The following is a 57,671-nucleotide window of genomic DNA, read 5'->3' on the forward strand; positions in this document are numbered from 1 at the left end:
CGCCGGTGGAGGGGTTACGACCCTGGCGGGCCGGGCTGTCCTTCACCTTGAATTTGCCGAAGCCGTTCAGCGACACTTCGTCGCCCTTGGCGGCGGCGTCGGTGATGGCGCCGATCACGCTATCGACCAGCTTGCGAGCCTCGGCCTTGCTGATGTCATGGGCCGCGGCAACCGCTTCGGCAAGATCGGTATTGTTCATGAGGATAGAAGCTCCTGTTGATGGAAGACTCGGAATAGCGGGACGTTTCGGGCGCGTCCACGGGGTCAATTGCATGACACCCCTTCAATATTCGGTTCATCGCTCCGATCCGGTCCATTCGTCGGTCGCCAGATCAGTCTTTTCTGCTCTTCCGGCTCGTCATGGAGGGCGTCTTTGCCCGTCAACCACCGGCACCATCAAGAATCTCGCAAGAATCTCGACGCCGGCCCTCAAATATGGTCATGCTGCCCAAATGTCGGGATCGGCGAAGCTGCCGCATGAACAGGGGATCAAGGGAGAGGCCATGACGAACAACGACGAGGACAGCCAGCCGAAACATCATCGGGCGACACAGGGGGAAAAGCTGGTAATCGCCGCATCCTCGCTGGGGACGGTATTCGAATGGTATGATTTTTATCTCTACGGTCTGCTCGCCACTTATATTTCCGCCCAATTCTTTTCGGGCGTGAACGAGACGACCGCCTTCATCTTCGCCCTCGCCGCCTTTGCCGCAGGCTTTGCCGTCCGCCCCTTCGGCGCGATCGTGTTCGGGCGGATCGGCGATCTGGTGGGCCGCAAGAACACATTCCTGGTCACGATGGGGATCATGGGCCTGTCGACCTTCGCGGTCGGCCTGTTGCCAAGCTATGCCTCGATCGGTGTGGCGGCGCCGGTGATCCTTGTAGTGATGCGGCTGTTGCAGGGCCTGGCGCTGGGCGGCGAATATGGCGGCGCGGCGACCTATGTCGCGGAACATGCGCCCGACGGGAAACGCGGCCTCTATACGAGCTGGATCCAGACCACGGCCACTTTCGGTCTGTTCGCCGCGCTGCTGGTAGTGATCGGCTTCCGCTTCACCCTGGGCGAGGAGGCATTTGCCGCCTGGGGCTGGCGCCTGCCCTTCCTCATTTCGATCGTCCTGCTGGGCGTATCGATGTGGATTCGCCTGCAACTCAATGAAAGCCCTGTCTTCCAGAAGATGAAAGAGGAAGGCACGACGTCGAAGGCGCCACTGACGGAAGCCTTTGCCCGATGGGGCAATTTACGCTGGGTCATCATCGCGCTTTTCGGCGCGGTCGCTGGCCAGGCGGTGGTCTGGTATGCGGGGCAATTCTACGCCCTCTTCTTCCTCGAAAAGACATTGAAGGTCGACGGCGCGACCGCCAATATCCTGATCGCGGTCGCGCTGGCACTCGCCACGCCCTTTTTCGTCGCCTTTGGCTGGCTGAGCGATCGAATCGGGCGCAAGCCGATCATCCTGGGCGGCTGCGCGCTGGCGGCGATCGCCTATTTCCCTCTGTTCGCGGCACTGACCCATGCCGCTAATCCAGCCCTGGCCGCAGCGCAGGCAGCCGCGCCGGTCACGATCAGCGTCGACCAGCAGCAATGCTCCTTCCAGTTCGATCCGGTCGGGAAAAATGCATTCGACCAGTCGAGTTGCGACATCGCCAAGGCCTATATGGCCAAGACAGGCATCAGCTATAGTAATGCAGAGGCATCCTCCGGCGTCCCGGCCGTGGTCGCGATCGGCAATGCCCATTTCACCGCGCCCGATCCCGCTGTCCTGGATGGCGAGGAAAAACGCACGGCCATCGCCAATTTTCACCAGCAGTTGAAGGCAGGCCTCGCCCAGGCCGGCTATCCGGAGAAGGCAGACAGGGCACAGATCAACAAGCTGGCGGTCATCGCAATCCTCTGGGCGCTCGCCATGCTGGTGACGATGGTCTACGGCCCGATCGCGGCGATGCTGGTCGAACTTTTCCCCAGCCGCATCCGCTATACGTCCATGTCGCTGCCCTATCATATCGGTAATGGCTGGTTCGGCGGCTTCCTGCCCACGACCGCCTTCGCCATGGTCGCCGCGACCGGCAATATCTATTACGGCCTCTGGTATCCGGTGGTGATAGCAGCGGCGACGGCGGTCATCGGCCTCTTCTTCCTGCCCGAAACCTTCCGCCGCAACATCGACGCATGAGCGGCTCGCCGGCGCAGGGACATTTGTGTTGCTGCTGGAGGCTCCCTAAGAAGAGCCTCCACAACATGGACGATGACGGCGCGAATGGACAATCCACAGCTTGATTTTGGCGGGAGCGAACCGACCATCGCCAAGGTCGCGGCGGCGGCAGGCGTGTCCATCCGCACCGTTTCGCGCGTCCTCAACAACAGTCCCAAGGTCAACAAGGACACGCGCGAACGCATCCAGGCCGCAATCGACAGGCTGCATTTCAAGCCCAGCCTGCGGGCGCGGGCGCTTGCCATGGGGCGCTCGCTGCTCATCGGCATGGTGCATCATGATCGCAACGCGCTGGTGCTGGACACCGTCCAACGCGGCGTCGGGCGGGAGGCGACGCGCCGCGGCTATGAAGTCATCAGCCATGCCGTCCCGATAACCGAAGAGGGCGGCATCGGCCATGTGCTGGATTTCGCGCAACGTTCCAGGGTCGACGGCCTGGTCGTCCTGCCCCCTGTGTCTGGCATTGCGGGACTGCCCGAAGCGCTGAATGCGGAACGCATCCATGCCGTGGCGCTCTCTTCCGTGCCGATCGTCGGCTATGGCGCCGTCCTCCTCTCGCCGGAACGGGAAGCCGCGGGCGATGTCGCCCGCTACCTGTTGTCGCTGGGCCATCGCCGGATCGCGATGATAACCGGACCGCAGGCGATGATCTCCGCCTGCGAACGCCGCCTGGGCTTTATCGAGGCGCTACAGGACGCTGGTGCATCGCTGCTGGGCGAAACGGAGGGCGACTACAGCCTGGCGGCGGGCATTGAGGGCGCCCGCACGCTATTGTCCCTGCCCACACCGCCCACCGCGATCTTCGCAGCCAATGACATCATGGCGGCCGGCGTGTTCAAGGTCGCCTCCGAACGGGGCATAGCCGTGCCTTCCATGCTGTCAGTGGTCGGTTTCGACGGGAGCCTGCTGGCCGAGATGCTCACGCCGTCGCTCACCACTGTGGCGCGTCCCTTTGGCGAGATGGCGCAGATCGCCACCCGCCATCTGATCGACCTGATCGAAGGCGCCCCCCCGGTCGAACTGGCCATACCGCCACTCACTCTTGTGGAATCCCAATCCAGCGCCCCGCCGCCTCCTGACGCCGATTGACCGGCGCACTGGACTCTCGGACCATTCACACTATATACCGATCGGTATGGAAATGGCGACACATAGCGGCAGAGGCCGTCCCAGGGCGTTTGACCCCGAAGAAGCGCTGGCGGCCGCGCTCGAAGTCTTCTGGCGGCGTGGCTATGAGGCTGCGTCCCTGGCCGAGCTGACGGAGGCGATGGGTATCACCAAACCCAGCCTCTATGCCTGTTTCGGCAACAAGGAAGCGCTGTTCCGCAAGGCGCTCGACCTCTATGAACGGGACAAGCTCTGCTACGTCCAGTCGGCGTTGGAGGCCCCCACGTCCAAGGCTGTGGCCGAACGGCTGCTGCGCGGATCGCTGGCGATCCAGACCAACAACACCGATCCCAAAGGTTGTCTGGGCGTCATCAGTTCGGTGGGTGGCACCGCCCATGCCGAATGCATCCGTGACGAAGTGATCGCACGCCGTGCCTCTTCCGACCGTGCGTTGATCGAACGATTCGAGCGCGCGCGCGACGAAGGCGATCTGCCCGATCATATCGAACCGCAGGCACTGGCCTGCTACCTGTCCGCTGTCATGCAGGGCATGGCGGTGCAGGCCAGCGCGGGTGTGTCGTGCGATCGGTTGGAAACGCTGATCGAAACCACGCTTTCCATGTGGCCGGGCCGTTAAGGTCGCGGACTCACCATTTTCAATGCAAACCGTTGAAAATTATTTCGCGACCATGGCCAACCGCCCCTTGAAAATGCTGCGATGCAAATAAAATACCTGCCGGTACAAAATAGGGGTTGACCAGCAAGGTCGCGTTAATATATACCGATCAGTATAGAACTAGCTGGGAACTTGCCCCAGGGAGGTCATCATGCGGCACACTCTCAAACATTGGCGCTGTTGCTGACAGCAGCGTAAAGGGCGGTTCCCCGGCAACGGGAACAACCTGATCCTCATTTTCCGATCTTTCCTCTGACGCGCCGCCCGGCGCGGACGGCCAAGATCGTTCGCGCAATTTCGGGCGCAAGGCGCGGGACGCAACAATGCGATTCCAGTCCTAGACATGCGCCCTCTTCAAACGGGGAAGGAACAAGCCATGGCTTTCCTTGATTTCGCACAACCGCTGGCCGGCCCGCAAATGGCGGTCGGCGCCAGCATCGTTTCATCCGTCCCAGCGACGGACTTTTCCGCGCAGGAATGGCAGATCGTTGCGCTCGCACGCACCGATGGGCTGCGTTCGCTGCGGGGACCGGGCCATTTTGCCCGGCTGCGCCGCTGGATCTTCGGCGAGGACATCAGCCTGGCCCTGGCCAGTGATCGGTTGGAGGCGCTGCGGCGCCTAGCCGTCGAAGCCTGGCACAAGGGCTATGCCGTCTCGCTTTCGGGCCTCGCCGCCTTCCGCGCGGCAGGCTTTTCCACCGCCCAACTAGAGCTGTTGCTCGCCACCATCAGCGCGGGCCGGACGGCTCGCGGACGCCGGAGTTTCGCATGAACCAATTGTCCAAGATCACCGCCGACTCCGAATATTCGGATGCCGGCACCCACTCGAAGCGGCGATGGTCCCGCCGCCATGGCGGTGTGGCCGCCATCGCCCTCATCGCAGTTCTCGGCATCGGCTGGAAATTGCTCGACCAGCCCCAGGCCCAGGCATCGGCCGCCCCGCTGGCGGCGGTCGGCGTTTCGGCGCCGCTCGCCCGCAGCGTGACGCAATGGGACGATTATGTCGGCCGCTTCGCCCCCAGCCAGACGGTGGAAATCCGTCCGCGCGTGTCGGGCGCAGTGACCGCCATCCATTTCCGCGACGGCGACTATGTCCGTCAGGGGCAATTGCTTTTCACCATCGACCAGCGCCCCTTCCTGGCAGCGTTGGCCGAAGCGCGGGCAAGCACCGCGTCGGCGCGCAGTGCGCTGCTGCTGGCACAGAATGATTATGGCCGTGTCCAGCGGCTGAACGGCGATGAAGCCGTGTCCGCCAGCGAGGTCGATTCGCTCCGGTCCCGCCTTCAGGCAGCGCAGGCGGCATTGGCCGGCGCGCAGGCGCGTGAGCGCAGCCGGGCGCTGGACGTCGAGTTCACCCAGGTTCGCGCGCCGATCTCCGGCCGCGTTTCCGACCGCCGCGTCGACATCGGCAATCTGGTATCGGGTGCGGAGGGCAGCGGCGCGAGCCTGCTGACCACAGTCAACAAGCTCGACCCCATTTATTTCAACTTCGATGCGTCCGAAGCGCTCTACCTCAAGTCGCAGCGTGACAAGGATGCGGGCGGCGCGGTGGAAGTCCGTCTACAGGACGAGGCTGACTATAGTCACAAGGGCAAGCTCGACTTCACCGACAATGGTCTCGACCCGCGTTCGGGCACGATCCGCATCCGCGCGGTGTTCGACAATCCCGGCAATTTCCTGACGCCGGGCCTGTTCGGCAATATGCGGCTGGCGAACGGCGGCAAGGCCAATGCCCTGCTGGTCCCGGACGAAGCGATCCAGTCCGACCAGGCGCGCAAGACCGTGCTGGTGGTCGGCAAGGATGACAATGTCGCGGTGAAGCCGGTCGAGCTTGGCCCGATCGTCGACGGCTTGCGGATCATCCGGTCGGGTCTCAGCCCGCAGGATCGGGTGATCGTGTCCAACATCCAGGCCGCCATGCCCGGCGCCAAGGTGGCGGTGAAGTCGGCTGTGATCCGGCCCACTCCTGCCCCGGTTACGCCGGTCGATAGTGCGGCTCCGGTGGCGGCGCAGGCGACCTTCGCCAGGTAACTCCCCTCCTCCGTTCGGGCGGAACCGAACGGGGCGAGGCATAATCTTGAAACATCCCCAGCCCGTGATCCGGCACTCGCCGGATCACGCGGTATCCCTTTCGCCTTTCGCAAAGGACGATCCGATGCGTTTCTCTCGTTTCTTCATCGACCGGCCGATCTTCGCCGCCGTCATCGCGGTGGTCATCACCGTGGTCGGCGCGCTCGCTTTCGTCGGCCTGCCGGTGTCCCAATATCCCGACATCGTACCGCCCACGGTCACGGTTTCCGCCCAATATCCCGGCGCATCGGCGGAAACGGTCGCATCGACCGTCGCCGCCCCGATCGAGCAGGAAATCAACGGCGTCGACGACATGCTCTACCAGAGCAGCCAGTCGACCGGCGACGGCAAGGTCGTCATCACCGTCACCTTCAAGATCGGCACCGACCTGGATGCCGCGCAGGTGCTGGTGCAGAACCGCGTCGCGGTCGCCACGCCGCGCCTGCCCGAAGAAGTGCAGCGCCTGGGCGTCGTCACCCGCAAGACCACGCCCGAATTTTTGATGGTCGTGAACCTGCAGTCGCCCGACGGCACGTTCGACCGCAACTATCTGTCCAACTATGCGCTGACGCAGGTACGCGATCGCCTTGCCCGTTTGGACGGCGTGGGCGACGTGCAGCTCTTCGGATCGCGCGACTATGCGATGCGGATCTGGATCGATCCGGACCGCGCCGCCGCACTCGACCTGACCGCTGGCGAAATCGTCCAGGCCCTCCGCGCGCAGAATGTTCAGGTGTCGGCCGGCTCGATCGGCCAGCCGCCTTATGACCGGGGTGAAGCCTTCCAGCTTGGCGTCGAGATGCAGGGCCGCCTGACCGAGCCGCAGCAATTCGCCAACATCGTCATTCGCACCGACGCCACCGGCCATCAGGTCCGCGTGGGTGACGTCGCGCGTGTCGAACTGGGCGCGCAGGATTATGGCATCAACACCTATCTGTCGAACAAGCCCACCGTCGTCATCGCGGTGATGCAGCGCCCCGGCTCCAACGCGCTCGACGCGGCGGAGAAGGTGAAGGCGGAGATGGACCAGCTTTCCAAGCGCTTCCCCAAGGGCCTGGAATATAGCGTCATCTACAACCCGACCGAATTCATCAGCCAGTCGATCGACGCAGTCTATCACACGCTGATCGAAGCCGTGCTGCTGGTCGTGCTCGTCATCCTGATCTTCCTCCAGAACTGGCGCGCGGCGATCATCCCGATCATCGCCATCCCCGTATCGCTGATCGGCACCGCGACGATCCTCGCGGGCCTTGGCTATAGCCTCAACAACCTGTCGCTCTTCGGGCTGGTCCTCGCCATCGGCATCGTCGTCGACGACGCCATCGTCGTGGTCGAGAATGTCGAGCGCAACATAGAAAACGGCATGTCCCCGCTGGAGGCGGCCCGCACGTCGATGGACGAAGTGTCGACCGCGCTGGTCGCGATCGTCCTGGTGCTCTGCGCGGTGTTCGTGCCGACGCTCTTCATCACCGGTATTTCCGGCGCCTTCTACCAGCAGTTCGCCGTCACCATCTCGACCGCGACGATCATCTCGCTGATCCTGTCTCTGACCCTGTCTCCCGCTGCCGCGGCGTTGCTGCTCAAGGCAAAGCACGGCGCGCGCGACCGCAGCGGCGATCCGGTCTGGCGGCAGAAGCTGGGCGGGGCCGCTGATGCGTTCAACAATGGCTTTGATCGGATGAGCGCGGGCTATGGCCGCCTCACCCGCTTCCTGGTGGCGCGCCCCAAGAAGATGCTGCTGACCTATGCCGGCCTGATCGCTGCCACCATCGCCCTGTTCTGGGTGACGCCCGGCGGCTTCATCCCGGCGCAGGACCAGGGCTATTTCCTGGCGGTGGTTCAGCTTCCGCCCGGCTCCTCGCTCGAACGCACCGATAAGGTGACGCGCGAAGTCGCGGAGAAAATCCTGCCGATCAAGGGCCTGCGCGGCGCGGTGATGTTCGCCGGTTTCCATGGCCCGTCGCAAACGCAGGCGCCCAACAGCGCGGCGATCTACTTCCCCTTCAAGAGCTTTGCCGAACGCAAGGAAGAAGGCGCCACCTATGCCGGCATCATGGCGGAAGCCAACAAGGCGGTCGCCGGCTATGACAAGGCGCGCATCCTGCTGGTGCCGCCGCCGCTCATCCAGGGCATCGGCTCAGCGGGCGGCTATCGCATCATGCTGGAGGACCGGGAGGATCGCGGTTATGCGGAACTCAACAAGGTCGCCCAGGACATGATCGCCAAGGCGAACCAGACCCCCGGCCTCGCCATGGTCTACACCCTGTTCGATGTCGGCACGCCGCGCGTCTACGCGGATGTCGACCGGCGCAAGGCCGACCTGCTGGGCGTGCCGCCAGAGCGTATCTTCGAAGCGATGCAGGTCTATCTGGGGTCGGCGTTCGTCAACGACTTCAACCTGCTGGGCCGCACCTATCGCGTGACGGCGCAGGCCGATGCCGAGCATCGCGGTACGGTGGCGGATATCGCCAACCTCAAGACGCGGTCGAACAGCGGGCAGATGGTGCCGATCGGTTCGGTCTCCACCTTCAAGGACAAGACCGGTCCCTATCGCGTGGTTCGCTACAACCTGCTCCCCGCGGTGGAAATCGACGGCGACACGGCGCCGGGCTACAGTTCGGGCCAGTCGCTCACCACCATGGAGAAGCTCGCGGCCGCCGCGCCTGCCGGTTATGGCAGCGAATGGACGGGCGTCGCCTATCAGCAGGTCAGCGCGGGCAACACCGCGGGGCTGGTCTTCGGCATGGCGGTCTTCTTCGTCTTCCTGGTGCTGGCGGCGCAATATGAAAGCCTGACGCTGCCGTTGTCGATCATCCTGATCGTGCCGATGTGCCTGTTCGCGGCCATGCTGGGCGTGAACCTGCGGGGAATGGATAATAATATCCTGACCCAGATCGGCCTGGTCGTGCTGATCGCCCTTGCCGCCAAGAATGCGATCCTCGTGGTCGAGTTCGCCAAGCAGGCGGAAGAGGAACAGGGCCTGTCGCCGGTCGATGCCGCCGTGCAGGCGGCGCAGACCCGCCTGCGTCCGATCCTGATGACCAGCTTCGCCTTCATCCTGGGTGCGGTGCCGCTGGTGATCGCGACCGGCGCCGGTGCGGAGCTGCGGCAGGCGCTGGGTACGGCGGTCTTCTTCGGCATGGCCGGCGTGACAGCCTTCGGCCTGCTCTTCACCCCCACCTTCTATGTCGTCTGCCGCGCGCTGGGCGATCGTTATGCCCGCCGTCGGCGGGACGATGACGCCGCCCCCGCGCTGCAGCCAGCCGAATAAGGACTTAACGTCATGACGAAACAGCTCCTTGCCCTGCTGCTCGGCGCCAGTGCCCTGACCGCCTGCGCCGCCGGGCCGGACTTTAAGGCGCCCGCCACGCCAGCCACGGCCGCCGCCCCGTTCATCGGGGCGGCCAGCCCGGCGGTGGCCCAGGCCCCCGCCGACGATCATTGGTGGCGGCTCTATAACGACCCCCTGCTCGACGGCCTGGTGAAGGACGCGATGACGGCCAACACCGACATCCGCGTCGCCGTCGCCCGGCTGGAACGCGCCCGCGCCCAGTTGCGCGGCGCCCGTTCCGACCGGCTCCCCAGCACGACGCTCAGCGGATCGCCCAGCTACGGCCGCGTTTCCCAGGCCCAGACCCTGCCGGGCATGGACCGGGAAAACTGGACCGTCGATATGGGGCTGGACGTCGCCTATGAAGTCGACCTGTTCGGCCGGGTGAAGCGCAGCATCGAAGCCGCACGCGGCGATGCCGGCGCGGCGGCGGGCGATGCCGATGCGGTCCGCGTCGCCGTGGTCGCCGACACGGTGCGCGCCTATGTCGACGCCACCGCCTCCGCCCAGCGCATCGCCGTGGCGCAACAGACGGTCGACCTGCTCGACCAGTCGCTCCGCATTTCGCAGGCGCGCTTCGACGTGGGCCGCTCCGATCGGCTTGACGTGATCCGCATCACCAGCCTGCGCGACCAGCAGAAGGCGCTCATCCCGTCGCTGGTGGCGGATCGCAACGCAGCGCTGTTCCGTCTTGCCACCCTCACCGGCCGCACGCCGCAGGATTTGCCCGCAACGGTGCGCGACGCCAAAGTGACGCCGGACCTAAGCCAGCCCATCCCGGTCGGCGACGGTCAGGCCCTGCTCGCCCGACGGCCGGACGTGCGCGCCGCAGAACAGAGGCTGGCGGCCGACACCGCGCGGATCGGCGTGGCGACGGCGGCGCTCTACCCGCGCATCACGCTGGGCGGATCGATCGGCACCACCGCGATCGGCGGCGGCAATATCTTCGGCGGCGGGCCGCTCAACTGGCTGCTGGGACCGCTCATCAGTTGGGCCTTCCCCAACCAGGAAGCGAACCGCGCGCGCATCGCAGCGGCGCGGGCCGATGGCGACGCGGCGCTCGCGACCTTTGACGGCACCGTGCTGCGCGCATTGGAGGAAACCGAAACCGCCCTCTCCACCTATGCCAATGCGTTGCAGCGGCGCGCCTCGCTCCAGACCGCCCGCGACGAAGCCGCCCGCGCCGCACGCATCAGCACCGCCCGGCAAAGGGAAGGACAAATCGACTTCCTGACCGTCCTGGACGCGCTGCGGACCCAGGCGGCGGCCGAAGCCGACCTGGCCAGCGCCGATCGCGCGGTTGCGTTCGCCCAGGTCGACCTATTCCGCGCACTGGGTGGTGGCTGGACCGACGTTTGACGGCAAATGCAGCGGCGGGAGCGTTCTCGCCGCTGCGCCGCTAATTCGCCTTCTGAACGCCCAAGGTCCAACGTTTCGAAGGAGAACGCAGAGGGCCGGGAAAATGAAAATCGATGCCGTCGGTGGAATGAAATTTCCGTGCAATTTCGACCGACGCCGCCAACTACTAAATTCCGTACAACTTCAAAGATTCAAATAAACCTTTGATTATTATACATTTTTTCCTGTCATATTCTCTCTGCGTTCCGTTGACACCAAGTTACTGCCCCGTCAAATGTAATATTCGCGCTACAAAAGAGCGCAGCAGGAAATGGGGCCAAAGTGTCTATCAAAGCTGTCATCCTTGCAGGCGGACTAGGAACACGCTTGGGGGAGGAGACCTCTATCCGGCCTAAGCCAATGGTCGAAGTCGGAGGTATGCCCATTTTGTGGCACATCATGAAAATCTATTCGAGTCATGGCGTAAACGATTTCGTCATCTGCCTTGGCTATAAAGGATACATGATTAAGGAGTATTTTGCGAATTACTTCTTGCACACCGCCGATGTGACGATCGATCTCTCCAAGAACAATATAGAAGTGCATGAGAATTGGAGCGAGCCGTGGCGGATTACCCTGGTGGAGACAGGGACGGACGCGATGACTGGTGGCCGCCTCAAGGCGGTACGCCGGTATCTTGATGCCGACCAGCCCTTTTGCTTCACTTATGGCGACGGCGTTGCCAACATCAATGTATCCGCGCAACTTATTTTCCATAAAGAACATGGACGGAAAGCGACCATCACTGCCGTCTCTCCCCCAGGGCGCTTTGGCGCGTTGGAGTTTGAGGGGAACTTGGTGCGCAACTTCAGGGAAAAACCTGCGGGTGATGGCGGCCTCATCAATGGCGGCTTCTTCGTGCTCGATCCCTCTGTCGTGGATCTGATCGATACGCATGGCACCATCTGGGAACGCGAGCCGCTAGAAAGGCTCGCCACCGCCGGTGAGCTGGCCGCGTACCGACATGACGGCTTCTGGCAACCGATGGATACGCTGCGCGACAAGCAGTATCTGGAGGAACTGTGGCACAAGGGAGCGCCCTGGAAGTCATGGTAAGCGAGACTTTCTGGCGGGAGCGCAGGGTCTTTCTCACGGGGCATACCGGTTTCAAAGGAAGCTGGCTTGCCATGTGGCTGACGCAGATGGGTGCGGAAGTCACCGGCTTTTCCTTGCCCGCCGACGATGTCAGCCTGTTCCGACAGGCGCGCCTCCAGGATCGCCTGATCCATGTCGAGGGCGACATTCGCGACATGGCGGCGGTGGAGGATGCCCTGGCGCGGGCGCGCCCGGAAATCCTGTTCCACCTTGCCGCGCAGCCACTGGTGCGCCGGTCCTACGACCACCCGATCGAAACCTTCGCGACCAATGTACAGGGAACGGCGCATGTGCTTGATGCCTGCCGCCGCGCCGTGGATCTGAAAGCGATCGTCTGCGTCACCAGCGACAAATGCTATGAAAATCGCGAATGGATCTGGCCCTATCGCGAAAGCGACCCGATGGGCGGCTATGATCCCTATAGCGCCAGCAAGGGCGCAGCCGAACTGGTGATCGCCGCTTATCGCCGCAGCTTCTTCGGCCAAAGGCCGTTGCTCGCATCGGTGCGCGCGGGCAATGTCATCGGCGGCGGCGACTGGGCAGCCGACCGGCTGATTCCGGACATCATCCGCGCCCTTATCAAGGACAAGGCCCCCTTCATCCGTTCGCCCGCATCGATCCGGCCGTGGCAGCATGTGCTGGAAGCATTGGGCGGCTATCTCATGATCGCGCAGCGTCTTGCCAGTGGCGACACATGGGCGGCAACCGGCTGGAATTTCGGCCCCGCCGACGACGATACCCAGCCCGTCAACTGGATCGCCGATCATATGTGCGCGGCATGGGGTGGCCCGGCCTGGTATAGCGAGGAGCAAATCCAACCGCACGAAGCGAAGATACTAAAGCTCGACTGCTCCAAAGCGCGTGTCGAACTGGGCTGGCGTCCGGCGCTCCGGCTACGGGACGCATTGGACTATATTGTTGCGTGGCATCATGCCGTCGCCGAAGGCAGTGACGCGGCGCAAATTTCTTTTGCACAACTTGATGCTTATCGAAAGCAGCTCGGCCGTGCCCTGTCCGGGGAGAATTACGTAAATGACTGTTGAACAGCCGGTAGCCAATCCGGCTGCCCTGGCCGGAGATTGCGACGAGGCGCAACTCCGCGCCCTCATCCTCGACCTTACGGGCGAGTATGCGCGACGATTTCATGCCACCAAAACCTTCGTGCCAGGCGAAAGCCCCGTCCCCGTATCGGGGAAAGTCTATGACGAAACCGACATGCGGAACCTCGTCGACTCCTCGCTCGATTTCTGGCTTACCACAGGTCGGTTCAACGACGCATTCGAGGCAAAACTGGCCAAGCGCCTGGGCGTTGCCCATGCCCTGACCACCAATTCGGGTTCATCGGCCAACCTGTTGGCGCTCTCCACGCTCACTTCGCATTATTTTCGCGGTGAAGCGCTGAAACCCGGCGACGAGGTTATCACAGTCGCCACCGGTTTCCCGACGACGGTGAATCCCTCGTTGCAATATGGGCTGGTCCCGGTGTTCGTCGACGTGGACATCCCGACCTACAATGTCAAACCGGACATGATCGAGGCCGCGGTCAGTGACAAGACCCGCGCGATCATGATCGCGCACACGCTGGGCAACCCGTTCGACCTGGCCGAAGTGATGCGTGTCGCCGAGAAATATAATCTCTGGGTGGTCGAGGATTGCTGCGACGCGCTGGGCGCCACCTATAACGGCCAGGGCGTCGGCACCTTCGGTCATATCGGCACGCTCAGCTTCTACCCCGCCCATCATATCACCATGGGCGAAGGCGGCGCGGTGTTCACCGACAAGCCGCGCCTCAAGCGCGTGATCGAATCCATGCGCGACTGGGGCCGCGACTGCTGGTGCGCACCGGGCAAGGACGATACCTGTGGCAAGCGTTTCGCCCGCAAGCTGGGTAGCCTGCCGATGGGCTATGACCATAAATATACCTATGGCCATGCCGGCTACAACCTCAAGATCACCGACATGCAGGCAGCCGTGGGCCTGTCGCAGCTTGGTCATCTCGATGGCTTCATCGCTGCCCGCGCGCGCAACTTCGCCGGCCTGACTGAGCGGCTGCGCGCCCATGAGGATGTGCTGATCCTGCCGGAAGCGACACCCAACAGCGAGCCGTCCTGGTTCGGCTTCCCGATAACCATACGTCCAGAAAGCGGCATCAATCGCGAGGAACTGGTCCAGTATCTGAACAGGAAGAAGATCGGCACCCGCCTGCTCTTTGGCGGCAACCTGCTGCGCCAACCTTACATGAAGGGCCGCAACTATCGTGTCGTGGGTGATTTGGCGAACGCCGACCTGGTTACAACCAACACCTTCTGGATCGGACTCTTCCCCGGTCTGACGGCGGATCATCTGGATTATATGGCCGAACAGATCAGCGCATTTATCAGAATGAACAGAACCTGACGACCACGCGCCAAGAATAGCGCCAATATAACAAGAAAACACTGAAAGCCGTATGGCTGGTTGATAGCGAAAAATATTGGAGAAGTATCGTGTCCAAAGACATTTTCCACGACCTCTTCGTTCTTGAGTTGGCTAATAATCATTGGGGAAAGCTCGATCGTGGATTGAAGATCATCAACGACTTCGCCGAAGTGGTAAAGTCCAATGGCGTTCATGCGTCGATCAAGCTGCAGTTCCGCGATGTCGATGACTTCATTCATCGTGACTTCCGCGACTACAGCCATATTCGCTACATCAAGAAGACCTTGGACACCCAGATGCCCTGGGAAAATCTGCACGCCATGGTAGAAGCCGTTCGTGCGGCTGGCATGAAGACCATGGTCACACCCTTTGACGAGGTGTCGGTCGACAAATGCATCGAATTTGGCGTCGACATTTTGAAGATTGCCAGCTCCGACATCCGCGACAAGACGCTGCTGCGCAAGATCGCGTCGGCCGGCAAGCCGGTGGTGGCGTCATCGGGCGGAGCCGATACCCATCATATCGACGCGCTGGTCGACTATTTCGTTTCGCGCAATGTTCCCTTCGCACTCAATCATTGCGTGTCGCTCTATCCGTCGGAAGACAGCGACCTGGAACTCAACCAGATCGACTATCTGCGCACTCGATATCCTGGCGTTACCATCGGCCTATCGACCCATGAACAGCGTGACTGGCATGACTCGATCCTGATCGCCTACGGCAAGGGTGCACGCACCTTCGAACGTCACATCGACATCGATTATGAAGGCGTCCCGGTCAGCCCATATTGCACCAAGCCGGAACAGGCGGATGTCTGGTTCAAGGCCTTCATCAAGGCCAAGGAAATGTGCGGCGGCCCCGCCGAGGTCAAGCGTACGGTGCCGGAGAAGGAGCGCACCTATCTCGATGCGCTGGTCCGCGGCGTATATGTCAAGCGCAACCTGTCGAAAGGCCATGTGCTGACCGATGCGGACGTGTATTTCGCCGTCCCGTTGCAAAAGGGGCAGATCTCGACCCGCGAGTTTGAGAGCGGCGAAGTGCTCAATGCGCCGCTGGGCGCCGACCAGCCCGTGATGCTGAACGAGATCGACGCAGCATATAGTAAAGATCCCGAAATACTGGCCCTGGTGCCGGATCGCGGCCTGGAGCAGGCAGTCATCGAAGACCGGATTGCGGTCAACCAGTAATTGTCCAGCCTGCCGCACCTCAATCCCGCTACGGAAAAATAATGACCAAAATCCGCCTGTCCGATTATATCGCCCACAAGCTGCACGACCATGGCGTGCGCCATGTCTTCATGCTTACGGGCGGCGGCGCCATGCACCTCAACGACGCTATGGGGCGCGTGAACGGACTGCGTTATGTCTGCTGCCATCATGAGCAGGCGCTGGCGATGGCAGCGGAAAGCTATACTCGTCTGTCCGGTCGGCTGGCGGCGGTCAATGTCACAACTGGACCCGGCGGGATCAATGCGCTGAACGGCGTCCACGGCGCCTTCACTGATTCCATCGCGATGATCGTGGTGTCTGGGCAGGCCAAGCGGGAAACGCTGGCGAGCAATGCGCCGGTGCGGCTCCGCCAACTGGGCGACCAGGAGGCGGACCTTGTGTCGATGGTGAAACCGATCACCAAGTTCGCTGCAATGGTCAGCGACCCGCTCGACATTCGCTATCTGCTGGAAAAGGCACTGTGGCTTGCGGAGACCGGACGGCCGGGACCGGTGTGGCTGGATATCCCAATTGATGTCCAGGCCGCGCTGATCGACCCGGAGGCGCTCCACGGGTTCGATCCGGTCCGCGAAGGCTATGGTCGCGATTTTGCCCTTCCTGCCGAATATGGCTGGTTGACCGGCGCGGCGCTGGACGAGGCGGCCCAACATGTCGTCGAGGCGGTGAAAGCCGCCGAACGGCCAGTGTTACTGCCTGGCACCGGCATTCGCATCAGCGGCGCCTATGACAGTTTCCTGCGCGTAGCAGAGAAGTTGGGCATCCCGGTCGCCCCGGCCTGGAACGCGCAAGACGTGGTGGCCGAAGATCATCCGCTCTATGTCGGTCGCCCTGGCACGGTGGGCGACCGGTCCGGCAATTTCACGGTCCAGAACAGCGATTGTGTGCTGGTACTCGGCTGCCGTCTGAACATCCGTCAGATCAGCTATAATTTCGCTTCCTTCGCACGGGCGGCAAAGAAGATCATGGTCGATGTCGACGCAGCCGAACTGGCCAAACCGACCCTGTCGATCGACATGCCTGTCCACGCCAATCTCAGGGATTTCCTGCCCGCATTCGAACATGCGCTTCAAGGTCATGTGCGACCGGCTGCACACGCCACCTATCTGGGCTGGGCAATGGAACGGCGCCGCAAATATCATCCGGTGCTGCCAGAATATTGGGACACCAAGGGCGTGGTGAACCCCTATTGCTTCACCGAGGCATTATTCGAGCAATTGGAGGAGAACGAAGTCGTCGTCATGGCCGATGCCACCGCCGCGGTCGTGACGGTGCAGGCCGCGCGCCTGAAGCGCGGCCAGCGGCTCTATTCCAACTCAGGCGCAGCCTCTATGGGCTATGATCTGCCTGCCACTATAGGCGCCTGGCACGCCATGCCCGAAGGGTCGAAGCGGATCATTTGCATGGCGGGCGATGGTTCGATCATGCAGAATCTGCAGGAACTGCAAACAATTGTAGGGCAAGGCATCCCAGCCAAGATTTTCCTCTACAATAATAGCGGCTATCATTCGATCCGCCAGTCGCAACAGGCCCATTTCAGCGGCTTCTCGGTCGGCTGTGGCCCGGATTCCGGCGTTACCTTCCCTGACTTCGGGAAGGTCGCCGCTGCGTTTGGCTATTCTTTTACGCGCACGTCTGACCATGACGACATTCGCGATGCCGTGCGTCGCACGCTGGCTGCGCCCGGCGCCGCCATCTGCGAGATCATGGTCGACAAGGAACAGAATTTCGCGCCGAAATTATCGTCCAGGCGCTTGGAAGACGGCACGATGGTAACTGCGCCGCTGGAGGATCTGTCCCCCTTCCTCTCTCGTGAGGAACTGGAGCAGAATATGCTCATCCCGATGCTTAATTAACATGCCGAAAAATTCCCTCCAATCCGTTTTCCCGCCCGGCCGAAAGGGGCAGCAGTCGCTATGTTCCGGCATGTGATATTCGATCTGGATGGAACGCTGGTCGATAGTGCGCGCCAGTGCATCGGTATTGTTAACGCGATGCTCGCCGACCGCGGCAGCGACCGGCGCGTCGATGCCGCTACTGCGCGCGTTCACATGAGCAGCGGCGGCCAGCATCTGGTTTCTGTCTTGCTAGGCACAGACGGTGGTGATCCGGCGGCAGAACTGGCTGATTTTCGTGCACGCTACCAGGCCATGCCGACGTCAAGGGAAGCATTGTTTCCAGGGGTCGCAGAAGGAGTCGCCGCGCTGCGGAGGGCCGGACTTACTCTTGCCATTTGCTCCAATAAACCCCAGCATCTGTGCGAAAATGTGCTTGCCGATACGGGCCTTGCACCTCATTTCGCTGCCATAGTGGGCGAACGCCCGACGTTGCGCGCGAAGCCCGCTCCGGACTTGCTTCTGGCGGCACTGAAGGAATTGGGCGGCGATGGGCGGGCTTGCCTTTATGTGGGCGACAGCGAAATCGACCATGAATTGGCTCGATCGGCGGACATACCCTTCTGCTTCATGACCTATGGCTACGCCACGCCGCACTGGTCTCCTGAAGCAGGCGCAAGCTTCGGTTGCTTCCCCACGCTCGTCGCATCGATCATGGCTCGTCTGGGACAAGTCCATGCTTGAACCGAACGTCGCTCAGATGATTGTCCGCGGGGACCAGCATATTGCCATTGCCGGCGCTGGTGGCTGGATCGGGTTGGCGACGCTCGACCTGCTGGAGCAGGCACTGGGCGATGCCCTGGCCGAACGCATTTCCTGCTATGGCAGTACAGAGCGCTCCTTGACCCTGCGCAGCGGGCGACAGGTGCAGCAGCGTCCTTTATCGCAGATCGCGACATTGAACGCCACGCGCATCTGGCTGCTCCATTTCGCCTTTTTGAACAAGGACCGGGCCGAAGCGATGAGCGAGGATGCCTATCGTACCGTCAATGACACGATCAGCGCCACGGTCCTGAACGCTGTCAGCACGCTGCCGGTAGAGGCCGCATTCGTAGCGTCTTCGGGCGCGGCAAGCAAAGTTACCGACCCGTTCGCCAGTCCCGCCATGCGTCTCTATGGCCAGATGAAGCTGGATGATGAAGCACGCTTTGCCGACTGGGCGGAAGGTCATGGACGCCGGGCAGTTATCAGCCGCATCTTCAACATCACCGGGCCATATATCAACAAGCATCAGGCCTATGCCATCGCCAATTTCATCATGGATGCGCTGGCCGACCGGCCAATTGCCGTCCGTGCCCCGCGTGAGGTGTTCCGCGCCTATGTGGCGATCCGCGAACTGATGTCGTTGGGGTTCGCTCTGATGGCGGACCGGAGCGCACCCGTTATCCGCTTCGATTCCGGTGGCGAAGCGATGGAACTGGGCAGGGTCGCCCAGAATGTAGCGCAAGTGTTGAACGGCGGCAGCGTGAACCGGACGGCGATCACCGATGCTCAACCAGATCGCTATGTGGGCGACGACAGGGTCTATACCGCCTTGCGACATGCTCATGGTGTCGAAGCCGTGCCGCTCAGTCGGCAAATTCTTGAAACAGCAGATTATATGCGCGGACTTGTGAACTGAGCCACCCACGAGGTCTGGTATCGAGACTGGATGATAGGCGCGCAACCGCGCAAAACGGAATGCGAAGGAATGGAATTCCATGAAAGTTACGACAGCAGGCCCAACCTTTCCGACACTAAGGCTGCGTAGCTTCACCGCATCCATATCGGCGATCGCACTGATCCTTTCGGCAAGCCCACTCGCCGCGCAAACGCTCGATAATTCCATTCCGCGCGGCTTGCCAACCGATCCATATGGCACCACCGGCGCTGTTGGCATGAGTGCGGCTGGCGCCGGGGTCGCGGGCGATAGCTATGGTCGCCCTTCGCAATCCGGCGTCGCCCCCGTGAGTGAAGCCTATCGGCCCGTGTCGATTGGCGGCACATCCTCCAGCACCGATGCCGCCACCGCCCATGTCGGCCCAAATGGCATCCTCGACACCGGTGCCTTGCATATCAAGCCGGCGGCGCCGGGCGAATTTGAATCTTGGGTTCGAGACGTCACCGGGCGCAAACTCAAGCGCTACGGTTCCGACCTGCTCATCGCCGGTGCGCGGGACTTTGCCGTACCGGCTCAAACTACAATACCGCCCGACTATGCGCTCAACGTCGGTGACACCGTGTCCATCTCCCTGATGGGCTCGATCGACGGCAGCGTTGATCTGGAAATCGATCGCGATGGTAACATTTTTCTTCCCAATGTCGGACCGGTCAGCCTGATCGGCGTGCACTATCGGGATATCAAGGATCGGATTGCAGCTGCAATCGGCCGTCAATATCGCGGCTATGACGTGTCTGTGAGCATCAAGCGGCTACGCGGGGTACGTGTCTATGTGACCGGCTTTGCCAACAATCCAGGCGCTTATTCGGTCAATAGCCTCTCGACACTGGTCAATGCCGTACTCGCCGCGGGTGGCCCTTCGGCCGGTGGCAGCTTCCGCTCCGTCAAGCTTTACCGCAACGGTGCGGAGGTCGCGGATTTCGACCTCTATCAATTGCTGCGCAAGGGGGATCGCTCGCTCGATCCGCTGATTCAGAATGAAGACGTGCTCTTCATTCCCCCGGTCGGCAAGCAGGTCGCCGTCATCGGCAGCGTTAACGAGGAAGCGATATATGAAACGCGCGAGGGCGAAAGCCTGGCCGATATGCTGGCTTTGGCCGGCGGCCCCACCAATGTCGCCGATCCTTCACGCCTGATCCTCTATCGACTGGACGATCAGGACACCGTGGGCAGCCGCCAGATCGATCGGGCGATGGCCAATAGTGAGCATGCTGAAGCAGGCGATATCATTCAGATCCTGCCGCAGGGAACGCTCATCCACTCCCTGGACAAACAACAAGCCATCGTGCGGATCGAAGGCGAGGTGAACAAACCGGGCAATTATTATGTGCCGCCAAACACGCCGCTGTCGAAGGTCCTGGAAATGGCTGGCGGCCTGACGCCGCGCGCCTATGTCTATGGGACCCGTTTTGTCCGGGAATCGGTCCGCTCACAGCAGCGTCGCAGTTTTCTGGAAGCCGTCGAACAGATGGAGATCGCACTGTCTGCCGCACCGCTCACTGGCGATCGTCTGATGGACGCCGGCGAACGCAAGGCCCAGATCGAATCCGCCCGCGATTTCCTGGAAAAGTTGCGTCAGAAGGAACCTGATGGTCGTCTCATTCTTGAACTTCCGTCAGAAAGTTCGGCCCTTCCCGACAATCTGCCACTGGAGAATAACGATCGCATCGTCATACCGCCACGGGTCGATACAGTGGGCGTCTTTGGTGCCGTCTATCGGCCGGCATCATTCCTCATGAACACCAACCGCCCGCTGCATGTGAAGGATTTCGTCCAACAGGCTGGTGGCCCGATCCGTGGAGCGGACAAGGCCAATATTTTCGTCGTGCGCGCCAACGGCTCCGTTCTGACGCGCAAGCGTGGCGCCATGGACGCGGCCGTTCTGCCGGGTGACACAGTGTTCGTCCCCATCAAGACCCAGTCCTCCTCGGTCTGGGCCAAAATTCGGGACATTTCGCAGATTGTTTTCCAGTTCGGCCTCAGCGCGGCCGCCATCGCGGCGATCAACTGATGACACCGCCGCGCAGCATGATTGGCATGATAGCCAATGCACCGCTGGTGCGCCACGCGCTGGTGCGTCGTACCGTCTTGCTAACCCTGATCGCACTTTGCGCGATCCTTACTTTCTTTCCGGAAAAATACCGGGCGGCATCGAGCTTGACCCCGACAGATCCGGCCAGCCTGGGACTCAGCGGAACCTTGGGTCAGCTAGGCGCTGTCGGCAATGTCTTCGGCAATCAGGCGGCGGTTGAAGTCAGCATGAAGGTCGCGCGTAGCGACTATGTGCGGGACGCTGTCACCAAGAAGATCGGTCTCGACAAACGGCTCGGTCTTTCTGTCCTTGAAACGCATCGGTGGCTTGATCGCAAGCTCGACGTCAGCACATTGCGCGGCGGTATCATCGAATTCGAGATCAAGTTGCGGGATCCGGTTCTCGCCAAGGATATTGTTCGCGCTTACGGCGATGCCGTGCGCGTTCAGCTTGCCGACATCTCCAGGACGCAGACCTCCTACAAACGCGACATTTTGCTGCGTCTGGTCGATGAAACGAATGAGCGCCTGGCCCAAGCGCAGACGGCCTATGACACGTTCCGCCTGAAGACGCGCTATAGCAGCCCTCAGGCGGCGATTTATGCCGCAGGTGATCGCATTCCGGAGCTGGAAGCGCTCATCCGCGCCAAGGCCGTAGAACTCAATGCCGCACGCCAGTTTGCAACGGATAATAATTTCAGCGTCCAGCAGCGCCTGGCAGAAATGGAAGCGCTTCAACGCCAGTTGGACGAAGCGCGGTCCGTCTCTCCAGAGCAGCAAAGCTCCGTCGGGCAAGTGGTGCGGCAATCGACCCAAGTTGACAAGCTGCGCCGTGACCTTCTCCTCGCGCAGGCGCTCTACGACAGCTACAAGCGCTATCTCCAGGGCACATCGGTCGAAAATCTGACGTCCACCGCCAATATCCGTATCCTGGAACCGGCCTATATCGATTCCGACCGTCAATATAATTGGCTTCCCCTGATAATGGGGGTCGTCATCCTTCTTCTCGGCCTTGCAATCGAAGTCTATCTGATGCGCCCGCCTCTCGATGGAGCTGAAGCGTGACACTGCCCATATCCCAGGGCCAACGCCCCGATGTGTCCGTCGTCATTCCGTGCTTTAACGAGGAGGAAAATGCGGAGGCCATTCATGCGGCCGTCGTCGCCGAACTGGAGCTGTTGAATCTGACGTTCGACATCATCTTCATCGACAATGACTCGACTGACCGGACGGTGGAGATCGTCAGGGATATCTGCACGCGCGACGCACGGACGCGCTTGATCGTGAATACCCGCAATTTCGGTCAGATGCGCAGCCCCACCCACGGCATCTACCAGGCGGGCGGACGTGCCATCATCGGGCTGTGCGCTGATTTTCAGGATCCGCCCGCCCTGTTGCCTCGTCTTGTCGAGCGCTGGCGCGCTGGCGCCGATATCGTACTGGGCGTGCGTCAGGAGGAAAAGACAGCAGGACCGGTCCTTCGCACGTTCCGCAGGCTGTCCTACTGGCTGGCGCGCAATTTTGGCGATTATCCGATCGTCCCCAATGCTACCGGCTTCGGACTCTATGATGCCAGGGTCGTGAACGCCACGCGCCACCTGGCGGAACCGGAACCCTTTTTCCGCGGTATGTTGGTGGAGACCGGATATCGGCTGGAAACCATCGCCTATCCTCGCCCACCGCGAGCCGGCGGTACGTCGAAGAATAATTTCTTCTCTTTGCTCGACTTCGCCATGTCCGCTCTGGCTGGCTCCTCCAAGCGCCTGCTACGCCTTCCTATCTATATCGGCGTGTTCGGCGCGTTGATGACAGTGCTGATGCTGGTTGGCGGCGTGACGGCCTTCTTCCTCGGCAAACCGATCGCCGGCTGGTTCATCGCAGCGGTTGTGCAGGCCGAACTGGCAATGTTGTTCGGCTTTCTCGGCTTGCTGGGCGATAATTTACGGATCGTGTCCGAACGGACCCGCAGGACACCGCTCGTGCTTGAACGCGAACGCATAAATTTCCCACCGGACTATTGAAACTGCAATGAATCTTTCTCGCGAAAGACTGACCGAAATCTGGCGCTATTATCAGGCGGGTTTGATTAATACGGCCTTTGGTTTTGGTACTTATTCCCTGCTCGTGTGGTTGGGGTTGAATCTGTTCGCGGCGCAATTGATCGCTCATGTCGCAGGCATGGGTTTCAACTACATCACCTATAGCCGTCATGTTTTCCGCGACGCCGCGCCAGCCAGGCTGCGCTTCATCCTGTCCTATGCCGGAAACTATGGTCTTGGCTTAGCCATGTTATATCTTTGCTCTCGCTTCATTGATTCACCCTATCTAGCCGGATTCACATCGATCCTGATTGTCTCGGCGATCAACTATTTCATGCTGAAATATCTCGTTTTTCGCGGCAAGACGGCATGAGCATCAGCAAGCGCGCCCGGATTTGGCAGTTGGCGATCGAATATGGCTTCGTCCTGGCCATCGGCGCGGCACTGGCCCATATGGTCTGGTACTTCGTTGAATATGGTTATCTGCGCCAACCTTTTTTTTACGAACCGTCCGGCACATGGATGGACTGGTTTTCCCTGAGCTACTACGCCCACAATAAGGGCGCCTACGACGTAGAACAGACCATTTATCCGCCCCTTTCCTTCGTACTCATGAAGGTGCTGGGAATCTCACAATGCTATGCCAACAATGCGTCCGAAATGGCGCGGGCATGTGACTGGCTGGGCAGCGTCGGCCTCTGTGGATTCTATTTGCTATCCGTCATTCTCACCTTCCTGCATTTCCGCAAGGTCGACCGGTCGACCTATATTCCGCGTTCAATCGCCCTCGCCTTTGGCTTGCCGCTGGTCTACGCTTTTGAGCGCGGCAATCTGGTTTTCATCGCCTACAGCTTTTATCTTCTGGCGTTCGGACCATTGCTTCGATCAGCACGCCTGCGCTGGCTGGCGGCTGGAATTGTCATCAATTTGAAGGTCTATCTGGTCGCGGCTATATTGGCGCCGCTGGCACGGCGACGCTGGATGGCCGTGGAAGGCGCGCTGATCGCCACCATTGGCGTCTACCTCTTGAGCTGGATGATCCTTGGCGAAGGCAGCCCCATCCAGATTCTACGCAATCTGGTCGGTTATTCCTCTGGCTTCGGTGCGCAACGCCTACTCGACGTTTGGTATGCGTCCAGCCTCGTTCCGATCCGAACGCTCATGCAAAGCGAATTTCCACTTTATTCCGCGTTCAGTTCCAAACAGGTGGAAGCCATCTATCTTTCGGCAACGATGCTGACCTTCATCACACAAGGTCTGGCTGTGGCGGCGGTAGCAGCGACCTTCCTGCGTCCGGAGGTCGTATCCAACCATCGCGTCATCCTGTTCGGCGCGATCGTTGCCCTCTCCACAAAGGAAGCAGGCGGATATACTCAGGTCTTCCTGCTGGTATCGATATTCATGGAATCATGGCGAGGCTGGGCGCGGCCCATCGCTATCATACTGGGCTATAGCCTCTGCATCCCCGACGATATCATTATCCCCGCAGGTATGCCTCCCATCGTGCGCGATAGCTTCCTGAGTGGGCAAGAGGTTTCGGCCCAATATGGCATAGGCGCCATTGCGCTGTTGCGCCCCATCATCATGTTCATGGCTTGCAACTGTCTGGCGGTGGCAACGCTGCTGGATGTCTGGAAGGACATTCGGTCCCAAGGCTGGAAGGAACGCTGGCGCTATCGACGCGACTGGCCGCTACTGCCCTTTCAGAAACGCCCACAAAAGCCGTCATCCGTGTCCAAGGTTTCGATGTGAAGTTGATCTTCGTCCGTCAGGGCAGTGCGACAACGCAAGGCGCTTCGTGGCTTCTTGCCATCATTCTCCTAAGCGCCTTACTCCTCCGCCTTGCTTCGATCCATTTCGGACTTCCAGCACTCAATGACCCCGATGAACTGATGTTCGAGCTTGGCGCGTTCAAGATGCTGCGCGGCCTCACGCTCGATCCCGGCTGGTTCGGCCATCCGGCCACGACAACCATGTATGTGCTCGCACTCGTCGATATGATCGTCTTCCTGGGCGGCTATCTTGTCGGCTGGTGGGGTTCGGTTGCTCAGTTCGGTGAGCTTATCTATGCCGATCCAACTTGGGTCATCCTGCCGGGGCGCATCGCGATGACCGCCTTCTCGATCGGCACGCTCCTTCTCGCATGGCAGTTCTGCTATCGTCTGTTTGATCGCCGTGCCGCGATGGTGGCCACGATCTTGCTGGCGATCAGCCCGGTTTACATCACCTGGTCCCAGATCATCCGGTCGGACGTGATGGCCTGCTTCTTCCTGATGCTGTGCCTACACGCAACGCTCGATATCGTAGAACGCAACCGATGGCGCGACTATGTGCTGGCCAGCCTGTGGCTGGGCGCTGCGATCGCGACCAAATGGCCCTTCGCCCTGTGCGCACTGGCCATAGCCGGTGCGATGGGCCTGTTGATCCTTGATGGCAGGATCAATCCGCGTCAGGCGATGGGACGGTTGATCCTGGTTGGATTGATGAGCATCGCGTTCCTCCTGCTCATCTCTCCCTATTTGTTGATCGACTATCCTACGGTACTACGCAACCTGACTGGCGAAGGACAAGCGCGCCATCTTGGTTCGACCGGCGGCGACATATGGCAGAATGGGTTCTGGTATATCCGTGGACCGCTATTGGCCGGCCTGGGTATAATGGGTCTAGCCTTGCTGCCTGTCGGTATCTTTTGCTTGATCCGTAATCGCCGCGCGCTGCCCCTGATCGGCCCGCTTTTGGTCGGCTTCTTTCTTCTGCTTTGCTTCCAGACTATGGTATGGGAACGCTGGGCACTGCCGTTGCTGTTACTTTGCGCGATATTGATTGGTGCGGGCGCCAGTACGCTCGCAGACAGAATCGCCCAGCGATGGCGGCCCATCGCAATCAGCTTTATGCTGGCGGCGCTCCTGCTCCCCCTTCTCCTGCGGGCGCAATCCGACGCACGCGAGCGCATGAACGATACGCGTCAGATTGCCTCAAACTGGGCGCGCGCGCGCATTCCGGCGGGGAGTACGGTTCTGATCGAACATTTCGCCTTCGACCTGCTGCCGCAACCTTGGCATTTCGTCTTCCCGATCGGCGATGCGGGTTGCATCGACGCCGCTGCCCTGCTCCGTGGCAAGACCAGCTATGCCCCTATAGACCAGGCCCGCGGCACCCGCGCCAATATCGACTATGGCACGATGGCCCCGGCACGCCGTGCGGCTTGTCGACCGGACTATGCCATCCTCACCCAATATGATCGCTATCGACGCGAAGCTCACGCCTTTCCCGGCGAATATGCCGCCTATCGCGATCTTATCGCGCGCGGACGGGTCGTTGCGAACTTCGGGCCGCAAGAGGGACGAATCGGCGGTCGCTTAGTTACGATCGTCGCCTTCCCCAAAACGACAAGATGACATAGCCTTGGCGTCGAACGATCGGGCCGGAACATTGACTATATTCGATTAACCAGCAAAATTACCAGCAAAGGCGAATTCCTCGACCGGCTTGCGGCCGCTGGGCGCTTCGCGCGCTTGCAGGGTTTCGGGCAGGATCGACTTGTCCGCCAGCCGCCCGATCGCCACCGCCGCCTCGATCCGGAACCGTTCCGGCACACCCAGTTCCTTGCGCGCCGCATCGAAATCGACGCCGCTCATGCCATGGCTGTGATAGCCCAGCCGCGTCGCCTGCAGCGCCAGCAGCGCCCAGGCCGCGCCGGCATCGAAGCTGTGGCTGTGTGAAGGCTTGTACTCTTCCGAACCCGGCGCGGCCATCTGCGTGTCGGACAGGACATAGACGATCACCGACGCATTCTGCGCCCAGCTCTGGTTGAAGGGCAGCAGCCCCCCCAGGAACCGATCCCAGTCGGCGCCGTCGCGATGGGCGTAGAGGAAACGCCAGGGCTGGTAGTTGAAGGCCGAGGGCGCCCAGCGCGCCGCATCGAAGATCGTATCCAGGTCCCCCTGCGGCAGCGCCGAAGCATCAAAGGCGCGTGGCGACCAGCGCTCCAGGAACAGGGAATCAACAGCGCGCGTCACAGCGCGAGGGTCAGTAGCCATGATGTCTCCTTGTAGATGATCGAACGGATATAGGCAGGACAGCCCGCATCGAAGGCCCAATATGGCAACGCTCCGTTAGCGAACGCCTTCGCAGCGGCGCAGCGGCGCTTCCCGGTTATCGGATGCTCCCAGCGCTTCTGCTTCCTTTTCCAGGAGAACCACGCTCGGCTCACGCAATATGGCCTGGATCAGACGGCTCCACCAGGAACCGGCTGGCGCCTCCTCCAACTGGGACTCGATCATGGCCATCCTCCTCGCCGACTCGCGCAGCTTTCTATCAATATGATAGACAAAGCGCGCTCAAGCAATGCTGAGGCGGCTGACAGAAATACTTGAACCAGCTTCGCATCCGCCCGACCGGATGACATGGCATGGCGCAACAGGCTCGGCCTGACGGATCATCACATCGGAGATGTCGTGAAAAATCGACCCGGACAGCCGGCGGCGCGTGCAGTTCGCCACCGGGCTGTCCGGGATCGCAACATTGCCCTGGCTTGGAGAGGCATGACAACGTTGTCCGGTTTCTGTAGGAGATTCTCGCTGCCGACGCAACAGCATTTCTGCCTCAGCCTCTTTAGAAAAAGGGCGCAGCCATCCGGAGACGGCTGCGCCCTGCTATTAATTCGACGAAAGGATCAGCCCGCGAACAGGTTCGTGGGCAAGCCGCGCACGCCGCACTCCACCTCGAAGAAACCGCCGTCATATCCGGTGGGATCGTCCAGGCCCACGCTCGCGGAACTTACGAACATGCGGTCAAGATCGGGGCCGGCGAAGCAGATGTTCGTCACTTGCCGCGCGGGCATGGCGATGGCGCGGTCCAGCTTGCCGTCGGGCGTGAAGCGGCTGATCCGGCTGCCGCCCCAATGGGCGACCCAGATATGCCCCTCAGCGTCCACGGTCATGCCGTCGGGATAACCGTCTTCTTCCGCGAACTGGAGGAAGGGCTGGCGATCGGTCGCCCCCTCCTCTGTCCGCCGAAAGCGGTACATTTGCCGCTTGGCGGTATCGCTATGATAGAGCCATTGGCCACAGGGCGAGAAGGCGGGGCCGTTGGGCACGCGATAATCGCTGTCGACAACCGTCCAGCTACGGTCCGGCGCCAGACGATAGAGCGCGCCGCGATCATGCTCCTCCGCCATGTCCATCGTGCCGCACCAGATATGGCCCTGCGCATCCGCCTTGCCATCATTCATGCGGTTGCCGGGGAAATGCGGCTCCGGATCGCCAATGGAAGTGATGGTCAGGGGCGAGAGCGTGATTTCGGCGAACCCGCTCTGGAACCCGCCGACGAAACCGCCCTGCTCCCGCTCCGCCACCCAGCCCAGCGGTTCGGGCATGGTCCAGCGCTCGACCGCACCGCTCTCCAGCGACAGCCGGTTGAGCGCCGGCGTAAGGATATCCACCCAATAGACCGCATTGTCCCGCGCGGACCAGAGCGTGCCTTCGCCCAATATGTCCGCGACCTCACGGCCGATCATCCGCCACTCAGGCATCAGCGCGTCACCGACAGGCGATAGATCATGGCGTGATGATAGGGCTTGCCGGGATCGACACGGGCCGACAGGAAGTTCGGCTTGTTGGGCGAATCCGGGAATTTCTGCGGCTCCAGCGCGATGCCGTCGCCCATGCGATAGACGTGGCTGCTCTTGCCGATGAACGTGCCGTCCAGGAAATTGCCGGTGTAGAATTGCACGCCCGGCTCCGTCGTCAGCACTTCAAGGACGCGGCCGGAGGCCGGGTCTTCCAGCCGCGCGGCCAGTTCCGGCGCCCTGGTCAGCCCCTTGTCCAGCGCCCAATTATGATCGTAGCCCCGACCCGCGACGATCTGCGGATCACGCCCATCGCGAATGCCATCGGCGACGCGACGGGGCGCGCGGAAATCGAATACGCTGCCCTCGACCGGCTTCAACTCGCCCGTCGGGATGAGGTTGGCGTCGACCGGCGTATAGGCCTTGGCGGGAATCGTCAGCAAATGGCCGAGCGCACCGTCCGGCGACCCTTCACCCTGAAGATTGAAGATCGCATGATTGGTCATGTTGATGATGGTCGGCTTGTCGGTCTTCGCGTCGAACGCGATGCCCAGATCGCCCTTCTCGTCCAGCGTGTAGGTAACGGTCACGTCCAGCTTGCCCGGATAGCCCGAATCGCCGTCGGGGCTGGTCAGCGACAGCACGGCGGTCGCGGTCGGACCGCTCTTGAGCGAGACGATCTTCCAGACCTGCTTGTCGAAACCCTTACCGCCGCCGTGCAGCGAATTGACTTTGTCATTGAGCGGCAGTTGATAGGTTTTTCCGTCCAGGCTGAACTTGCCGCCCGCGATACGGTTGGCATAGCGGCCCACGGTCACGCCGAAGAAGTTGGGATGGTCGACATAATCTTTAAGGTCGTCATAGCCGAGCAGCACGTCGGCTTGCCTGCCGTCCTTGTCCGGGCCGGACAGCGACTGGAGCGTCGCGCCATAGGTCAGGATCTTCGCCGAAACGCCCTGCCCGTTGCTGAGCGTGATGGTTTCGACGGCCGCGCCATTGGCGGAGCCAGCCGGCGCACGGCTCGCTTCGGCCGCCAGCGCGCTTCCGCTTGCGAGGCTCAGCGCCAATGCGTATGACAACGCTGTTTTCAAATCGACGACCTTTCGCATGGACTTCCTCTCAGTGACGCACGCCCATTGACGGGCGGTTGCTGGGGATATACTCCGACAAAATAAGTGGATGCAACCCTTGATCGGGTGATCCCCTACTGGAACTGCACTGGAGAAGGATGAATGGCAGGACCGATCTCGTCTGGCGCTGCGCCTGTCGCAACGCATAATCCCGGCACGCGCTACGGCCCTGCGCTCGCGTTGCTCGCCAGCCTCTTCTTCATGTGGGGCTTTATCACCGTCATCAACAACACGTTGCTGCCCCATCTGCGCAGCGTGTTCGAACTGAGCTACACCCAGACGACGTTGATCGAATCGGTGTGGTTCATCGCCTATTTCTTCGCGTCGATCCCGTCGGCCAAGCTGATCGAGCGGGTCGGCTACCAGAAGTCGATGGTTATCGGCCTGCTCATCATGGCGGCCGGCGCGCTGGGCATGACGCTGGCGGCATCCATCCCCTCCTATGGCGTGACTTTGGTCATGCTGTTCGTGATCGCCAGCGGCATCACCCTGCTGCAGGTCGCGGCCAACCCCTATGTCGCGGTGGTCGGCAAGCCCGAAACCGCCTCCTCGCGCCTCAACCTCGTTCAGGCGATGAACTCGGCCGGCACGATGCTGGCGCCCATGTTCGGCGCCTATCTGATCCTGGGCCGGTCGAAGGGCGGCACGGCGCAGGGCGATATCGTCCTGACCCAGGCCGAACGCCTGGCCGACGCCCAGTCGGTGGTCCTGCCCTATGTGCTGGTCGCTATCGTGCTTGTGGTGCTGGCCGTTGTCATCGCCCGCTTCCCGCTTCCCGCCATGGGCAACGCGACGCAGCGCCACAATAAGGAAGAGCGCAAGAAGCATTCGCTCTGGAACCACCGCAACCTGGTGTTCGGCATTCCGGCGATCTTCATCTACCTGATCGCGGAAATCGGCGTCGCCAACCTGTTCGTGAACTTCGTCAGCCAACCCACTATCGCCAACCTGACGCATGAACAGGCCGGCAACTACCTCACCTTCCTGTGGGGCGGCATGATGGTCGGCCGCTTCGCCGGTTCCGCGATCATGCAGAAGTTCGACGCGGGCCATGTCCTCGCCGCCTTCTCGATCGGCGCCTTCATCGTCATGCTGGTCACTGTCTTCACCACCGGCCCCGTCGCCATGTGGTCGCTGATCCTGGTCGGCCTGTTCCACTCGATCATGTTTCCGACCATCTTCACCCTGGGCATCAAGGGCCTCGGTCCGCTGACCGAGGAAGGGTCGGGCCTGCTCATCATGGCGATCGCCGGCGGCGCGCTGGTGGTGGTTCAGGGCTGGCTGGCGGACCATTACGGCCTGCAGACCAGCTTCCTGCTGACCGCGGCCTGCGAACTCTATGTCCTCTTCTACGCACTCTGGGGGTCCAAACCGACCCATGCGCTGCCCGACCAGCAGATCGGGGAATAATACCAAGCTGCCTAAAGAATGACTCATCAAGATCGACTGGTTGCAGTTCCCCGGCGAAGGCCGGGGTCCAGTTCGAACCGTAGAACTGGACCCCGGCTTTCGCCGGGGAACAGGTTCGCATGAGTTCCCATCAATGTATCTTGGTATAAGGAGCCGGGGGTCGCGCACTCGGAACAGAAAAAGGGCCGGAGCGCATATGCCGCTCCGGCCCTTTTTCTGTTCCGGGCATCATGCAGGACCGTCACGGTCCTTCACCCCTGCATCGTGCTCGCCGTATCCTCCAGCGCCAGGTCGACCAGCACGCCCATCGCCTCGGCCGCCGCGACCGGATCACTCGCGGCGATCGCGTCATAGACACGGACATGGTCGGGGATCGGATTACGCGGCAGGGCGCGGGCGCGCTGCTTGAACTGGGTGGTCCAGTTGACCGCCGCACCGATGCTGGCCGTCAGCACCAGCAGCGCGTCGTTGCGCGTCGCGTTCAATATGGCGTTGTGGAAGTCGCGATCCGCCGCCCGGCCCGCCTCGGTCGCCAGCGTATGGCGGCGCATCGCGGCCAGCGCGTCCTTCATCAGGCGCAAATCCTCCTTGTCACGCCGCACCGCCGCCAGCCGCGCCGCGGCCGGCTCGACAATGGCGCGCAATTCGAACAGGTCGCGCACGAACTGGATGTCCGGCTCCCCGGCAAAGGCCCAGGCCAGCACATCGGGGTCCAGCAGGTTCCATCGGGTTCGGGGCAGGACGCGCGTCCCCGCCTTGGGCCGGCTCTCGACCAGCCCCTTGGCGGTCAGCACCTGGATCGCCTCGCGATAGGCGCTGCGGGACACTTCCAGTTCCTCGGCGAAGGCCACTTCGCCCGACAGCGTGTCGCCCGGCTGATATTGCCCTGACAAGATCGCCGTGCCCAGCTTGTGCGCGATCGCGCCGTGCAGCCGCCGTCCCGGTCCCCGCGTCGCCCGGCCAATGCCGCCCTTTTCCGCCTCATCCCCGTGCAAAGACGGATTTTCCTTCACCATTCGGGTTCCTCCCACCTCCGTCCTATGAGGCACATATCAGCCTAGAATACAATCATTGCCTTTACCATCACCGTGTAATATGTCGGAGTAATTCGGAGATTCACCGCTGTTCCGGCCCCGCGCTGGCGCAGCGCTTGGCCCATTATCGAGGAACCAGCGCCACAGGTCGGCGTGCGGGAGGAGAGTTTTCATGACATTGCGTCTGTTGCAGCACCGTTCGGATTCCGGCGAACGGTCGGTCATTGCCGCGCAGGGCGACACGGCTCATTTCGTGCCGGGTTTTGCCACCATCCGCGCGCTGGCGCTGCACGCGATCAAGCAGGGCATCAGCCTCGCCCAGGCGGTCGAAGCCGCCGGCCAGGGCGATGCCGTCGACATCGCCGCCGAATATGAAGCGAACCGCCTGCTCGCCCCGATCGACCATGACGATGGCGCGCATGTCCAGCTCACCGGCACCGGCCTCACCCATCTCGGCTCGGCCGAAGGCCGCGACAAGATGCACCGCGAAGCCGCTGCCGCCGAAAAGCAGACCGATTCGATGCGCATGTTCCTGGAAGGGCTGGAGGGCGGCAAGCCCGCCGCCGGCCAGGTCGGCCAGCAGCCCGAATGGTTCTACAAGGGTGACGGGTCACAGCTCGTCGGCCCGACCGATCCACTCGTCATGCCCGCCTTCGCCAAGGATGGCGGCGAGGAACCCGAACTGGCCGGCATCTACCTGATCGGCGAAGACGGCACCCCCTATCGCCTCGGCCTCGCGCTCGCCAACGAGTTCAGCGACCATGTGACCGAGCGACACAATTATCTCTGGCTCGCCCATTCGAAGCTGCGCCAGGCCTCGCTCGGCCCGGAACTGCTGGTCGGCACCCCGCCGGACCATATCGAAGGCGCCAGCCGCATCCTGCGCGACGGCGCGGTGATCTGGGAAAAGCCCTTCCTTTCGGGCGAAGGCAATATGTCGCACAGCTTCGCGAACCTGGAACATCACCACTTCAAATATGACCTGTTCCGACGCCCCGGCGACGTCCATGTCCACTTCTTCGGCACCGCTACCCTGTCGTTCAGCGACGGCGTGCAGACGCAGGAAGGCGACGTGTTCGAAATCCTCGCCGCGCCCTTCACCCTGCCGGTGCGCAATCCCCTGAAGCGCGCCGAAGCTGTCCGGGTCGCCGTCCGGACGCTCTGACATCCATGGACCCGATTCGCATCGCGATCGTCGGCATCGGCAAGATCGCGCGTGACCAGCATGTTCCGGCAATCCGGGGCAATGGCGCGTTCAGCCTGGCGGCCACCGTCAGCCCGCATGATGCGGGCCTTGACGGGGTGCCGCATCATGACAGCCTGGACGCCCTGCTGGCGCAGGGGCCGGCGGTGGACGCCATCGCGCTCTGCACCCCGCCCCAGGTCCGCTACGACCTGGCGTCGCAGGCCCTGACCAAGGGCATCCACCTGTTCCTGGAAAAACCGCCCGGCGCGACCCTGGCAGAGGTGGAGGCATTGCAGGTGCAGGCCGACAAGGTCGGCGTCAGCCTGTTCGCCGCCTGGCATAGCCGCTTCGCTGCGGGCGTCGCCCCGGCGCGCGCCTGGCTGGCCGAGCGCAGGATCGAGAAAGTGTCGATCATCTGGCGGGAGGATGTCCGCGTCTGGCATCCCGGCCAGGCCTGGATCTGGCAACCGGGCGGCCTGGGCGTCTTCGATCCCGGCATCAATGCCCTGTCGATCGCCACCCATATATTGCCGCGCCCCTTCTTCCTGAAGGACGCAACCCTGGTGCTACCGGAAAACCGCGCCGCACCGATCGCCGCCGATCTCACCTTTCGCGACACGATCGGCGCGCCGATCCACATGGACCTCGACTGGCGCCAGACCGGCCCGCAGAGCTGGGATATCATCGTCGAAACCGACGCGGGCACGCTCAAGCTCGCCCAGGGCGGCGCCGTGCTGCACCTGCCCAGCGGCACCGAGCATGGCGAAGATGTCGAATATGCGGGCCTCTACGCCCGTTTCGCGGCTCTGATCCGCAGCGGGCGCAGCGATGTCGACACCGACCCGCTGCGGCTGGTCGCCGACGCTTTCCTGCGCGGACGCCGCGAAACCACAAACGCATTTCACGATTAATTTCTACAGGGAGAGGACGGACATGAAGACAATCCTACGCCGCACCGCCACCGCGCTGCTGCTCTGCGCCAGCACGCTGGCGTGGCAGCCGGCCAATGCCGACACCGACGGCAAGCCGACCACCGCCACCATCCACGCCGACACGCCCGGCGCCATCTACGACAAGCGCGTCTTCACCCAGTTTGCCGAGCATCTGGGCAACGGCATCTATGGCGGCCTGTGGGTCGGCAACGACAAGTCGATCCCCAACACCAACGGCTTCCGCAACGACGTGGTCGCGGCGCTGCGCAACCTGTCGGTCCCCGTCATCCGCTGGCCCGGCGGCTGCTTCGCCGACGAATATCACTGGCGTGAAGGCATCGGCCCCAAGGCGCAGCGCCCGGTCAAGATCAACACCCATTGGGGCGGCGTAACCGAACCGAACACGGTCGGCACCCACGAATATTTCGAACTGCTGCGCCAGGTCGGCGCGGAAGCCTATATCTCCGGCAATGTCGGCAACGGCACGCCGCAGGAAATGGCCGAGTGGGTGGAATATATGACGTCGCCCGCCGGCACGCTGGCCGATCAGCGCGCCAAGAACGGCCATAAGGAGCCATGGGCCGTTCCCTATTTCGGCATCGGCAATGAACTGTGGGGCTGCGGCGGCAATATGCGCGCCGAATTCGCGGCCGATGAAACCCGCCGCTACGCCACCTTCATCAAGGCGCCCGCCGGCACCAAGATCCTGAAGGTCGCCTCCGGCGCGAATGTCGACGATTATGACTGGACCGAAACGATGATGCGTGTGGCGGGCGACAAGCTCGATGGCCTCTCGCTTCATTATTACACCGTGCCGAAGGGCGGTTGGCCGCCCAAGGCTTCGCCGGTGAATTTCGACGAGAATGGCTGGGCCGAGACGCTCGTCGGCGCGCGCAAGATGGACGAGTTGATTACCAAGCATAGCGCCATCATGGACAAATATGATCCCAAGAAGCGCGTCTTCCTGGCGGTCGACGAATGGGGCACCTGGTACGAACAGGACCCCGGCACGCATCCGGGCTTCCTGCGCCAGCAGAACACGCTGCGCGATGCTCTGGTGGCCTCGATCCATCTCGACATCTTCGCACGCCATGCCGACCGCGTCCGCATGACCGCGATCGCGCAGATGGTGAACGTGCTCCAGGCGATGATCCTGACCGACGGCAAGAAGATGGTGCTCACGCCCACCTATCATGTCTTCGAAATGTACAAGCCTTGGCAGGACGCCACGGTGCTGCCGATCGATATCGCCACGCCCTGGTATAATAAGGACCAATATTCGATGCCTGCGGTCAGCGGTTCCGCGGTCAAGGGCAAGGACGGCAAGGTTCATGTCGGCCTGTCAAACCTCGACCCGAACCAGCCCAACACCGTCACGGTGAAGCTGGACGGCCTCAACGCCACCAGCGTCTCGGGCCGCATCCTGACCGCTTCGGCGATCAACGCGCACAACACGTTCGATGCGCCCGAAACCGTCAAGCCCACCGGCTTCACCGGCGCGCAGGTCAATGGCGGTACGCTGACCGTGACGCTGCCGCCCAAGTCGGTGGTCGTACTCGAACTGCAATAAGACACCTGCCTGTTCCCCGGCGCAAGCCGGGGTCCAGTTCCAACCGTCGATCTGGACCCCGGCCTGCGCCGGGGAACGCTATTAGGAGAAGTTCCGCATGGTCCCGTGCAACCTGGCGATATTGGCGGGCGCCGCCTTGCTGGCCTTTGCCGGCACGGCGGGTGCGCAGCAGGCCGCCCAACAGCCCGACACCACGCTCAACGACCGCCTGACCGGCGACCTGGTGCCCACGCATGATCCGGTCATCGCTCGCGAAGGCGATACCTATCACGTCTTCAGCACCGGCCATGGCAAGCGGCTGATCGAGACGCGCACGTCAAAGGATCTGGTGAACTGGACGGCGGGCGATCCGATCTTCACGGCGCTTCCCGACTGGGCAAAGCAGGCCATCCCAGGCAGTGACGGCATGTGGGCGCCCGACATCTCCCATGTGAACGGTCGCTACCGCCTCTATTATTCCGTCTCCACCTTCGGCTCGAACCGGTCGGCGATCGGCCTCACCACCAGCCCGACGCTGGACCCCAAGGCCAAAAATTATGGCTGGCGCGACGAAGGGTTGGTCGTCATGTCCACCAAGGACGACGACTTTAACGCCATCGACCCCAATTTCATCATCGACCGCGACGGTCGCCACTGGTTGTCGCTGGGCAGTTTCTGGACCGGCATCAAGCTGTTCGCGCTGGACCCGAAGACCGGCAAGCCCAAAGACCCAAAGGCCAAGCCCTTCTCCATCGCCCGCCGCCCTGCGCCTGCCGGCGGCCCGGCCCCGGTCGAAGCCCCCTTCATTATCGACCATGGCGGCTATTATTGGCTGATGGTCAGCTATGATTATTGCTGCAAGGGCGTGAACAGCAGCTACTACACCGTCATCGGCCGCTCCAAGGCGATCACCGGCCCCTATCTGGGCAAGGATGGTAGCCCGCTGATGGAAGGTGGCGGGACCATCTTCTTGCGCGCCGACCTTCAGGAACAGCAGCGCTTCCGTGGCCCCGGCCATGCCGGATGGCTGCATGACGTTGATCCCAGGGGTGGGGACGCCAAGGATTATGTCGTCTACCACGCCTATGACAAACAGGCGAACGGCGCGCCCACGCTGCGCATCGCACCGGTGCGCTGGGGGGCTGACGGCTGGCCCATCGCCGAATATTGATCCATTTTATCCGACTGATACATCCGGAGAGAGTCTGATGTCCTTCGTCCCGTCTCGCTTTGCCCTGTCCCGCCGCGGCTTCATCGGCAGCGCCGCCGTCCTGTCGGCCGCGCCCATGGCAGCACGCGCCGCTTCGGGAGAAACCGCCGCGCCCGTCCCCGTCAATCCGCTGGTCAAGCAGCGCGCCGACGCCCAGGTCTTCCGCCATGACGACGGCTATTATTATCTGACCGGATCGGTCCCCGAATATGACCGGCTGGTGCTGCGCCGCTCCAAGACGCTGGCCGGCCTCACGACCGCTGAGGAAGCGGTGTTGTGGCGCCACGAAAAGAGCGGTCCCATGTCCGGCTTCCTCTGGGCGCCCGAGCTGCACCAGATCGACGGCAAGTGGATCATGTATTTCGCCGCCGGCCCCAGCGGCGGCGGCGAGGATGTGTTCCGCATCCGCACCTATGCCATCGTCTGCGACGGCGCCGATCCGATGACCGGCAAATGGAGCGTATTGGGCGAGTTCCAGGCGCCCTGGGACAGCTTCAACCTCGATTCGACCAGCTTCGTGCACAAGGGCATCCGCTATTTCGCCTGGGCGCAGCGCGAACCGGGCATCGAAACCAACAGCAACCTCTATATCGCACCGCTCAAGACGCCGCTCACCCTGGCGGCCAAACCGGCCCGCCTCACCGTGCCCACGCTCGACTGGGAAGTGCGCGGCTACAAGGTGGCCGAAGCCCCCGCCGTCCTGCACCGCAACGGCCGTCTGTTCATGACCTATTCGGCCAGCGCCACCGACGCGCGCTATTGCTTGGGCCTGCTTACCGCGGACGAGAATGCGGACATCATGGACCCCAAATCCTGGACCAAGAGTCCCAGGCCGGTGTTCAAGACGTGCAAGGAAACCAGCGTCTACGGCCCCGGCCACAACAGCTTCACCGTTGACGAGCAGGGGCGCGACGTCCTCGTCTATCATGGTCGCGATTATGAGGCGATTCAGGGCGATCCGCTGTTCAACCCGGACCGTCACACCCGTGTGCAGCGCCTCTATTACGCGGCGGACGGCGCCCCCGATTTCGGTGTGCCGGTCGGCAATGGTCCGCTGCCCGAACGCTTCATTTCCGTGGCCAATCCGCAGGCGCTGCTGGCGCATGACGGCACGCACCTCCTGGGAGGCAATCCCACCCTCGCCCAGACCCAGTTCCGCCAGACACCGGGCCGGGCGGGCAAGGAAAGCCTGATGCTTTCCCCCATCCTCCTGCCCGACCATTATCTGGTCGCGAAGAAGGATGGGTCGGTGACGCTGGAAAAGGACAGCAACAGCGCCGACTTTGCGCTGCGCAGCCAGTTCGTCCGGCTGGAGGACAAGGCGCAGGGCCAGCTCCGTTTCGCCGCCATCTCAACACCGGGCAAGGCGCTCGGCCTTGCCGACGGACAGATCCGCCTGGTCCGCAGCCGTGACGCGGCGGCCTATTGGCGGGCGGACTGATATGCGCGCTACTGGTCTGACAAATAGAAGATTATCGAGGCCGGTCGCCCCAGGGCGGCCGGCTTATTAATTGGGCAGAATGTGCCGAAAACGGCAGAAGAATGACGCCCTTCCGCCTGCGATAATTTTGCCACAAGGCAGCAAGATTCGTCGCGCTGGCCCGCAAATTCCCCCTTGCGATTCATTTGTCGGAGCAATAATTAGTCCGAGTAATTCACGCATGGCGTATGCGCCAGCCCAGGAGAGGATATCCCAATGGCATTCAAGCCGGTCGCACTCGGTTCCGCTTCCATGTTCGCCCTGATGCTCGCGGGCGCAGCCCACGCACAGACCACGCAGGTCGCCGCACCGCAGGAAGAAGATACCGCAGACATCGTCGTCACCGGCGTGCGCGCCTCGATCGTCGGCGCGCTGAACGTCCGCAAAAACTCCACCCAGATCGTCGATTCGATCGTGTCGGAAGACGTCGGCAAGCTGCCCGACAATAATGTGGTCGAAGCGCTCCAGCGCGTCACCGGCATCCAGGTCACCGACCGCGCCGGTGGTGAAACCGCCGCCATCACCATCCGTGGCCTGACCGATCCGCTGACCACGCTCAACGGCCGCAACATCTTCACCGCCGCCGGGACGTCCTTCGCGCTGCAGGACATCTCCGCAAACCTCGTCAAGCAGATCGACGTCTACAAGACCCGCTCGGCCGACCAGCTCGAAACCGGACTCGCCGGCCAGATCGACGTGCAGACCCGTCGCCCGCTCGACTTTGACGGCTTCACCATTTCGGGCCTGGCGCGCGGGGTCTATTCGGAACTGGCGGACAAGGTGAATCCCAATGTCGCCCTGCTCGTCAGCAACCGCTGGGAAACCGGCATCGGCGACATCGGCTTCCTGGTGAACGCCAGCTACACCAAGGCCCAGTATCGCAACCAGAATCTCCAGGCCGGCGCCATGGTGCCGTTCGCCACCGAGAATCCGCCCGCAGGCTCGGGCCTGACCCCGCTGCAGCGCATCTTCCCCGGCGCCACGAACGAAAACTGGACGCCGGGCCTTGATGCCGGCCTGCCGACCGCACCGGGATCGACGCTGAACATCAATGGCGTCGCAACCCCCTATTATCTGTCGCGTGACGCCGTCATCGCGTCCGACCTTTACGGCAAGCGTGAACGTCCGTCGATCAACGCCGCGCTCCAGTGGGCGCCCAATGACAGCTCGGTCTACACCGCCGAAGTCTTCTATACCGGCTTCCGTGGCGAAACCTTCAACAGCCTGCATTTCAGCTTCGCCGACTGGTGGGGCGACCTGCCCGCGAACGTAGGCAACAGCTTCGAACTCTATGACGGCACGAACATCATCAAGTCGCGCCAACTGGGTTCGGTCGCGGGTTTCAACAGCGGCGACATGGCGACCAACCGCACCGACAGCTATGTCTATGCGCTGAACGCCAAGTGGAACGTGGGCAGCAACGGCAAGATCGTAGCCGACATCGCCTATCAGGACAGCAAGAACGAAACCTCCTTCTTCGCCATCCGTACCGATCGCGGTCCGCTCGACCTGAATGTCGACTTCAATGGCGGCGGCGGCCTGCCCTCCTACAGCTTCGGCAACCAGGAAGTGCTGACCGACGCCAGCAAGTGGACCGTCGGCAACCTGTTCGACAGTGGCACGAAGAATACCGGCAATGCGCTGACCATGACGCTGGACGGCGAATATAAGTGGGACGAAGGCTTCCTGCGCCGCATCAAGGCGGGCTTCCGCTATGACAACCGCAATGCCGACAGCTATGTCCGCGACCAGGGCGCGGGTGGCCTGACCACGCCTAATCCGGCTTATGATCCGACTGATCCGACTAGCCCGGCGCGCGTTCCAGTCTACCTGTCTCAATTGGGCGCAGGCAGCCCCTTCACCAACAACGGTTTCTTCGACGGCCGTGCCGACATTCCGACCAGCTGGGTGCTGGCCGACCCGCGCAGCATGGACAAGGACGCCGTCCGCGCCCTGTACCGCGCGGCATATCCGGATGCCAACTTGCTGCTATCGGACCAGATGAGCTTCGGCCATGTGTTCGGCATCAATGAAAGCAATCTGGCCGCCTATATCGTCGCCGATGGCGAGGTCGAAATCTTCGGCCGTCCGCTCCAGCTTCAGGGCGGGGTGCGCTTTGTCGCAATCGACACCCTTTACGACTATTTCGATCGCGGTAATAATTTCGCCCGAACCACGGTGTCCACCGGTTCGGAAAAATTCCTGCCGTCGTTCACCGCGCGCTACAATATCACCGACAATCTGCGCATCCGTTTCAACTATGGCGAAACGCTACGTCGTCCGGCCTTTGGCGACCTCAACCCCAACCTGGCGCTGACGGGCGATCTGTCGCGCATCGGTTTCGGCTCGGGGTCCTCGGGCAACGCCAACCTGCGGGCGACTCATTCGAAGAATATGGACCTGGCGATCGAATGGTATTTCGAACGCAACAGCGCCATCTATGCGACGGCCTTCCAGCGCAAGATCAACGGCCTGGTCGTGCCGCTGACCGTGCGTGAGTTCATCCCGAACAACTATCTGCCGCGCAACGAAACCTACACCGAATATTTCAATATCACCCGCCCGGAAAACGCTTCCAACGGCACGCTCAAGGGTCTGGAACTGGGGCTGACCTACTTCCCGTCCTACCTGCCCACCTTCCTGAATGGTCTGGGCTTCACCGGCAGCGCGACGATCCTGGATTCCGAACAGACCATCCCGGTCGTCAACAATGAAGGCGAAATCACCGGTACGACCAAGTCGGCCTTCTTTGGCGTGTCGAAACTGTCCTACAATGCCACGCTCGCCTATGACAGCGGCCCGATCGGCGCCCGCCTGTCCTACATCTGGCGCAAGGGCTTCCTGAACAACAATGAAGGCCGCTCCTTTGCCAACCCGATCGGCATGTGGCGCGCGCCGGAAAAGAGCCTGGACTTCCAGCTCACCTGGAACCTGAACAAGGATATCGGCATCACCTTTGATGCGGTGAACATCACCAAGGCGAAGCAGCAGAATTATTACAAGTTCGGCGATGTCGGCAATCCGACGGAGTTCAACTCCAGCACGCTGCTGATCGACCGGACCTTCGCTCTAGGTGTCCGTTTCAAGTTCGACTGAGTGCCCGATGGGGCGCGGTGTCTCCTCATCGCGCTCCATTTCCATGGCGGCCGTTCCGGGATATCTCTCCAAGTCCCGGGCCGGCCGCCATATTTGTTTGGACATGATCTGGGAGGATGTGATGCGCGCGATGCGGATGCTTTTGCTGGCCGGGGCGGCTCTGGCTTCCATGGGTGCCGCCTCTTCCCCGCCCCCGTCAGCGATGGACACACATGCCATCGCCGCGCAGCGCTTCGGCAATGACGCGCCCTGGTATCAGGATCGCATCCCCTTCTTCGAATCCGCCGACCCGAAAATCGACGCCGTCTATTATTATCGCTGGGCGCTCTACCGCGCGCATCAGCGTGACCTAGGCGAGGAAGGCTATATCTCGACCGAGTTTCTCGACGATGTCGACTGGCAGCGCCACCCCTATGCCAGCCTGAACGACGCGACCGGCTTTCATCTGGGCGAAGGGCGCTGGCTGAACGATCGCCGCTTCGCCGACGATTATATCAACTTCATGTATGGCGGCGGCAACGACCGCCATTTCACCGATCATATGGCGGACTCGGTCTGGGGCCGCTACCTGGTCGACGGCGACCGCGCGGGCGCGCTGCGTAACCTGCCGGTGATGAACCACATCTACCGCCTGTGGGACGACAAGTACGACTTCGACAAGGGCCTCTATTTCGTGGAGCCGCTGCTCGACGCCACCGAATATACCGTGTCCTCGATCGACGCCTCGGGCGGCAAGGACGGATTCCGTGGCGGCGACGCCTTCCGCCCCTCGGTCAACAGCTATATGTTCGCCAATGCCCGCGCCCTCTCCAGTATGGCGGAGATGGCCGGGAACAAGGCGATGGCAGCCGATTATGCCGCCCGCGCCTCGGCAATCCGTCAGCGCGTCCTGACCGACCTGTGGAGCGAGAAGCTCACCCATTTCATCGATCGCCACCAGTCGCGGAAAAATGCGTTCGTCACCTACTGGGACCCGATCCGCAATCGCGAACTGGTGGGCTACCTCCCCTGGATGTTCGACCTCGTCCCCGATGACGCGAAATATGCCGCCGCCTGGGCGCATCTGCTCGACCCCGCCTCGCTCGCCGGCAAGGCGGGAATGCGCACCGTCGAAGCCAGCTACGAATATTATATGCGGCAATATCGCTATCTGGGCAAAGATCCCGAATGCCAGTGGAACGGCCCGGTCTGGCCCTATCAGACGACGCAGGTGCTGCACGGCATGGCCAATCTGCTCGATCATTACAAGGAGGGCGGCCCCGTCACCCGCAGCGCCTATATGCGCCTGCTGCGCCAATATGCCGCGCTCCATTATCAGGGGAACAGGCTGGATCTGGAAGAGGATTATCATCCGGAGACGGGCAAGCCGATCGTCGGCCTCGACCGCAGCCACCATTATTTCCATTCGGGCTTCAATGACCTGATCATGACCGGTCTGGTCGGTATCCGCCCGCGCGCCGACGATGTGCTGGAGGTAAACCCGCTCCTTCCGCAATCCGGTGATCCGCAGGCGCTGGCCTGGTTCCGGGTGCAGGATGTTCCTTATCATGGCCACAAGGTCGCTGTGACCTGGGACGCGGATGGGCAGCATTATAGGCGCGGCAAGGGCCTCTCCATCGAAGTGGACGGCAAGGAGGTCGCCCGCCGCGACACGCTGAGCCGTATCGAAGTCCCGGTGACACGCGCAGCCGCCCCGGCGATCACCCACCCCATCAACCGCGCCGTACAGCTTGTTCGCGGCCAGTTCCCGATGGGATCGGCCTCCAGCAACGATGACGTCGAGAATGTCCATGATGCGATCGACGGGCGCATCTGGTTCTTCCCCGAATTGCCCAATGGCTGGTCGTCGGCGCCATCCCCGGCATCGGCGCCCGCGCAGCAATGGTACGCTATCGACCTTGGCAAGCCGATCGACCTTGCCCGCGCCGAACTCGCCTTCTTCGCCGACGGCAAGGGCTTCGCCGTGCCGCAGGCCTACCGCCTCCAGGCCTGGGTCGACGGCGACTGGCGCGACATCGCCGCGCCCAGGGGCGGCCCGGTCGCCAATGGCATCACCGATGTCCGCTGGCCAAAGCTCCGGACCGGCAAGGTCCGTCTGCTCTTCACCCAGCCCCAAGGCAAAGCGATCCGGCTGGCCGAATTCAAATTGTTTGAAGAATAGAAGACGAAGGACGGGCCGTTATCCTCCATAACGGGGCATCCGCTCTGGCCACCGCATCCAAGGGGTGGTACACCCAAAAATAAGTCAAATGACGCAGATACTCACCCCTTCCCGCCCCGGCATTTATGCTCGCGGCACCGAAACGGTCGACGCCATATTGAAGGCGGCGCTGGACGTGCTGATCGACGAAGGGGCGGATGCCTTCACCATCCGCCGCATCGCCGCGCGCTGCGATATGAAGGTGGGCAATGTCAGCTATCATTTTCCGCGCAAGGAAATGCTGATCCAGGTGCTTCTGGACGAGCTGGTCGACAGCTATGGCAAGCTGCTCGACGAAGTCGTGCGCAAACCCGGCCTCACCGCCGAGGAGCGGTTGAAGCTGGTCATCATCCTGTGCCTCGACGATATCGGTTCCAAGCGGACCACCCATCTCTTCACCGAGCTGTGGGCGCTGGCCAATCATAACGCATTCGTCGCCGACCGCGTCCGCGCCTTCTACGAGCGCATCCATGGCGTGATCGGCGATTATGTTGCAGCGATCAACCCGGCCCTGGGGCAGGAGGATGTGCGCACCGTCGCCCTGTTCATCAGCGCGACGATGGAAGGCGCCACGCCCTTCCTGGGTCATGGCAAACCCTGGGCCGACAAGATGCCGGCCTTTACCGCGCTCGCCGTCCAGTCGCTGGTGACGCTGGCGCGCACCGCCACATCGCGGGATATTGCGGCGCTGGCGCCGGCGAAAATTCCCGAACTCGCCTGACCCGACCACTGCATCGCAACATTTATTTGTTGCTGCGGCGTTTCGCCCCCTTGACCAAATCTGGACAAGTGTCAAACCTTGTCATCGACGCAGCAGGCACCAAGGGGGATCAGCCAGCATGTCGACCGCCAGACGCAGGATTTCCATCGCGCTTCTCGCCCTGCTGATAGGCAGTGCTAGCAGCATCGCCCAAGCCGCGCCCGCCGACATCAGCGCCGCGCTGGAGGCGGAAGAATCCGATGTGATGACCATCGATCCACCCAAGCCGACATGGTTCTTCGTGGACGGCGGTTGGGACATGCCGGGCACCAGCATTTTCGACGGCGAAAGCGGCAAGATGAAGGGCATGGTCGAAACCCGGCGACTGGCCGACATGGCGATCGATCCCGCGGGCAGATATTATTATGTCGCGGAAACCATCTGGTCCAAGGGCGATCGCGGCACCCGGCAGGACATGGTGTCCATCTATGACAGCAGGACGCTGAACCTGCTCACCGAAGTACCGCTGCCCGGCCGCATCCTCATTGGATCGCGCAAGAATAATTTCATCGTCAGCGACGATGGCAAGACCGCCTATGTCTATGATTTCAGCCCGACATCGGGCGTGAATATCATCGACCTGGACAAGAAGAAATTCGTCGCCGCGATCGAACTGCCCGGCTGCGCCAGCCTCATGCCCAATCCGGGCGTCGGCTTTTCCGCCCTCTGCTCGGACGGATCGCTCGCCACCGTCGCAGTCAAGGGGGCGAAGGGCGCCATCACCCATACGCAGCCCTTCTTCGATGCGACCAACGATCCGATCTTCGACAATTTCGCCTATGACCGGAAGAAGAAGAAGACCACCTTCCTCACCTATACCGGCCAGATCTACACCGCTCAGATCAGCGCGATGCCGACCGTTTCCACGCCCTTCTCGATCCAGGCCGCCGCCGGCATCCGCTCCGGCGAGACGAAGCCGCTCGAACTCAACTGGTATCCCGGCGGCCGACAGCCCATGGCGCTACACCGCGCATCCGGCCAGCTTTTCGTGCTGATGCATATGGGCGAATATTGGTCGCACAAGGCGTCCGGCAGTGAAGTCTGGCAGGTCGACGTCGCCGCCAGGAAAGTGGTGAAGCGCTTCACGCTCAAGGAACCGATGAACAATATCGACGTGTCGCAGACCGCCAAGCCGCTGCTCTATATGAATGGCGAGAAGGGCGAAGTGCTGGTGCTCGACGTCGCCACCGGTGAGGAAAAGCACAAGATCGAGAAGGCCGGCGGCGGCATCATCACCGTGCCGGAGCCGAACTGACCATGGCCACACAGGCGCTGGCCTTGTTCGGCCTCACCACATCGATCGCCGTCGGCCTGCTCTTTTTGATCGCCGGCATCGCGCAATGGCGCCACCGCGCGCTGTTGCCGGGCGTGATCGCCAATTATCGCCTGTTGCCTGCATCCCTGGTCGGCCCGGCCGCGACGGCGCTGCCACTCCTGGAAGTCGCGACCGGGGCCGCCCTGCTGCTGGGCCTGCATCCGCTCGCGGTTCTCGTGGCGATGGCCCTGCTGCTGCTCTTCGCTCGCGCCATGGCGGTCAACATCCTGCGTGGGCGCGGCCATATTGATTGTGGCTGCGGCCATGGCGCGCTGCGTCATCCGATCGGCTGGCCACTGGTAATGCGCAACATTGCGCTCGCTGCGGTGCTTGCGCTCCGGCTCCTGCCTGTCCCACCCTTCGCACCCATGGACTTCGCCACGGCGCTGGCTGGCGGCATCGCAATCGCCCTCCTCTGCCTGCTCTTCCAGTCGCTGGCCGCGCTCGCCGCCCCATCCGCTTCCGCGCCCATGCATCGGAGATAAATATGCTGACCTCGCTGATTATCTCGCAAGCCCTCTCCTGGATCGTCATTATCGGCCTTGTCGTCGCGCTGCTGGCGCTGGCGCGGCAGGTGGGCGTGCTGCACATCCGCGTCGCGCCCGCCGGTGCCTTGGCTACCAGCGGCGGCCCGGCGGTGGGAAGCGCGACGGGACCGATCGCGACATATGATCTGGACGGCAAACCGATAATGATCGGCGGCCATGCCCATGGCGTGAAGCTGCGTCTGCTGCTCTTCGTCTCGGCTCAATGCCCGCTCTGCAAGGCGGTGATCCCGATGGCCACCAGCTTCGCCAAGGCCGAACGGGTGGCGCTGACCTTCGTCGGCGACGATGACACCGACGCACAGCGCACGATGATCGCCCAGCATGGGCTGGAAGGCCATGCCTTCATCAACGGTCCCGAAGTCGGCCAGGCTTATCAGGTCGCCAAGCTGCCCTTCGCGGTGCTGCTGGACGAGGACGGCACGATTCTTTCCAAGGGGCTGGTCAACAGCCGCGAGCATCTGGAAAGCCTGATCGTCGCGCATGAAATGGGCGTTCGCACGGTGCAGGATTATATCGGTGGGCTGAAGACGCAGGCGGCGTAAGAGCGAAAACGGGGGCAAGATCATGAAGACATTCAACGCCGACGCTTTGGGGGAGAAGCTACTGCGCAAGCTGGCCGGCGGTTCTTCGCGCCGCTCGATGCTCACACGCCTGGGCGCCGCGCTGGTCGCCGCGCCCGCCTTCCCGCTGCTGCCGGTCAGTCGTGCCGAGGCCGCCAAGCCCGATCGCTCACCCGAAGCCAAGACCGCCTTCGCCCGCACCGCGCAGACGAAGGACGACACCAAATGCGACTATTGGCGCTATTGCGCGATCGATGGGGCGCTCTGCACCTGCTGCGGCGGCGGCATCCATAGCTGCCCTGCCGGGTCCGAACCTTCGCCCGTCTCCTGGGTCGGCACGTGCATCAACCCGGACGACAGCAAGGCTTATCTGATCGCCTATCGCGACTGCTGCGGCAAACCGGCCTGCGGCCAGTGCGGCTGTGACAATACCGACCGTGAAACCCAACTCTACATGCCGCAGCTCAACAATGACATAATCTGGTGCTTCGGCACCAGCAGCATGGAATATCACTGCTCCACCGCCGTGATGGTTGGGGCAGCCAGCTAAGGTCGTTTCCCGATGATGGCGCTTCCCCACCTCCGTTCGCTACGAGCGAAGTCGAGAAGCGCTGAAACAGGGCCAGTTGCAGACCCGACCGCGCCGACGGAGCATCAGGCATGGGCGCGAATGGCGCGTTTCCTCTTCCGGGCCGCCCTCCTTCTGCTCGGCGCAACGGCGGGCCTGCGCGCCGCCCTGCCCCCCATGGGCCTGCTCCCCGCCGCCATTGCCGATCCGGAGATGGCGCGCGCCGATTATGTGGAGCAATGCGCGGGTTGCCACGGCGTTCAGGGCAGCACGGCGCCCGCCCAATTGCCCGAACTGCGCGGCCGGGTCGGCTGGTTCCTCTGCACGCCGCAGGCCCGCGCCTATCTCATCCGCCTGCCCAATGTCGCGCACAGCCGGATCAAGGATAATCAGCAACTGGCCGACATGATGAACTATGTCGTCTTCGGCCTTGGCGGCGCCAGTACGCCCCGCAACGCCGCGCCTTTCACCGCGGAAGAAGTCGCGCGCGAGCGTCAGCACGCCCTTTCAACCACCACCCTCAGGGCCGAACGCGCCCGCCAGGTCGAAAGCGCGATCCGCCAGTGCGGCGCCCCCGCCTCGCTCCGTCTCCTCTATCCGGGCCAAAAGGGATAGCTGGGGCGTTCATCCACGGATGCGCATCTCCAAAGGATGTCGCATAAGGGCACGCCCGCTTTTTGCCGGCCTGCAACATTATCAGGATAGCAGCCATCCGCATCTCGGACGCCGGTGCTTCCGATTCGGCCATGGAAGGACAAGGCAATGCGCCTCGCGATCGAAGCGAAACTGGATTATGACTTCGCCGAACCGAGCGACATTCTGCTGGCGGTCGAGGCAGCCGCCACGCCCGACCAGCGCATTATCGAGCAGTCCCATATCATCAATAATGCAGGGCCGCTCACCAACAAGGTCGGCGGCAGCGGCATCGGGCGACGCACCTGGACCCGGACCGGCACCGGACAGATGGTCAGCACCTATCGCGCCTTGGTGGAGGTGGAGCGGTCTTCCGTCGATCTGGCTGGATTGCGCAAGAGTCCCCTGCCCAGCCTGCCGGAGGATGTGTTGCCCTTCATCTGGCCCAGCCGTTATTGCGAAGCCGATCGCTTCGTCAGCTTCGTCGGCGGTCATTTCCTCGACCTGGAGGGGGGCGCATTGGTCCTGGCTCTGGAACGCTGGGTGCATGACAATATCGCTTATGTGTCGGGCAGTTCCAATGTGGGCACCACCGCCGCCGACACCTTCGTCGCGCAGCAGGGCGTCTGTCGCGATTTCGCCCATCTCACCGCCGCGCTGATCCGTTCCCGCGATATTCCGGCGCGCCTGGTGTCGGTCTATGCGCTGGACCTCGATCCGCCGGATTTCCATGCCGTGGTGGAGGTCTGGCTTGACGGCGCCTGGCATCTGCTCGACGCCACCCGCCTTGCCCCGGTCGAAACGATGGTGCGCATCGCCGTTGGCCGGGACGCCACCGATATCGCCTTCATGACCGTCTTCGGCAGCGCTGGAATGAACGCCCAGTCGATCCATGTGACGCGCGTGGAATAATACCAAGATACACTGATAAGAACTCATGCGGACCTGTTCCCCGGCGAAGGTCGGGGTCCAGATACACCGTTCGAACTGGACCCCGGCTTTCGCCGGGGAACAACATCCAGTCGATCTCGATGAGTCATTCTCTACGCAGCTTGGTATAAGCCGCTATGGCGCGTTCAGGATCATCGCTGCCGCCTTCTCCGCGATCATCATGACCGGGGCGTTAGTGTTGCCCGATATGATGGTGGGCATCACCGACGCATCGACCACCCGCACCCCGTCCAGCCCGTGAACGCGCAGGCTGAGGTCAACCACGGCGCGTCCGCCCTGTCCCATGGCGGCGGTGCCGACCGGGTGGAAGATGCTGCTGGCGATCGCGCCCACGCCCTCCAGGATCGCGGCATCATCCTGCCGGTCCGGACCCGGCCGGAATTCCTGCGGCGCGTGGGGCGCAAGTGCAGGCTGACCGACGATCGCGCGCGTCACCCGCACCGCTTCCACCGCGACCTGCCGGTCCTCCGGCGTCGACAGATAGTTGGGACGGATTGCCGGCGCATCCAGCGGATCAGCCGATCCGATCCACACGCTGCCCCGGCTGTGCGGCCGCAGGTTGCACACGCTGGCGGTAAAGGCCGGGAACGGGTCCAGCGCCCCGCCGAACGCCGCCAGGCTGAGCGGCTGGACATGATATTGCAGATTGGCGGTCGCAAAGCGCGAATGGGATTTGACGAACAGGCCAAGCTGGCTGGGCGCCATCGCCAGCGGCCCCGATCGCCGCACCAGATATTCCAGCCCCATCCAGGCCTTCCCGGCCAAGGACGCGGCACGGGCATTGAGCGTCACCGCCCCCGTCACCCTGTAGGCGCACCGTATCTGCAAATGATCCTGTAGATTTTCGCCCACGCCGGGCAGGGAATGAACCGGCGCGATCCCCAACGCCGCCAGTCGATCCCCATCCCCCACGCCCGACCGTTGGAGGATGGCGGGCGAACCGATCGTCCCGGCGCTCAGCAGCACCTCCCCATCCGCTCGCGCGACGCAGGGTTCGCCTCCGATCAGGAAGGCCGCGCCCGTCACCCGCCGCCCCTCGAACAGCAGCCGGTCGATCACCGCCCCGGTAACGACACGCAGATTGGGCCGCCCCATCGCCGGGCGCAAAAAGGCGTCGGCCGCGCTCCAGCGCCGGCCGCGCCGCTGCGTCACCTCGAAATAGCCCGACCCCAGATTATCGCCGCCGTTGAAATCCTCCGTATGGGGCACGCCATATTGCCGCGCCGCCTCGCGAAAGCGCTCCAGCAATTCCCAGCGCAACCGCTGTCGCTCGACCCGTATTTCGCCGCCCGCGCCATGTGCATCGGTCGCGCCGCCGAAATGATCCTCGGCCTTCCGGAACCAGGGCAGCACATCGTCCCAGCCCCAGCCGATATTGCCCGCCTGCCGCCAGCCGTCATAGTCCTGCGCCTGACCGCGCATATAGATCATGCCGTTGATCGAACTGCTGCCGCCCAGCACCCGCCCGCGCGGATAGCCGATCGCCCGTCCGCCCAGCCCGGCCTCGCTTTCGGTTTGCAGGCACCAGTCGGTGCGCGGGTTGCCGATGCAATAGAGATAGCCGACCGGCACCTTGATCCAGTGCCAGTCGTCGCGGCCGCCCGCCTCCAGCAGCAACACGCGATTGCGCGGATCGACGCTCAGCCGGTTGGCAAGGACGCAACCGGCGCTGCCCGCGCCCAGGATGATATAGTCATATGCGCCGAAATCGCGGTCCATGCGCCTCTCCTTCGACGCAGCATGGCCCGTCCCGCCGACCCGGTGCAAGTCGGCGGGGCGATATGTCACCTGCTATTCGTGCGGCCGCAGCGCCTGGTTAAGGCTGTCGAGCACGGCGTCGATCGGTTCGGTCACAGTGACGCTGCGCCCTTCACCGAAGCGAATGCGGGTGCCGTCGCTGACCTGGGTGACAAATGTGACCTGCGCGGGGTTGATCGCCGTCTGGGTGCGATCGGTGCCGACGAACATCACGAGCATGGCGTCCTCTCCTTTTCGTTGCGCAGGACAGCCTAACCGCATTTATCGCGCGCACCAGCGTTGATTTGCTCGCTCAGGCTGCGTGCATCGCCGCGATGAAACCGCCCGCGCGCGCCTCCAGCCGATGCGCCTCCTCCGCCAGCCGTTCCGCCACCTCGCGCATGGTCCGGGCGCCCAGGGCGCGGGCAGAGGCATTGTCGCTGATCTGACGGGCGCCCGCCTGAATATGGTCGCTGGAAGCACCCGCTTCGGCTACGCTCTCGGCGATGGCCCGGCTGAAGACGCTCTGGCGCGCGACAGTATCGAACACCGCTGCCGACAACCGGTCGGCCCGCGTCATGGTGGCGTCCATATGGGCGTGGCCTGCCGCTACATCGCCGATGGTGACACGGATATGATCGATCCGCCCGGCAATCTCGGCCGCCGCACCGCGCGTCTGGGTCGCCAGCGACTGGACCTCGCGCGCAACCACGGCGAAGCCCGCGCCAGCCTCCCCGGCGCGCGCCGCCTCGATACTCGCGTTCAGCGCCAACATACTGGTCGCCCGCGCAATCGTGTCGATCAGCGCGACGACCTCGCCAATATCATCCGCCTCCTGCGTCAACGCTTCGCTCTGCACTGCGCCGGAACGGCTGCGCGCCGCTGCCTCGCGAATCGCCTCGCCGGCATCCCGCGCTTCCGCTTCCATGGCGGCAAACAACTGACCCAGTTCACCGCCGCCTATCGCGATGCCGTCCAGCCGGTCGGCCGTCTGGGTCGCCGCCGCCGCCATCGCCGCAGCATCCGCGCCATCGACCGCCGCACGTTCGGTCGCCTCGCCCGCCAGCACGGCCAGTTGGTCGGCCATCACCACAAGGTCCACGATCAGCCTTCCGATATCGCCGCGAAAGCTCGTGCTTTCCTGCGTGATCCGTTCCACCCGTTCGGCGCGCGCCAGTGCATCGCGCGCGTCGCGCTCAGCGGCCAGGCGCAACAATAATCGTCCACCCAGCACCCCGGCGAAGCGCCCCCGATCGGTCACGATCAGCCCCTCGCACCCCTCGCCCTGCGCAGCATAGAGGTCCACCAGCGCTTCCACCTCCGCGGTCCGCTCGACACAGGCGCAGGGACGGACATGCTCGTCCAGGCGCCCGCCGAAGCTCGGATTGCGCAACAGCGCATGACCGAAGGGATTGAACAGGATGCGGCGCATGTCGCGCTCATAGATGGCGCCGACCGGTCGCCCCGCTGCATCGACCACCGGAAGCAGCCGCAGCGCCGAATCGCGCTGAAAGCAGTCGACCGCCTCGCTCAACGGCCGGCCGAGCGGAATGACCGGCTGCCCCTCCGCCAGATGCAGGTCGACAGGTCCTTGCGCCACGGGCGCATATGGTTCGGGAAAGGGAAGCACAGCGGCGATCATGGCGCCGGGAATAGCCCTGTAATGGTAAATTCAGGGTTAGTCGAAAATGACAATTATGTGACAAACACTTGTTTCAGGAGGATTTTTTACTCTTCACCGGACGATAGCCAAACGCCTCGCGCGCCAGTTCCACGACAGCCGGATCGGCTTCCGGGAAATCCATCGGCACAGCCTGCTCCAGCCGGTCGGCGACATAGGTCAGCGCCGCAATCCGTCCCGCCTTGCGGTTGTTATTGTCGATGACGTGCCAGGGGACCTGTTTGGTGCCGGTCTTCTTGAACATGGCGTGCATCGCGTCGAGATAGTCCGCGCGCCGCGCCCGGTTGCGATAATCCTCCGCCCCGGTCTTCCATCGCTTCCAGGGCGTGTCCAGCCGCTGGGCAAGCTGCTCGTCCTGCACGTCCTGCGTGATGTGGACGAACAGCTTGACGATATTGGCCCCGGCGTCGACCTGTTGCTGTTCGAAGGCGCCGATCTCGTCATAGGCGCGCTTCCAATCCTTCTTGGCGCAATAGCCCTCCACCCGTTCCACCAGCACCCGGCCATACCAGCTACGGTCGAAGATCGCGATGTTGCGCCCGGCGGGCAGGCGCGTCCAGAAGCGCCAGAGGAAATGATGATCGCGCTCGATCTCGGTCGGCGCGGCGATGGGATGGACCTGATAATAGCGCGGGTCCCAGTCGGCGGTCATCCTCTTGATGATGCCGCCCTTGCCGGCCGCATCCCATCCTTCGAACAAAACGACGCTGCGCCGGTCATGCAAAATATGCGCGACCTGAATCTTGGCCAGCCGATGCTGAAGGGCGGCCAGATCGGCGTCATAGTCGCCCTTATATGTCGCCCCCTTTTCATAGTCGGCAAGGTCGAAGGTCATGCGCGCGTCTCCTTTGCGTCATGCTGGCGCAAGTCCGGCATGACGCAAAGGGAAAAGTCACTGGCAGTCCGGCTATCAGGCCTTGGTCTGCGGCTCCACGACGCGCACATGCAGGTCGCGAAGCTGCTTATGCTCGGCCGGGCTGGGCGCGCCCATCAACAGGTCCTCGGCCCGCTGGTTCATCGGGAACAGCGTGATTTCACGCAGATTCTGCGCGCCGCAGAGCAGCATCACGATGCGATCGACGCCGGCGGCCATGCCACCGTGCGGCGGCGCGCCATATTGGAAGGCACGATAAAGGCCGCCAAAACGCTCCTCCACATCCTGCTGGCTGAGGCCCACCAGTTCGAACGCCTTGACCATCAGGTCGGGCGACTGGTTACGGATCGATCCGGAGGCGATCTCATAGCCGTTGCACACCATGTCATATTGATAGGCGTTGATGGTCAGGGGGTCTTGCCCGTTAAGCGCATCCAGCCCGCCCTGCGGCATGGAGAAGGGATTATGCGCGAAATCGATCGACTTCGTATCCTCATCATATTCGTAGAAGGGGAAGTCGACGATCCAGCACAGCTCGAAACGATCCTTGTCGATGAGGTCGAGTTGCTCGCCCACACGGACGCGCGCAAGGCCCGCCAGCTTGGCGGCCTGCGATTCCTTGCCTGCCGCGAAGAACACGCCGTCATTGGGACCAAGGTCCAGCGCCGCAATCAGCTTGGCGGTCGCCTCTTCACCATGATTCTTGGCGATCGGGCCGCCCGGCACGCCATCCTTGATGTTGATATAGCCCAGGCCCGAATAGCCCTCGCCCCGCGCCCAATTGTTCATGTCGTCGAAGAATTTGCGGCTGCCCGCGCCTGCGCCCGGCGCCGGGATCGCGCGGATCACGCTGCCGCTCTCCACCAGCGAGGCGAAGATGCCGAAGCCCGATCCATGGAAATGCTCGGTGACATCGGTGATGAGGATCGGGTTGCGCAGGTCCGGCTTGTCGCTGCCATATTTCAGCATCGCCTCGGCATGGGGGATGCGGGGGAAGCTGCCTGCGGGCGTTACCGGCTTGCCGTCGGCAAATTGTTCGAACACCTGGGCGATCACCGGCTCCATCGTGTTCCACACATCTTCCTGTGTGACGAAGCTCATTTCCAGGTCGAGCTGGTAGAATTCGCCCGGCAGGCGGTCGGCGCGCGGATCCTCGTCGCGGAAGCAGGGCGCGATCTGGAAATAGCGGTCGAAGCCCGCAACCATCAGCAACTGCTTATATTGCTGCGGCGCCTGCGGCAGGGCGTAGAATTTGCCGGGGTGGATGCGGCTGGGCACCAGAAAGTCGCGCGCGCCTTCGGGTGAAGAAGCGGTCAGGATCGGCGTCGAATATTCGGTGAACCCGGCCCCTTCCATGCGGCGGCGCATGTCGGAAATAATCTTGGTGCGCTTCACGATATTGGCGTGCAGCGTCTCGCGCCGCAGGTCGAGGAAGCGATAGCGCAGGCGGATATCCTCCGGATAGTCCTGCTCGCCCGCTACCGGCAGCGGCAATTCCGCCGCGGTGGAAAGGATCGTCACGCTGTCAGCCACGATCTCGATTTCGCCCGTCACCATCTTCGGATTGATGGCTTCGGCCGCGCGCGCAACCACCTTGCCCTCGATCGTCACCACGGATTCGAGACGCAGGCTCTCCAATATCCTCAGCGGATCGCTATCGGCCTTCGCCACGATCTGCGTGATACCGTAATGATCGCGAAGATCGACGAACAGCACGCCACCATGATCGCGCTTGCGATGCACCCAGCCCGACACGCGGACCTCATTGCCGACATCGGCCGTGGTCAGAGCGCCGCAGGTATGAGTGCGATAGGCGTGCATGGCGTTTCGATCTTTCGGATTCGTTTACGGAAATGACAAACTGTTGCAGCCCCGCTATGGCCGGTCATGTCAAGCATTGACGAGCCTGCAGGGAGCGGGCCAGCCCATAATAAGATCGAAGACCATATGCAAATTCATCCGCTGATTACTGACAGCAAGACCCTTGCCGATTTCTGCGCCCGCATCGCAAAATCCCCCTACATCGCCGTCGATACCGAGTTCATGCGGGAAAACAGCTATTGGCCCGAACTGTGCCTGGTCCAGGTCGCCGACGCGCATGAAGCCGCCGCGATCGATCCCAAGGCGCCGGGCATCGACCTGACCCCGCTGCTCGACCTGATGGTGGATAATGAGGATGTGCTGAAGGTCTTCCATGCCGGCGGGCAGGATATCGAGATCGTCCACAATCTGACCGGCAAGACGCCGCACCCGATGTTCGACACGCAGATCGCGGCGATGGCGCTCGGCCTGGGCGAACAGATCGGCTATGGCAATCTGGTCGAGGCATGGCTCGGCGTGCAGCTCGACAAGGGCGCCCGCTTCACCGACTGGGCGCGCCGTCCGCTCGACAAGCGCCAGATCGACTATGCGATCGGGGATGTCACCTATCTGATCCAGATTTTCCCCAAGATGCTGGAGGATCTGCGCAAGACCGGGCGCGGCGGCTGGCTCGACCAGGAAATGGAGCGGATCAGCGATCCCGGCAATTACGAGAATGACCCGGAACTGGCCTGGAAGCGTGTCCGCATCGCCAGCCGGAAGGCCGATGTGCTTGGCCGCCTCAAGGCGCTGGCCGCCTGGCGCGAAATCGAAGCGCAGGACAAGAATCTGCCGCGCGGCCGCATCGTCAAGGATGAGACATTGGCCGACATCGCCAGCCATCCGCCCCGCGCCCAGGAAGACCTGGGCAAGGTACGCGGTCTGTCCGCCACCTGGAAGACCAACGATATCGGCGCCCGCTTGATGAGCGCCCTCGCCGCACAGAAACCGCTGGGCAAGGAAGAAATGCCTGAACGCGATCCCAAGCGGCCGGGCCTGGGCAAGGATGGCGCGCTGGTCGCCGATCTGCTGAAGCTGCTGCTCAAGATCCGCTCGCGCGACATCGACGTGGCCGCGCGCCTGCTCGCGCGCAGCGACGATATCGAAGCGCTGGCGGCGGGCGTGCGCAATGGGCTGTCGATCCTCGAAGGCTGGCGCTATGAACAGTTCGGCCGCGACGCGGTTGACCTGGTCGAAGGCCGCCTCGCCTTCGCGGTCAAGAATGGCCGGCTCAAAATGACGCGGACCGAATAGGGAGAGAGACATGAGGACGGCAGCTTTTGCGATGATGGCGGCGGCGACCGCCCTTCCCCTCGCTGCCTGCGCGGGCGCGAATGGGCCGGGCCCGGATACGCCCCCTCCCACCGCCGAAGGGCCGTGCAGCAATGACGGCCTCGACCGCTTTATCGGGCAAAAGGCCAGCGCGGAGGTGGGCGCGGAACTGCTCAAGGCGTCGGGCGCGAAGACGCTGCGCTGGGGCGGCCCCGGCACGGCGATGACCATGGACTTCCGCCCCGATCGCCTGACCGTCAGCTATGACGAACAGATGGCGATCACCGCCGCCCGTTGCGGCTGACCGTCCTGCCCCCGTTCGCTTGGGGCGCATTCGAGAAACGATAGATATACGCCATCCGTATCTCGACGTCGCTCGATAGGGGCGGCAGGGGTCGGCGCATATTTTCCAGAGGCATTTCCCATGACCGCCACCGCCGACCTCGCCATCCGCCTGGCCCGCGCCACATTCAACCGCGCCCTCGCCGAAGCCGACCTCGACGCTATCGCTCCGTTGCTGGCGCGCGACGCCATCCTGGTCACGGGTTCCGACAGCGCGGTGATCGCCGGTCGCAAGGCGCAACTCCTGGCCTGGAAGCGCGAATTCGCCTCGGCCGATCGCCTCATTTACAGCCGCACCCCCGGCAATATCACCGTCTCTCCCGTCGAACCGATCGCAATGGAGCAGGGCCATTGGCAGGGCGTCGCCGCCGACACCGGCCGCACGCTCGCTTCGGGCAGCTACGCGGCCAAATGGCGGAAGGCCGGCGACGCCTGGGTCATAGAAGCGGAAATATATCTCACCCTGACCTGATCCGGTCCTACAGTTCCAGTCCGATCAGCGTCCCGCTGGCGATCCGGTCGACATAGCGCTTGCCGTCGATCTCCAGCCAGTCGGGCGTGACTTCCAGCCGCCGGCCGCGAATGGTGGTGCGCAGATGCTCGACGGCAATCCGG

At 62.6% G+C, this 57,671-nt stretch carries 51 protein-coding genes (2 of these 51 only partly in view); 38 read left to right on the forward strand and 13 right to left on the reverse strand.

Annotated features, from left to right (window positions below; genetic code table 11):
* Positions 1 to 199, reverse strand: the 5' portion of a protein-coding gene (locus MOK15_RS10045) for an HU family DNA-binding protein (RefSeq protein ID WP_242931486.1). The gene continues 77 nt to the left of window position 1, outside the view; 199 of the gene's 276 nt are visible here — the first part of the coding sequence; it begins with the start codon at positions 197 to 199; its stop codon lies beyond the left edge, outside the window.
* Positions 200 to 503: 304 nt separating this feature from the next.
* On the opposite strand from MOK15_RS10045, the gene MOK15_RS10050 reads away from it, so the two are divergent.
* The 20 genes from MOK15_RS10050 to MOK15_RS10145 all read left to right on the forward strand — a co-directional run bounded on the left by MOK15_RS10050 (position 504) and on the right by MOK15_RS10145 (position 26,557).
* A complete protein-coding gene (locus MOK15_RS10050) occupies positions 504 to 2,174 on the forward strand; it encodes an MFS transporter (protein WP_242931487.1) in 1,671 nt (556 codons plus the stop codon).
* 72 nt (positions 2,175 to 2,246) lie between these two features.
* Positions 2,247 to 3,302 carry a LacI family DNA-binding transcriptional regulator gene (locus MOK15_RS10055; protein ID WP_242931488.1) on the forward strand — a complete coding sequence of 352 codons (1,056 nt, stop codon included), beginning with the start codon at positions 2,247 to 2,249 and terminating at the stop codon, positions 3,300 to 3,302.
* A gap of 46 nt (positions 3,303 to 3,348) precedes the next feature.
* Positions 3,349 to 3,957 (forward strand): TetR/AcrR family transcriptional regulator, encoded by a 609-nt coding sequence (locus MOK15_RS10060; RefSeq protein WP_242931489.1) that lies wholly within the window; start codon positions 3,349 to 3,351, stop codon positions 3,955 to 3,957.
* 415 nt (positions 3,958 to 4,372) lie between these two features.
* Positions 4,373 to 4,768, forward strand: coding sequence for a hypothetical protein (locus tag MOK15_RS10065; protein WP_242931490.1), 396 nt, complete (start codon positions 4,373 to 4,375; stop codon positions 4,766 to 4,768).
* On the forward strand, positions 4,765 to 6,027 hold the full coding sequence (locus tag MOK15_RS10070) for an efflux RND transporter periplasmic adaptor subunit (protein ID WP_242931491.1): 1,263 nt from the start codon (positions 4,765 to 4,767) through the stop codon (positions 6,025 to 6,027). The genes MOK15_RS10065 and MOK15_RS10070 overlap by 4 nt, the downstream gene beginning before the upstream one ends.
* A 124-nt stretch (positions 6,028 to 6,151) precedes the next feature.
* Positions 6,152 to 9,337, forward strand: coding sequence for a multidrug efflux RND transporter permease subunit (locus MOK15_RS10075; protein WP_242931492.1), 3,186 nt, complete (start codon positions 6,152 to 6,154; stop codon positions 9,335 to 9,337).
* Between the two features lie 12 nt (positions 9,338 to 9,349).
* Positions 9,350 to 10,756, forward strand: a complete 1,407-nt coding sequence (locus tag MOK15_RS10080; RefSeq protein ID WP_242931493.1) for a TolC family protein — start codon at positions 9,350 to 9,352, stop codon at positions 10,754 to 10,756.
* A 327-nt stretch (positions 10,757 to 11,083) separates the two neighbouring features.
* Positions 11,084 to 11,851, forward strand: a complete 768-nt coding sequence (gene rfbF / locus MOK15_RS10085; protein WP_242932712.1) for a glucose-1-phosphate cytidylyltransferase — start codon at positions 11,084 to 11,086, stop codon at positions 11,849 to 11,851.
* Entirely contained in the window at positions 11,845 to 12,933 is a 1,089-nt protein-coding gene (rfbG, locus tag MOK15_RS10090) for a CDP-glucose 4,6-dehydratase (protein WP_242931494.1), read from the forward strand. Before rfbF ends, rfbG begins: the two co-directional genes overlap by 7 nt.
* Positions 12,923 to 14,287 carry a lipopolysaccharide biosynthesis protein RfbH gene (rfbH, locus tag MOK15_RS10095; protein WP_242931495.1) on the forward strand — a complete coding sequence of 455 codons (1,365 nt, stop codon included), beginning with the start codon at positions 12,923 to 12,925 and terminating at the stop codon, positions 14,285 to 14,287. The genes rfbG and rfbH overlap by 11 nt, the downstream gene beginning before the upstream one ends.
* A gap of 89 nt (positions 14,288 to 14,376) precedes the next feature.
* Complete coding sequence (locus MOK15_RS10100) at positions 14,377 to 15,495, forward strand: N-acetylneuraminate synthase family protein (protein ID WP_242931496.1); 1,119 nt, start codon at positions 14,377 to 14,379, stop codon at positions 15,493 to 15,495.
* A gap of 41 nt (positions 15,496 to 15,536) precedes the next feature.
* Complete coding sequence (locus tag MOK15_RS10105) at positions 15,537 to 17,390, forward strand: thiamine pyrophosphate-binding protein (RefSeq protein WP_242931497.1); 1,854 nt, start codon at positions 15,537 to 15,539, stop codon at positions 17,388 to 17,390.
* A 60-nt stretch (positions 17,391 to 17,450) separates the two neighbouring features.
* On the forward strand, positions 17,451 to 18,113 hold the full coding sequence (locus tag MOK15_RS10110; RefSeq protein WP_242931498.1) for an HAD-IA family hydrolase: 663 nt from the start codon (positions 17,451 to 17,453) through the stop codon (positions 18,111 to 18,113).
* 16 nt (positions 18,114 to 18,129) lie between these two features.
* Positions 18,130 to 19,050: an NAD-dependent epimerase/dehydratase family protein gene (locus MOK15_RS10115; protein ID WP_242931499.1), complete on the forward strand. Its 921-nt coding sequence runs from the start codon at positions 18,130 to 18,132 to the stop codon at positions 19,048 to 19,050.
* Positions 19,051 to 19,129: 79 nt separating this feature from the next.
* Entirely contained in the window at positions 19,130 to 21,100 is a 1,971-nt protein-coding gene (locus MOK15_RS10120; protein WP_242931500.1) for an SLBB domain-containing protein, read from the forward strand.
* Positions 21,100 to 22,185 carry a hypothetical protein gene (locus MOK15_RS10125; protein ID WP_242931501.1) on the forward strand — a complete coding sequence of 362 codons (1,086 nt, stop codon included), beginning with the start codon at positions 21,100 to 21,102 and terminating at the stop codon, positions 22,183 to 22,185. The genes MOK15_RS10120 and MOK15_RS10125 overlap by 1 nt, the downstream gene beginning before the upstream one ends.
* The gene (locus tag MOK15_RS10130) at positions 22,182 to 23,141 is read left to right on the forward strand and encodes a glycosyltransferase family 2 protein (protein WP_242931502.1); all 960 of its coding nucleotides are present in this window, start codon (positions 22,182 to 22,184) and stop codon (positions 23,139 to 23,141) included. Before MOK15_RS10125 ends, MOK15_RS10130 begins: the two co-directional genes overlap by 4 nt.
* A 7-nt stretch (positions 23,142 to 23,148) precedes the next feature.
* Positions 23,149 to 23,532, forward strand: a complete 384-nt coding sequence (locus MOK15_RS10135) for a GtrA family protein (protein ID WP_242931503.1) — start codon at positions 23,149 to 23,151, stop codon at positions 23,530 to 23,532.
* A gap of 29 nt (positions 23,533 to 23,561) precedes the next feature.
* Positions 23,562 to 24,911, forward strand: coding sequence for a glycosyltransferase family 87 protein (locus MOK15_RS10140; protein WP_242931504.1), 1,350 nt, complete (start codon positions 23,562 to 23,564; stop codon positions 24,909 to 24,911).
* 140 nt (positions 24,912 to 25,051) lie between these two features.
* Entirely contained in the window at positions 25,052 to 26,557 is a 1,506-nt protein-coding gene (locus MOK15_RS10145; RefSeq protein ID WP_242931505.1) for a glycosyltransferase family 39 protein, read from the forward strand.
* 48 nt (positions 26,558 to 26,605) lie between these two features.
* On the opposite strand, the gene MOK15_RS10150 is transcribed toward MOK15_RS10145, so the two are convergent.
* The 5 genes from MOK15_RS10150 to MOK15_RS10170 all read right to left on the reverse strand — a co-directional run bounded on the left by MOK15_RS10150 (position 26,606) and on the right by MOK15_RS10170 (position 29,837).
* Positions 26,606 to 27,199, reverse strand: a complete 594-nt coding sequence (locus MOK15_RS10150; RefSeq protein ID WP_242931506.1) for a nitroreductase family protein — start codon at positions 27,197 to 27,199, stop codon at positions 26,606 to 26,608.
* A 75-nt stretch (positions 27,200 to 27,274) separates the two neighbouring features.
* Complete coding sequence (locus MOK15_RS10155; RefSeq protein WP_242931507.1) at positions 27,275 to 27,442, reverse strand: hypothetical protein; 168 nt, start codon at positions 27,440 to 27,442, stop codon at positions 27,275 to 27,277.
* 57 nt (positions 27,443 to 27,499) lie between these two features.
* Positions 27,500 to 27,757: a hypothetical protein gene (locus MOK15_RS10160; protein ID WP_242931508.1), complete on the reverse strand. Its 258-nt coding sequence runs from the start codon at positions 27,755 to 27,757 to the stop codon at positions 27,500 to 27,502.
* Positions 27,758 to 27,834: 77 nt separating this feature from the next.
* Entirely contained in the window at positions 27,835 to 28,692 is an 858-nt protein-coding gene (locus MOK15_RS10165) for an SMP-30/gluconolactonase/LRE family protein (protein WP_242931509.1), read from the reverse strand.
* Positions 28,692 to 29,837 carry an aldose epimerase family protein gene (locus MOK15_RS10170; RefSeq protein WP_242931510.1) on the reverse strand — a complete coding sequence of 382 codons (1,146 nt, stop codon included), beginning with the start codon at positions 29,835 to 29,837 and terminating at the stop codon, positions 28,692 to 28,694. The genes MOK15_RS10165 and MOK15_RS10170 overlap by 1 nt, the downstream gene beginning before the upstream one ends.
* Positions 29,838 to 29,960: 123 nt before the next feature.
* On the opposite strand from MOK15_RS10170, the gene MOK15_RS10175 reads away from it, so the two are divergent.
* Complete coding sequence (locus MOK15_RS10175; RefSeq protein WP_242931511.1) at positions 29,961 to 31,268, forward strand: sugar MFS transporter; 1,308 nt, start codon at positions 29,961 to 29,963, stop codon at positions 31,266 to 31,268.
* A 251-nt stretch (positions 31,269 to 31,519) separates the two neighbouring features.
* On the opposite strand, the gene MOK15_RS10180 is transcribed toward MOK15_RS10175, so the two are convergent.
* A complete protein-coding gene (locus MOK15_RS10180; protein WP_242931512.1) occupies positions 31,520 to 32,284 on the reverse strand; it encodes a FadR/GntR family transcriptional regulator in 765 nt (254 codons plus the stop codon).
* Positions 32,285 to 32,474: 190 nt separating this feature from the next.
* Here MOK15_RS10180 and araD1 point away from each other — a divergent pair, with 190 nt between their 5' ends.
* The 14 genes from araD1 to MOK15_RS10250 all read left to right on the forward strand — a co-directional run bounded on the left by araD1 (position 32,475) and on the right by MOK15_RS10250 (position 49,251).
* Positions 32,475 to 33,467 (forward strand): AraD1 family protein, encoded by a 993-nt coding sequence (gene araD1 / locus MOK15_RS10185; protein ID WP_242931513.1) that lies wholly within the window; start codon positions 32,475 to 32,477, stop codon positions 33,465 to 33,467.
* Between the two features lie 5 nt (positions 33,468 to 33,472).
* Complete coding sequence (locus MOK15_RS10190; protein ID WP_242931514.1) at positions 33,473 to 34,399, forward strand: Gfo/Idh/MocA family oxidoreductase; 927 nt, start codon at positions 33,473 to 33,475, stop codon at positions 34,397 to 34,399.
* A 22-nt stretch (positions 34,400 to 34,421) separates the two neighbouring features.
* The gene (locus tag MOK15_RS10195) at positions 34,422 to 35,990 is read left to right on the forward strand and encodes an alpha-L-arabinofuranosidase C-terminal domain-containing protein (protein ID WP_242931515.1); all 1,569 of its coding nucleotides are present in this window, start codon (positions 34,422 to 34,424) and stop codon (positions 35,988 to 35,990) included.
* Positions 35,991 to 36,087: 97 nt separating this feature from the next.
* Positions 36,088 to 37,140: an arabinan endo-1,5-alpha-L-arabinosidase gene (locus MOK15_RS10200; protein ID WP_242931516.1), complete on the forward strand. Its 1,053-nt coding sequence runs from the start codon at positions 36,088 to 36,090 to the stop codon at positions 37,138 to 37,140.
* Between the two features lie 37 nt (positions 37,141 to 37,177).
* Positions 37,178 to 38,620, forward strand: coding sequence for a glycoside hydrolase family 43 protein (locus tag MOK15_RS10205; protein WP_242931517.1), 1,443 nt, complete (start codon positions 37,178 to 37,180; stop codon positions 38,618 to 38,620).
* A gap of 255 nt (positions 38,621 to 38,875) precedes the next feature.
* Positions 38,876 to 41,755 carry a TonB-dependent receptor gene (locus tag MOK15_RS10210; protein ID WP_242931518.1) on the forward strand — a complete coding sequence of 960 codons (2,880 nt, stop codon included), beginning with the start codon at positions 38,876 to 38,878 and terminating at the stop codon, positions 41,753 to 41,755.
* Positions 41,756 to 41,858: 103 nt separating this feature from the next.
* Complete coding sequence (locus MOK15_RS10215) at positions 41,859 to 43,916, forward strand: glycosyl hydrolase family 65 protein (protein WP_242931519.1); 2,058 nt, start codon at positions 41,859 to 41,861, stop codon at positions 43,914 to 43,916.
* 88 nt (positions 43,917 to 44,004) lie between these two features.
* A complete protein-coding gene (locus MOK15_RS10220) occupies positions 44,005 to 44,676 on the forward strand; it encodes a TetR/AcrR family transcriptional regulator (RefSeq protein ID WP_242931520.1) in 672 nt (223 codons plus the stop codon).
* Positions 44,677 to 44,794: 118 nt separating this feature from the next.
* Positions 44,795 to 45,970: an amine dehydrogenase large subunit gene (locus MOK15_RS10225; RefSeq protein WP_242931521.1), complete on the forward strand. Its 1,176-nt coding sequence runs from the start codon at positions 44,795 to 44,797 to the stop codon at positions 45,968 to 45,970.
* Positions 45,971 to 45,972: 2 nt separating this feature from the next.
* A complete protein-coding gene (locus MOK15_RS10230) occupies positions 45,973 to 46,515 on the forward strand; it encodes a MauE/DoxX family redox-associated membrane protein (RefSeq protein ID WP_242931522.1) in 543 nt (180 codons plus the stop codon).
* 2 nt (positions 46,516 to 46,517) lie between these two features.
* The gene (locus MOK15_RS10235; protein ID WP_242931523.1) at positions 46,518 to 47,120 is read left to right on the forward strand and encodes a methylamine utilization protein MauD; all 603 of its coding nucleotides are present in this window, start codon (positions 46,518 to 46,520) and stop codon (positions 47,118 to 47,120) included.
* Positions 47,121 to 47,142: 22 nt separating this feature from the next.
* Positions 47,143 to 47,688 carry a methylamine dehydrogenase light chain gene (locus MOK15_RS10240; protein WP_242931524.1) on the forward strand — a complete coding sequence of 182 codons (546 nt, stop codon included), beginning with the start codon at positions 47,143 to 47,145 and terminating at the stop codon, positions 47,686 to 47,688.
* 120 nt (positions 47,689 to 47,808) lie between these two features.
* The gene (locus MOK15_RS10245) at positions 47,809 to 48,321 is read left to right on the forward strand and encodes a cytochrome C (RefSeq protein WP_242931525.1); all 513 of its coding nucleotides are present in this window, start codon (positions 47,809 to 47,811) and stop codon (positions 48,319 to 48,321) included.
* Positions 48,322 to 48,468: 147 nt separating this feature from the next.
* Complete coding sequence (locus tag MOK15_RS10250) at positions 48,469 to 49,251, forward strand: transglutaminase family protein (protein ID WP_242931526.1); 783 nt, start codon at positions 48,469 to 48,471, stop codon at positions 49,249 to 49,251.
* Between the two features lie 153 nt (positions 49,252 to 49,404).
* Here MOK15_RS10250 and MOK15_RS10255 read toward each other — a convergent pair whose 3' ends face one another.
* From MOK15_RS10255 to aspS, 5 genes are all read right to left on the reverse strand, one after another.
* Positions 49,405 to 51,009 (reverse strand): GMC family oxidoreductase N-terminal domain-containing protein, encoded by a 1,605-nt coding sequence (locus MOK15_RS10255; RefSeq protein WP_242931527.1) that lies wholly within the window; start codon positions 51,007 to 51,009, stop codon positions 49,405 to 49,407.
* Positions 51,010 to 51,081: 72 nt separating this feature from the next.
* Complete coding sequence (locus tag MOK15_RS10260; RefSeq protein ID WP_120251562.1) at positions 51,082 to 51,267, reverse strand: hypothetical protein; 186 nt, start codon at positions 51,265 to 51,267, stop codon at positions 51,082 to 51,084.
* Positions 51,268 to 51,340: 73 nt separating this feature from the next.
* Positions 51,341 to 52,669 (reverse strand): methyl-accepting chemotaxis protein, encoded by a 1,329-nt coding sequence (locus tag MOK15_RS10265; RefSeq protein ID WP_278254140.1) that lies wholly within the window; start codon positions 52,667 to 52,669, stop codon positions 51,341 to 51,343.
* Between the two features lie 73 nt (positions 52,670 to 52,742).
* Positions 52,743 to 53,543, reverse strand: coding sequence for a polyphosphate kinase (locus tag MOK15_RS10270; protein WP_242931529.1), 801 nt, complete (start codon positions 53,541 to 53,543; stop codon positions 52,743 to 52,745).
* A gap of 75 nt (positions 53,544 to 53,618) precedes the next feature.
* On the reverse strand, positions 53,619 to 55,403 hold the full coding sequence (aspS, locus tag MOK15_RS10275) for an aspartate--tRNA ligase (RefSeq protein WP_242931530.1): 1,785 nt from the start codon (positions 55,401 to 55,403) through the stop codon (positions 53,619 to 53,621).
* A gap of 126 nt (positions 55,404 to 55,529) precedes the next feature.
* Between aspS and rnd the strand changes: the two genes are divergently transcribed.
* The 3 genes from rnd to MOK15_RS10290 all read left to right on the forward strand — a co-directional run bounded on the left by rnd (position 55,530) and on the right by MOK15_RS10290 (position 57,528).
* A complete protein-coding gene (rnd, locus tag MOK15_RS10280; RefSeq protein ID WP_242931531.1) occupies positions 55,530 to 56,696 on the forward strand; it encodes a ribonuclease D in 1,167 nt (388 codons plus the stop codon).
* A gap of 10 nt (positions 56,697 to 56,706) precedes the next feature.
* A complete protein-coding gene (locus tag MOK15_RS10285; RefSeq protein WP_242931532.1) occupies positions 56,707 to 57,018 on the forward strand; it encodes an I78 family peptidase inhibitor in 312 nt (103 codons plus the stop codon).
* A 120-nt stretch (positions 57,019 to 57,138) separates the two neighbouring features.
* Complete coding sequence (locus MOK15_RS10290; RefSeq protein ID WP_242931533.1) at positions 57,139 to 57,528, forward strand: nuclear transport factor 2 family protein; 390 nt, start codon at positions 57,139 to 57,141, stop codon at positions 57,526 to 57,528.
* A 7-nt stretch (positions 57,529 to 57,535) separates the two neighbouring features.
* Here the strand turns inward: MOK15_RS10290 and MOK15_RS10295 are convergent, their stop codons facing one another.
* On the reverse strand, positions 57,536 to 57,671 hold the end of the coding sequence (locus tag MOK15_RS10295) for a hypothetical protein (RefSeq protein ID WP_242932713.1). It continues 548 nt past the right edge of the window; 136 of the gene's 684 nt are visible here — the last part of the coding sequence; the start codon falls outside the window, past its right edge; it ends in the stop codon at positions 57,536 to 57,538.

It is taken from the genome of Sphingobium sp. BYY-5, assembly GCF_022758885.1.
GTDB lineage: Bacteria > Pseudomonadota > Alphaproteobacteria > Sphingomonadales > Sphingomonadaceae > Sphingobium.

Excerpts from the sequence above, each read along its gene's own strand:
- MOK15_RS10110 (WP_242931498.1), top strand. The coding sequence starts at position 17,451 with ATGTTCCGGCATGTGATATTCGATCTGGATGGAACGCTGGTCGATAGT.
- MOK15_RS10200 (WP_242931516.1), top strand. The coding sequence starts at position 36,088 with ATGGTCCCGTGCAACCTGGCGATATTGGCGGGCGCCGCCTTGCTGGCC.
- MOK15_RS10255 (WP_242931527.1), bottom strand. The coding sequence starts at position 51,009 with ATGGACCGCGATTTCGGCGCATATGACTATATCATCCTGGGCGCGGGC.
- MOK15_RS10195 (WP_242931515.1), top strand. The coding sequence starts at position 34,422 with ATGAAGACAATCCTACGCCGCACCGCCACCGCGCTGCTGCTCTGCGCC.
- MOK15_RS10210 (WP_242931518.1), top strand. The coding sequence starts at position 38,876 with ATGGCATTCAAGCCGGTCGCACTCGGTTCCGCTTCCATGTTCGCCCTG.
- MOK15_RS10230 (WP_242931522.1), top strand. The coding sequence starts at position 45,973 with ATGGCCACACAGGCGCTGGCCTTGTTCGGCCTCACCACATCGATCGCC.
- MOK15_RS10290 (WP_242931533.1), top strand. The coding sequence starts at position 57,139 with ATGACCGCCACCGCCGACCTCGCCATCCGCCTGGCCCGCGCCACATTC.
- MOK15_RS10160 (WP_242931508.1), bottom strand. The coding sequence starts at position 27,757 with ATGCTGTTGCGTCGGCAGCGAGAATCTCCTACAGAAACCGGACAACGT.
- MOK15_RS10260 (WP_120251562.1), bottom strand. The coding sequence starts at position 51,267 with ATGCTCGTGATGTTCGTCGGCACCGATCGCACCCAGACGGCGATCAAC.
- MOK15_RS10220 (WP_242931520.1), top strand. The coding sequence starts at position 44,005 with ATGACGCAGATACTCACCCCTTCCCGCCCCGGCATTTATGCTCGCGGC.
- rfbH (WP_242931495.1), top strand. The coding sequence starts at position 12,923 with ATGACTGTTGAACAGCCGGTAGCCAATCCGGCTGCCCTGGCCGGAGAT.
- MOK15_RS10115 (WP_242931499.1), top strand. The coding sequence starts at position 18,130 with ATGATTGTCCGCGGGGACCAGCATATTGCCATTGCCGGCGCTGGTGGC.
- MOK15_RS10265 (WP_278254140.1), bottom strand. The coding sequence starts at position 52,669 with ATGATCGCCGCTGTGCTTCCCTTTCCCGAACCATATGCGCCCGTGGCG.
- MOK15_RS10205 (WP_242931517.1), top strand. The coding sequence starts at position 37,178 with ATGTCCTTCGTCCCGTCTCGCTTTGCCCTGTCCCGCCGCGGCTTCATC.
- MOK15_RS10135 (WP_242931503.1), top strand. The coding sequence starts at position 23,149 with ATGAATCTTTCTCGCGAAAGACTGACCGAAATCTGGCGCTATTATCAG.
- rnd (WP_242931531.1), top strand. The coding sequence starts at position 55,530 with ATGCAAATTCATCCGCTGATTACTGACAGCAAGACCCTTGCCGATTTC.
- MOK15_RS10170 (WP_242931510.1), bottom strand. The coding sequence starts at position 29,837 with ATGCGAAAGGTCGTCGATTTGAAAACAGCGTTGTCATACGCATTGGCG.
- MOK15_RS10235 (WP_242931523.1), top strand. The coding sequence starts at position 46,518 with ATGCTGACCTCGCTGATTATCTCGCAAGCCCTCTCCTGGATCGTCATT.
- MOK15_RS10225 (WP_242931521.1), top strand. The coding sequence starts at position 44,795 with ATGTCGACCGCCAGACGCAGGATTTCCATCGCGCTTCTCGCCCTGCTG.
- MOK15_RS10125 (WP_242931501.1), top strand. The coding sequence starts at position 21,100 with ATGACACCGCCGCGCAGCATGATTGGCATGATAGCCAATGCACCGCTG.
- araD1 (WP_242931513.1), top strand. The coding sequence starts at position 32,475 with ATGACATTGCGTCTGTTGCAGCACCGTTCGGATTCCGGCGAACGGTCG.
- MOK15_RS10075 (WP_242931492.1), top strand. The coding sequence starts at position 6,152 with ATGCGTTTCTCTCGTTTCTTCATCGACCGGCCGATCTTCGCCGCCGTC.
- MOK15_RS10065 (WP_242931490.1), top strand. The coding sequence starts at position 4,373 with ATGGCTTTCCTTGATTTCGCACAACCGCTGGCCGGCCCGCAAATGGCG.
- MOK15_RS10050 (WP_242931487.1), top strand. The coding sequence starts at position 504 with ATGACGAACAACGACGAGGACAGCCAGCCGAAACATCATCGGGCGACA.
- rfbG (WP_242931494.1), top strand. The coding sequence starts at position 11,845 with ATGGTAAGCGAGACTTTCTGGCGGGAGCGCAGGGTCTTTCTCACGGGG.
- MOK15_RS10180 (WP_242931512.1), bottom strand. The coding sequence starts at position 32,284 with ATGGTGAAGGAAAATCCGTCTTTGCACGGGGATGAGGCGGAAAAGGGC.
- MOK15_RS10080 (WP_242931493.1), top strand. The coding sequence starts at position 9,350 with ATGACGAAACAGCTCCTTGCCCTGCTGCTCGGCGCCAGTGCCCTGACC.
- MOK15_RS10190 (WP_242931514.1), top strand. The coding sequence starts at position 33,473 with ATGGACCCGATTCGCATCGCGATCGTCGGCATCGGCAAGATCGCGCGT.
- MOK15_RS10155 (WP_242931507.1), bottom strand. The coding sequence starts at position 27,442 with ATGATCGAGTCCCAGTTGGAGGAGGCGCCAGCCGGTTCCTGGTGGAGC.
- MOK15_RS10165 (WP_242931509.1), bottom strand. The coding sequence starts at position 28,692 with ATGCCTGAGTGGCGGATGATCGGCCGTGAGGTCGCGGACATATTGGGC.
- aspS (WP_242931530.1), bottom strand. The coding sequence starts at position 55,403 with ATGCACGCCTATCGCACTCATACCTGCGGCGCTCTGACCACGGCCGAT.
- MOK15_RS10060 (WP_242931489.1), top strand. The coding sequence starts at position 3,349 with ATGGAAATGGCGACACATAGCGGCAGAGGCCGTCCCAGGGCGTTTGAC.
- MOK15_RS10175 (WP_242931511.1), top strand. The coding sequence starts at position 29,961 with ATGGCAGGACCGATCTCGTCTGGCGCTGCGCCTGTCGCAACGCATAAT.
- MOK15_RS10240 (WP_242931524.1), top strand. The coding sequence starts at position 47,143 with ATGAAGACATTCAACGCCGACGCTTTGGGGGAGAAGCTACTGCGCAAG.
- MOK15_RS10055 (WP_242931488.1), top strand. The coding sequence starts at position 2,247 with ATGACGGCGCGAATGGACAATCCACAGCTTGATTTTGGCGGGAGCGAA.
- MOK15_RS10250 (WP_242931526.1), top strand. The coding sequence starts at position 48,469 with ATGCGCCTCGCGATCGAAGCGAAACTGGATTATGACTTCGCCGAACCG.
- MOK15_RS10120 (WP_242931500.1), top strand. The coding sequence starts at position 19,130 with ATGAAAGTTACGACAGCAGGCCCAACCTTTCCGACACTAAGGCTGCGT.
- MOK15_RS10270 (WP_242931529.1), bottom strand. The coding sequence starts at position 53,543 with ATGACCTTCGACCTTGCCGACTATGAAAAGGGGGCGACATATAAGGGC.
- MOK15_RS10105 (WP_242931497.1), top strand. The coding sequence starts at position 15,537 with ATGACCAAAATCCGCCTGTCCGATTATATCGCCCACAAGCTGCACGAC.
- MOK15_RS10145 (WP_242931505.1), top strand. The coding sequence starts at position 25,052 with ATGTTCGAGCTTGGCGCGTTCAAGATGCTGCGCGGCCTCACGCTCGAT.
- MOK15_RS10070 (WP_242931491.1), top strand. The coding sequence starts at position 4,765 with ATGAACCAATTGTCCAAGATCACCGCCGACTCCGAATATTCGGATGCC.
- MOK15_RS10215 (WP_242931519.1), top strand. The coding sequence starts at position 41,859 with ATGATCTGGGAGGATGTGATGCGCGCGATGCGGATGCTTTTGCTGGCC.
- MOK15_RS10150 (WP_242931506.1), bottom strand. The coding sequence starts at position 27,199 with ATGGCTACTGACCCTCGCGCTGTGACGCGCGCTGTTGATTCCCTGTTC.
- MOK15_RS10245 (WP_242931525.1), top strand. The coding sequence starts at position 47,809 with ATGGCGCGTTTCCTCTTCCGGGCCGCCCTCCTTCTGCTCGGCGCAACG.
- MOK15_RS10285 (WP_242931532.1), top strand. The coding sequence starts at position 56,707 with ATGAGGACGGCAGCTTTTGCGATGATGGCGGCGGCGACCGCCCTTCCC.